This is a genomic window from Microcoleus sp. B4-D4, from assembly GCF_036705185.1.
Lineage (GTDB): Bacteria > Cyanobacteriota > Cyanobacteriia > Cyanobacteriales > Microcoleaceae > Microcoleus.
Genome location: NZ_JAUBTX010000008.1, coordinates 57,672 through 115,342 on the forward strand (window position 1 = coordinate 57,672; position 57,671 = coordinate 115,342).

Sequence of the window (57,671 nt, forward strand, 5' to 3'; positions counted from 1 at the left end):
CCCGCCCTCTTAATAGTCAGTAGTCAGTAGTCAGTAGTCAGTTAACTGTTTTTAGGAGCATCAAGGAAGATTTTCCTAATTCTCCCTCTCCCCCTCTCCCCATCTCCCCATCTCCCCCTCTCCCCCTCTCCATCTCCCCCTCTCCCCATCTCCCCATCTCCCCCTCTCCCCCTCTCCATCTCCCCCTCTCCCCATCTCCCCATCTCCCTCTCCCCATCTCCCCCTCTGATATTTGGCTGATTTTGTTTAACACGATGCAACTCTAAAATTAGTTTGCGGGTACTCTCAAACCTATACAGTGCAGGCGTGCATGAAATAAATGTAAAGAAATGTAGCTAACCGCTCTCACAAATGTTAAGATTCTTAACACAAGTAGTATTTTGCATCCCCCAACCAAAACCTAACCTGAGATGGTGCTGAGTGGGAGTAGCAGCTAGCTACCATAAAACGAAGCCTCTTTAAATGGAAGGAAAGCGCAAATCCCCGCCCGCTTTCCTTCTCAACTAAAACTAAAGGTTTGCGACTACCGCAAACCTTTATAGGCAAAGATCCTCAGCGGGAAAAGCTCATGAAAACTCTTAAGTCCTCAGATACAGATTCTGTTCGTGCTTACTTGCGGGAAATCGGCCGCGTTCCCCTGTTGACCCATGAGCAAGAAATACTCTACGGGAAACAGGTACAGCGATCTGCCGCACTGCATCAGGAGAAAAAGATTTTAGCCGAAGAGTTAGGCCGCGACCCGACGGCGGCTGAATGGGCACAGGCAGTCGGGCTGTCTGAGGCACAGTTGCAGCGGACGATCGACCACGGCGAAAGGGCCAAACGCCAAATGGTGGAAGCAAATCTCCGCCTGGTAGTGTCTGTCGCCAAAAAATATATCAAGCGCAACGTAGATTTACTCGACCTCATTCAGGAAGGGACGATCGGGATGCAGCGGGGAGTAGAAAAATTTGACCCGACAAAGGGCTACAGATTTTCAACTTATGCTTATTGGTGGATTCGTCAGGCAATTACGCGGGCGATCGCCGAAAAAGGTCGCACCATTCGCCTGCCGATCCACATTACCGAAAAACTCAACAAAATTAAAAAAGCTCAGCGCCAGCTAGCTCAACAGCTCGGCCGCGCGGCTACTCCTGCTGAATTGGCTGCTGAGTTAGATTTGACTCCCAAGCAAATTCGCGAATATCTCGATCGCGCGCGCCTCCCGCTTTCCCTAGACTTGCGCGTGGGAGACAATCAAGATACAGAGTTGGGCGATTTGTTGGAAGATACCGGTACTACCCCAGAAGATTTTGCCCTGCAATCTTCCCTGCGGACTGACCTAGATCACCTGATGGCGGAACTGACTCAGCAACAGCGAGAAGTCCTCGCCTTGCGGTTCGGTTTAGAAGACGGTCAAACCTTAACTTTGGCAAAAATAGGCGATCGTCTCAACATCAGTCGGGAACGGGTGCGGCAAATCGAACGGGAAGCCTTGACCAAACTCCGCAAGCGCAAGCAAGATATCAACGATTATCTAGCCAGCTAGGTAGATTGGGGATTGCGCCCGGACACACCCGATCGCCAATCCCCAATCTAAAATCGTAAAAACCGTCGCCTTTAATTCGGTTGTGCCCACTTGGTTGTGCCGACTGTCCTGCTACATTAGTAATTACTTAGTAATAAAGATCAACAGCGATCGGATAAGGTAAGGGTTATTTAATTTAACTGCCCGCATCTCAAATAATAAGCTGTCTCTGAAACGGAGGTACTCGTGAGTAATTCATCTAATAAGTCCCCAGAATTTTTTGAAGAAGACGGAGAAAATGCCAATTTATTATGGCAATACGTGCAGTCAATGGCTCCCGACACTGTTTCTCAGTTGTCTAAACCGACTTCTCATGAAGTGTTTCAAGTAATGGAGCGAAATATTGTCGGACTCTTGGGAAATTTGCCTTCGGAACACTTCGGGGTGACAGTGACTACCAGTCGCGAACATTTGGGTAGATTGCTCGCCTCGGCCATGATTAGCGGTTATTTTCTCAAAAATGCCGAACAGCGCATGACTTTTGAAAAGTCGATACAAGCCAGTGAGAGACACGGCTCGGAAGATTAGTCGGTTACTAACATTTAAGCTCTGCAAATGTCAAGCCCCCCTCGGAAGATGGGGGCTTAATATTTTAGATTTTAGATTTTAGATTTTAGATTAAATAATTGAATAATTATTGATATTATTCTAAAATTACTAACTCCCAATTCCCAATTAATATAGCGGTTCTAAAGCGTTGTGAGGTATGCCTGCCCAATGCCCTGTTTGCCCCATCCCTCCGCTTCGCTGGGCCCGATGCCCGATGCCCGATGCCCAATTCCCAATTCCCAATTCCCAATTCCCAATTAATATAATATGTCTCTTTCTCCTGTGCCCCACAAAGTTATCGGCGTTGCTGCGATCTGGAATGACCGACAACAAATTTTGATTGACAAGCGCCGACAACACGGACTACACGGGGGTTTTTGGGAGTTTCCGGGCGGTAAAATAGAGCCTGGGGAAACGATCGAAGCTTGCATACAACGGGAAATTATGGAAGAGTTGGGAATTGTCGTCGAAGTGGGCGATCGCCTGATTACAATTGACCACGACTACACTAAATTTACAGTTAGACTCTACGTACACCACTGCCGCCACGTCAGCGGGGAACCGCAAACGATCGAGTGCGATGAAATTCGCTGGGTGTCACTCGACGAAATTGACCAGTTTACGTTCCCCAAAGCCAACGAACAGATTATCGCTGCACTGCGATCGAGTTGAACCGTCAACAGTCAACAGTCAACAGTCAACAGTCAACAGTCAACTATTTTTGAAGAGGCAAAGTAAAGTGAAAACAAGTGCCTCGATCGGGTACAGAGTCCACCCAAATTTGACCGTAATGGGCGCGGATAATGCCTTGACAAAGAGACAGCCCAATGCCGTAACCGTATTTTAATTTATCTCGCTGCAAGCGAAAGCTGTCTTCAAAAATGCTTGCACAATCTTCTTGAGGAATACCAGGGCCGCTGTTACAAATGCTCACTTGAACCTTGTAAGCAGTGCGGTGGAGCATAGAAATACTAACAGTTCCTTCCTCTGGGGTGTACTTGCTGGCGTTGTCTAGCAGGTTAGCAATCACTTGTTTCATGCGATCGGGATCGGCATAAACCAAGGGCAAATCTGCGGGAATGTCTATTTCTAATTTCAGACTTTTCGCCTGAAACTTATCTTGAAATTCCAGGATTGCATCTTGACAAATCGCTCCTAGTTCAATTTTTTTTGCTTGGATGTGAAGTTGAGCGTTTGTGCCCCTGGCCGCTTCGAGGATATCTGTAATCATTCGATCGACAATTCGGATTTGGTTGCGGGCTTGTTTCATCAAATAAGCCGCCAGAGCGGGTGTCAAACGCGACTTTTCCCCCTCTTTCACCTTCTGAGTTGACTCCAAAGTCTCCAAAGCCAAAGATGCCGCGGTCAAAGGATTCCGCAAGTCGTGAGCCAGCATCGCAATAATCCGGTCTTTCAACTGCAACTGCTCTTGCAGGTGTTCTTTTTCCTGTTTTAGCCGAAAAACTTCATCCGCAAGTTGCACGAGCTCAGTAGCGCAAGCAACCGAATAAATTGGTTTTGGGTCTGCCAGAGCTGATGCCGTCAGAGCTGGGGCAGACTGCTGCTGGGCGGCATATTCTTCTACAGCACGCTTCCAGCGGGGCCAGCACTGTTTGAGTTGGGCGATCAAATTGGTGCCGGCGAGAGTTTGTCGGGGCTCTGGATGAATTTTGAGCAGGGAGGGACTAGCTACAAGTTTAAAGTGTTCGGCTAAATCCGGCTGTTCTCCTACATCGACGATTTGAAGATCGAAATCGCACTCTGCCTTCAAATTCTGTAGGAACTTGCGGATGTGTCTGGTCTGTTCCCTAGAAGAGAAACGCTTGTCTACGAACAGCAAAAGCTGTAAAAGCGGTGCGGGATTGGCCGGCAGTTCGGGAGAACTGTCGGTGTCGCCGGTGCCTGGTGCGGGATTGACGCTGTTGACTTTTTCGATCGGGTGAAAATAATTGACCATTGCCGAGCCGAGTTATTTCACTTCTACTTTAATTTAATACTTGCTTTAGATTTATGCTAATGTCCGATGATTTCATTACGGCGGGCCAATGACATTTTTGAGATGGAAGAAAAATGAGTCGCTGCAGGTGGTGGTAAAAGTGGCGGTCGCCTTTTTTGTGCTGTGCCTGCTGCTGACGCTGCACCGCTACTACAACTTTTACGCTACTTACGACCAAGGCATTTTCAATCAACTTTTTTGGAACGGCACTCGGGGTCACTTGTTTGAGAGTTCCCTGTCTTCGGCTTTGTCCACTAATGTGGTTCACCAAAATGAGCTCCCGTCGGTATCCTATTACCGATTGGGGCAGCATTTCACCCCGGCATTGATGCTGTGGCTGCCTATTTACTCTTTGTTTCCCTCGCCTGTCACTTTGACGGTGTTGCAGGTGACTTTAGTTACGGCGGCTGGTTTAGTGCTCTGGGTTCTCGCCAGACACTATCTAGAACCGCGGCTGTCGGCGGCAATTGTGTTGAGCTATTATTGCGCTAACGCGGTGATCGGCCCGACTTTGGGCAATTTTCATGATGTTTGTCAAATTCCGCTTTATGTTTTTAGCTTGCTGCTGGCGATGGAGAAGCGCTGGTGGCCATTGTTTGGGGTTCTGGCCACTTTAATTTTGGCTGTGCGAGAAGATGGGGGGGTTGTTTTATTTGGGGTGGGAGTTTATCTAATTTTGAGCCGACGCTATCCTCGGACTGGTTTAGCTGTCTGCGCGCTCAGTTTTGGTTATATGATCGTCCTGACGAATCTGATTATGCCTTTGTTTTCTGCGGACATCTCCCAGCGGTTTATGATCGAACGCTTCGGTCAATATGCCGATGGAGATGAAGCTTCGACGCTGGAAATTCTTTGGGGAATGGTTAGCAATCCCGGCCGGTTGGCGGCTGCGTTATTTACGCCGTTCTTTGGTAAAATCAAATACTTGCTCGGTCAGTGGTTGCCGTTAGCTTTGGTTCCTGCCTTCGCGCCTGCGTCTTGGACGATCGCTGGATTTCCGCTGCTGAAGCTATTTTTAGCGAAAGGAGAGTCTGTGCTGGCGATTAATATTCGCTATGCGATGACTGTGGTTCCAGGGCTGTTTTACGGGGCGATTTTGTGGTGGGCCGATCGCCAAAAGGAAGAGGATAAAATTAAGAGGGGAGAACAAACAATTTTGCGTTTTCCTTCAGCAGTTTTGCCTTTCTCTTCGTCTTCAAAGTTTCGCCGCTTTTGGGGGTTTTGCATCTGCTTGTCGCTATTTTTTACCTTCACGTCTAACCCAAACCGGACTTTTTCTTGGATTTTACCCGATGCGATCGCCCCTTGGGTGCAGGTTCCTTTGATCCGACAGTGGCAGCACGTTTCTCAAGTCCGGCCACTTTTGGCTCAAATTCCTGCGGATGCTAGCGTGGCCGCAACGAATAGTATTGTGCCGATTTTGTCAAGCCGCCGCGAAATTCTCAGGTTTCCGATGTTTGAACTGCGTAATGATGCGGGGAAAGCGGTGAAGATGGAATACGTAATTGCCGATATGTGGCAGTTACAGCAGTATCAGGCTGCGTTTCGGCGGGAACGGGGACAGTTGCAGGCGATCGTCCCGCAGATCGATCGAATGTCCAAATCAGGAGAATACGGAATAGTTGGCTTTGAAGACGGCGCGATTTTGATGCGTAAGGGTGCTGCTTCTAACTCTGCATCGGCGGCTGCTTGGATTAGTTTTCGCCGCGAATTGGAACCGATTTTGAAGCAAGGGTAAGCGCGATCGCCCGAAACTGGCGCAGCCCAACTATTGCAGAAACCGGGTTTTGGAGGCAACAAGCGGGCGATCGAGCAATTTCTGCAAACACCCGGTTTCTGCATAATTTCCCATGCTGTCAGCCTTCGGGCATAAATTTGCCCCCAGCCCAAAAATTAGGTTTGGAATTATACACTAAAATAGTCAATAATAAACATTAAGATATATAAATTCTTGGGAGCACAGAAATATGAAAATTTTGGTATTAGCCTGGGAATTTCCTCCCAGAATAGTAGGTGGCATCGCTCGCCACGTATCGGAACTGTATCCAGAATTGGTGAAGCTAGGCCACTCGATTCACCTAATTACTGTAGAGTTCGGACACGCGCCGATGTATGAAGTGGTAGAAGGAATACAGGTGCATCGGGTGGTAGTGGGACAGGCCACGGACTTTTTTCACTGGGTGGCCAACCTCAACCAAAGCATGGGCCACCTTGGTGGCAAACTGATACTAGAAGAAGGCTCCTTCGATCTGATTCACGCTCACGACTGGTTAGTGGGAGATGCGGCGATCGCCCTCAAGCATACCTTTAAAATCCCGCTAATTGCCACCATCCACGCCACCGAATACGGGCGCTTCAACGGCATCCACAACGATGGACAGCGCTACATTCACAACAAGGAAAACGACCTCGCTTACAACGCTTGGCGGGTAATTGTTTGCAGCGACTATATGCGGCGGGAAGCCGAACGGGTACTAGCAACTCCGTGGAACAAAATAGAGGTAATTTACAACGGAATTAGAGCCGAAAAAAAACCCAGGCTGCACGAATTTGCCGCGATGAACTTCCGCCGTCAATTTGCAGCAGACGATGAAAAAATTGTTTATTATGTAGGAAGAATTAGCTATGAGAAAGGTATTTCTGTATTTTTGAATGCTGCACCTAAAGTAATTTGGGAAATGGGGGGAAAAGCTAAAATTGTAATTATTGGCGGCGGCAATACAGACTATCTAAAACATCAGGCTTGGCATTTAGGAATTTGGCATAAGTGTTATTTTACCGGCTTCATGTTTGAGGAACATCTCGACAAATTCCAGACGGTGGCTGACTGCGCGGTTTTTCCCAGTCTTTACGAACCTTTTGGGATTGTAGCGTTAGAAAGTTTTGCAGCCAGGGTGCCGGTGGTAGTTTCCGATACGGGGGGCTTACCGGAAGTTGTGCAGCATACTAAAACTGGCGTTGTCACTCAAGCAAATAATCGGGATTCTTTGGCTTGGGGAATTTTGGAAGTGCTGAAAAATCCTGGTTACGGGCGGTGGTTGGTTGACAATGCTTATGAGGATTTGGAACGCCGGTTTAGTTGGCCGAAGTTGGCGATGGAAACCGAGTGGGTTTATCAGCGGGTGATAGAGGAAAGGGCAGAGGTTAATTGGTAAGAATGTTGACTGTTGATTGTTGACTGTTGGCTGTTGACTGTTAAGTTAAGAGGGCGGGCACGGGGGCACCGCCCCTACTGACTGCTGACTGTTAACTGTTTGCGGTTGACTGTGAGTAGAATATTAACTTTTTTAGTTGCAAATATTAAGAAATTGCAACACAATGATAGATACACTTGACCTCAGCTTGAGCGCACTCAGAAAATTTAAAGGGAATTCGCATCTTGAATATTTTTAGGGACATCGAGCCCCAACGCAAACGCGGCTTGCTGACTTTGTTTGCCGCAGGCTTGTTATTTTGGTCGAGTTTGGCTTCGCTGCTGCCAACTTTGCCGTTGTACGTTCAATCTGTAGGCGGTACAAAACAGCAAATTGGCTTTGTGATAGGTGCATTTGCGATCGGGCTTTTGCTGTCGAGGCCGCAGTTGGGAAAAATAGCCGACAGCAGGGGGCGAAAACAAGTTTTGCTGCTAGGGGTGTCAGTGGCTGCCGTTGCCCCCATAACCTACCTGTTCGCTAAATCTATCCCTTTACTGTTATGTATCAGGGCTTTTCACGGCATTAGCATCGCCGCTTTTACCACAGCTTACAGCGCTTTGGTGACAGATTTGTCGCCCCCAGGAAAGCGGGGCGAATTAATCGGTTATATGAGTTTGGTAACTCCTATCGGTTTGGCCTTTGGCCCGGCGATTGGCGGCTTTGTGCAAGCTGGGCTCGGCTATCCTTTTTTGTTTGCGATGTCGGCGGCTTTAGCTACAATTGGTGTATTTCTCACTACCAAAATTGCCGAACCTAATTTTGCTGAGTTAACAAAATCCGATTCGCTATTTGAGGAAAAAAACCGCCAAAAATACTGGCAAATGTTGTGGAATCCCAGGGTGCGGATTCCGGCTTTGGTGTTATTGTTGGTTGGTTTGGTCTTCGGAACTTTGAGCACTTTCATGCCTTTGTTTATCCAAGAAACTAAGGTTAATTTGAATCCGGGATTATTTTATTCTACGGCGGCTGTGGCTAGTTTCGGTCTGCGGTTGTTGACGGGGCGGGCTTCGGACAAATACGGGCGCGGTTTGTTTATTTCTGCCGGCTTGATATGTTATTCCGTGTCGATGTTATTGTTGTATTTTGCTAACAACAGCAATGCTTTTTTGCTGGCAGCTTTGTTTGAAGGTGCGGCGGGCGGTACTGTTTTGCCGATGATGGTGACGCTGATGTCGGACAGGTGCGAACCTCAAGAAAGGGGCCGATTGTTTTCGCTTTGTATTGGCGGGTTTGATTTGGGAATTGCGCTGGCTGGCCCGATTTTAGGCTTTGCTGCTGAACAAGTCGGCTACAGAAATATGTTTGGTTTGGCGGCTGCTGTCAGTGTGTTAGCTTTCTTGATTTTTGTTACTTTGTCTAGCAAGAGTTTGTCTCATTCGCTGCAATTTGCGATCGGTAGAGGCAAAGATGTTTATGCTTTGGTATCAATTCCGGTTGCACCGGAATGATAGCAACTCAGGACACGGCAATGCCGTTTCCCTACCGCAAAATAATGGATAGTGAGGAGGACACGGCAATGCCGTTTCCCTACCGCAATTAATTGTAGGGACACGGCATTGCCGTGTCCCTACGAGTTTCCCTACGAGGATTTATCGATTTAAAATGGGCTTGGAGGGATTCGAACCCCCGACCTCATGGTTCGTAGCCATGCACTCTATCCAACTAAGCTACAAGCCCCTGTTGCTTGGAGAGTTGAAATTTTAGATTTAATCTAAAATTGAACAATCTCTGTTCCGCACAGAATCTAACAGTAACACCATTCTCAAAATAATGCAAGACCTTTCTCAAAATATTTCTAAATTGCCCGATCGCCCGCAGCTAACTCACCTCGACAACAGCGGGGAAGCCCAAATGGTGGATGTTTCGGCGAAAGTGGCAACTGTGCGGCAAGCTGTGGCCGCGGGGCGGGTGCGGATGTCGGCGGAGACCTTTGCTGCGATTGAAGCGGGGAATGCGCCGAAAGGGGATGTGTTGGGCACTGCGAGGCTGGCTGGGATTATGGCGGCCAAGCAGACGGCTAATTTGATTCCTTTGTGTCACCCTCTGCCCTTGAGTAGCGTGAAGGTGCAGGTGATACCGGATGCTGGGTTGCCGGGGTATCAAATTCGGGCGACGGTGAAGATCAAGGCGGAAACTGGGGTGGAAATGGAGGCGCTGACGGCGGTTTCGGTGGCGGCGCTGACTTTGTACGATATGGCGAAGGCTTTGGAAAAGTCGATCGCCATTGAATCGATTCGACTGGTAAGCAAAAGCGGTGGCAAATCGGGGGATTATCAAAATTTAGAGGAATAAATTTCCTGTCTTGAGAGGGATGCAGAATTCAAAAAGCTGCGCTTAAGATTAAAATAGGCACAGAACTACTAATATCATGTGAAAAACTATGCCTCCTCGTTGGCCCCGCAAACCCGATCGCAACGATCCAGAGTACCGCCGCTTAGATGACCGGATGAATTTTGCCATCCACGTCGGTCTTTTTTCTGCTACAAATTCTGGTTTGTGGTTTGTTCAAAATTTGCAAAAGGCTGATTGGCCTTGGGCAGTTTCGGTAACGGGTGTATGGGCTCTAGTAGTTTTGGCCCACGCGATTTTCATTTTTGCGATCGCCGATTATTCGCCCCTCACCAAAGATTCTGGCTGAAGGCAGTTGTCGGCGATTGGTTAACTTTTTTTGACGGATCACCAATAACGTTCTGCTTTTTATATGGCTAATACTACTCAGGCGATCGAATCCTTAGCAGCCGAAATCGGCGAAAATGTCTACATTGACATTGCCAAATGGCATTTGTATCTCAATGATGCCCACCTGCATACCGTTGTTGCCCAACAACTTTATTCAATGCTGGAAGATGGCAATTTAGATGCTGACAGAGTTGGACAAGTTTTGCAAGGAATTCCAGTCAAGTTGGGCGGCGGCAAGCGGGAAGTGCCGCTGGCAGATTTGATTCCGATGCAGTGTCAAGTTCAGTTGATGGATGTGCTTGAGGAATTTCAGCGGAAGATGTGATCTCAATTGTTGATTTGGATTTAAGTGCGATCGCCCTTTGTGGATTTAATGGGCGATCGCACTTTTCTTAATTTCCTAAACCAGCATGAAGTTAGCCACTGTAACTGCATCCGCCTTTACTCCGACCATAACACCTAACTGCTCCCCTGTCAAGAGGTTTTTGATGATTGTACCTTGAGTATTTTGAGTTATTTCCAACTGTCCAAAACTCAAACCTCCGCTCAATCCAATCAAATCTTGACCGGCAGTAAAATCAGCAATAATGTCAAATCCTTGACCTGCATTTAAGACAAAGATATCATTGCCGCTACCGCCAATCAAACTGTCACTTCCCATGCCTCCGTCAATGAAATCGTCGCCTTTTCCACCAGTAAGAGTATCGTTATCTGCACCTCCAAAAAGAGTATCATTTCCCGCACAGCCTCCCAGAATATCTGCTCCTGTGTCACCGTTGATTAAATCGTTACCTTCACCGCCGCAAATGCTATCATCTCCATCCTGTCCGAACAGATTGTCATCACCTTGACTGCCAAGCATGATGTCATTACCTTTGCCTCCATATAAGGTGTCATTATCCTTGCCGCCGTCGATGAAATCATCATCTTTGTTGCCATAAATGATGTCATTACCTTCGCGACCGTGTAACAAGTCATTGCCTTTGCCTCCATACACTAAATCGTCACCAGACTCGCCAAGGATGATGTCGTTACCTTCGCCTCCATAGAGGGTATCTTCATCTTTTCCTCCGGCGATGAAGTCATTGCCTCGATCGCCAAGGATGATGTCGTTACCGGCACCGCCGTATAAGTTGTCATCCCCGGATTGACCCTCGAAGATATTTTCCGCCTCGCTACCTAGTAATTCATCGTTTTGGTCGGTGCCTATTTGCAGGCCGGATGTGCCGAGGATGGTATTTCCAACAGAGTTTGGTCGGTTTAAGTTGGGATAGGTAATTTGGTCGCAGATGCAATCATCGTCTGAGAGGTTATTAGTTGTTGGCGTGGGAGTTGCTGTTTCCGATGGTGTTGGTGTTTCGGAGGCTGTTTCCGATGTTGTCGGTGTTTCCGAGGCTGTTTCCGATGGTGTCCGGGTTGTCGAGGGTATCGGTATCGGGGTTCCCGATGTTGAGGTTAATGATGGGGTCGAAGTGGTCGATGTTTCGGTGTCGGGTGTAGTAGTGATGTCGGTGTCGATGTCCTCAGAGTTAGGTTCAAAAGGAACGAGCAGATCTTCAGGATCGATCGTCTCGAAGGTGGGGCGAACGGTGGGGTCATTCACCTGCACCTGCGCTATCTTCTTCTGGATCGCTTCCTTGGTGTTGTCGGCGAGGAACTGCTCGATAGTCTTGGTTCCCGCTGCCAATTCCGGCAGTCCGACTGCGATTTGACCAACTGATACTGCCTGCAATTTGGTAATTTCCGTAGCGATGTCACTTAATGGGCGACCGCTAGCGGCGAGTTCCTTGACGAGCTGATTGCCCAGTGCCATTATTTGTGCAGCAGCCGAGGCGACGCTGGCTAGCTGCTGTGTGTTGAGATTGCTGTCTTGCGTGGCAGCAGCGGCGATCGCGGACTGTATAATCGCCTGAATTGTCTCTAGTTTGCTCAAGTCAACAGGAGTACCGGCTTTGAGCGTATCGGCGATCGCCCCTGCTGCCGCATTTCCGAGTTTAGCGACCGGTGTTGCCGAAGCCCCTTGAATAAATTTCGCTGTCTGGACGATCGTGTTTTGCACCATGATCATCGAGGCAAACACTGCCACACCCTTCGCGTCCCCATTGGCGATCGCTTCCAGGGGGTCGTAGCTGCCCAAATCAACATCAGCCGGCAGCCCCAGCGCCAATTTCACTTGAGTTTCAGCAGTTTCAGGGTCAATGCCTTGCTGGGCTAACTCAGCAATGACCGTCGTTAAAGGTGTCACCACCTCAGATTCTGGAGTAGAAGACAACTGTGTGTCTAGGGGCAAATAGGTCGAGATATCTATCCCGTCGCCCATGACAATTTTGCCTTCGGTATAGTCGAGCTTGCCATCTTTATTGTTGTCGAACTTTTCTAGTTCTACTGTGAGGTCGAAGCTGCCATCAGGGTTGGTAAAGGCGAAGGGCTCGTTATCATCTTGCACGCCATTGAAGTTGCCATCGAAGAAGACTTTTCCGCCAGTGATGTAACCGTCAATGGCACGACTCTTGCGCGTCGAACCACTTCCCAATCGGAAGTTAGCCAGTTCCATCTCACCCAGGCGCTTCTCGTAAGCTGTTTTCCAGCTAAAGGGTCTGTAATACTCAGCCTTAAAATCAAGGGCGGCTTTCACGTCACCATTAACTTCAAACAGGCTCAGTGGGTTGCTGATGCGGGAAATAATTTCGGAGGCATGAATCTTGCCATCACCGGTTCCTGCAAAATCCTTTATTGCCTGTTGAACGTCGATTGTTAAGAAGCCTGTAGTTGCTGGTTTCTGGAACCATAACCCTCCTGCCGAGTCTGCAACCTTATTAATTTCATCATTCAGATTTCCAGCATTAGGGTTAAAGTTATCTGCTGCCGATGGGTTGAGCTTTAAACTCCTCAATCTGTCACGCAGCCGCTGCCGTACAGACTCTATTTTATCTGAAGGAACAACCCCTTCGCCCACATCAAGCAAGTCTAACTTAGCATTCGCCTCAATTCCGCCCGTAAGATAAGCTTTTGCCACTCCAATGCTAACCCCGCCCCCAGCCTTAATACTAGCTTTGAGCTTGAGTTCATTAACATCCTGCCCCGTACCATCCGCATTTTGGCGATCGCTCACGTAGAAGCCATCGAAAACTTTATAGGCATCTGAGGCCTTAAAGCCAGATTGTTTCCATTGAGAAAGTCCAGAGGTATCAAAGCCGAAACCAAAGTTAGCTTTAGCTTCAAAGTCTCCCTGTAACTTGCCGTTGACACCTACATTTACAACAGGAATGGAGTAGATAGGAAACTCTTTATCAATCTTGAAGTTAAAGTCTAGGTTCGGCACTTTATAGGCGAACAGGCTGACATCTGGTTTACCCATCAGCAAGTCGATGGCAGCTTGAGGATCGCTCAAGATAGGAAAACTCAGCCCAGGCATCTTTTGAAAGAGCGTCAGCAACTCTTGAGTCTTGCCCTTGGACTTCGATTTAGCTTGGTCAGTAGGAGATGCCGCTGTTTTGGTTTTAGTTGTCTTAGCAGTTTTGGTATCAGCCGTGGGATTGGTGGCATCAAAATCTATCGCGTAGTCACCTAAATCTATAGCAATGTTCCCCTCTTGAGAGGAAAGACTCTGGAGCAAATCACTTGCTTGACCGATATACTGAAGGCCATCTAGGAATCGAGTATCGATATTTCGACCTGTGATACTGGCACCCGCTTCGATCAGCGTCACCTTGCCATCGCGGTTTTGGTCGAAGAAATTCCTGATAGCACTGAATTCTGACAGCGGTTTAATATCGCTGTTCAGTGCATTGATGATAGGACGAGCCGGGTTAACAACATCATTGACTTTGGTAATGACAGGTTTAGCAAAACCCGTGATAAAGCTCCCCAAGTCGAGCTGCATATTCTTGAACTCAACATTGGGTTTTTGCGGCCCGCTCCCTTTCCCGTCCTTATACGACAGCGGCGAAAAACCAGCATTTAGGTCGAAGTTGAACGAGGGAATCGCCGCACTACCATTAATGCTGGTTTTTGCACTCAGACCGAGGTTGGCTTTAGTGTCTAAACTCGTACCAGTCAAGTCCGAGAGTTTATAGTTTCCCTTGCTGAGTTCAGTGAAGGTCAGTCGCCCGTCATTTATCCCTCCTTGGGCAGGGGTTAAATCTTTCAGGGATACCTTAAAGTCACCCGTAATCTTAGTGGGGTTAGCGCTCTTGTTCGCTAGATCCACTTGCAAGAAACCTAGATTGGCCTTGCCCGTAAAATTATTGGCTAACCCGACTTCAGCGTTGAGGGCAAGCTTTGTATTCGTAGTATCGAAGAAGATCCCATCCTGATTCAGACCCAATCCCAAGGAAAAGTCGTACTTGAATTTGGCGTTGGCATCACCCTGAGTATTCAATCCCAGCGCTGGCAGTCCCAAATTACCATTCAGTCCCAGGGTCTTTGCGTACTCTTTGCTGAGGTTCACCAGAACTTTGGCTTCTCCGTTTGCCCCAACTGAGCCTGTAATTGTCAGGTTGGGGAAGTCTTTGCCAAGGGAAGTCTTGATAGTGTCTTGAAACTTCAGCCCATCCAAACTAGGTGCTGCTTTCAGACCAGCGATCAAGCTGGTCTTAATACTGTTTAGAAAATCAGGAGCAATACCCTTGAGTTTATCGCCCACCACCGGTATTTGCGAAGCCAGATTGTTGGTTAGAGAATCTTGCAGCTTGTTCAAGCCAATATCAATAGCGGTGGTATCTGGAGGCGCTTTGGAAGTAGGCGGTGTGGTATCAGCGGCGACAGCAGTGGTGAAATTCCAAGCAGTTGCACCTGTAGTACCGGCATAATTATTACCAGCTAAATCTTTAATTGCACCGCTGGCAATTTCAACGTAGTAACCAGTACCGGGCGCTAAATCTGCTGTGGGATTAACTGTGACGCTACTACCGCTAACGGTGACATTGGTGGAGGTAACGTTGATAGTTTCAACAACTGAGTTGTCTGAGACTTTCTTGATGACAATATTGCCAGTGCCTTTTTGGACGGCTTCATTCAAGTTGACTACTAAATTAGCAGCAACTGCAACACTGGTGGCGTTATCTGCTGGGGTGAAAGTGGCGGCTGTAGGCGGTGTGGTTTCTAAAACACCTGTGGCTCCTAAAACACCTGTTGCTCCTAAAACTCCCAGATAATTATCAGCGGTGGTACCGCTTGTTTTACTGACGGTAATGCTTTGCAGCGTTTTGGCTGGGTTGGGATTGAACCCGAACCCGAATAGGGCGACATCGTTGGCATCATGATAACTTGTTCCAGTTGTATCAAAGCTCCTATCCCTTCCGTCGATCAGATAGTAACTGGAAAATGATTCAGTGGTAATTTCGTTAAACCAGTCGGGAACTGTGGCTGTGGCTGTCCCAGTAGTGCCATCGCTATAGTTAAATGTCACCTGCATCCCAGCGTCGCCATTTGAACTGGTGGCAAACAGGTGGATTTCTGAATACTGGTTGGGCGTAACAGCAAAGGTAAAGGGTGTGCCGTTAGTTGTAAGAACTTTGGCGTTGTTGCCGTTATTGCTGTTGTTGTAGCCTAGCTGAACGTCGGGATGGTACGCATTCGTGGCGAAAAAGCCGTTGTCGGGTAAACCGTTCCCATTAGCACCGGCTTTAGATGTGGCAAAGGACTGAGTTATTAGGGTCCCCCCCGATGAATCCAGTCCGCTCTGTGTGGTGTCTGTAACTCCCCCGGTGCGGTTGATAATGACATCGCGATCGAATACTGATGTGAGGTCAAATTGAACGGATGGGGCTGTAGGCGGTGTGGTATTAGTGGCAGCCGCAGTGTTGAAATTCCAAGCAGTTGCACCTGTAGTGCCGGCATAATTATTACCAGCAATATCTTTAATTGCACCGGCCGCAATTTCAACGTAGTAACCAGTACCGGGCGCTAAATCTGCTGTGGGATTAACTGTGACTGTACTACCAGTAACAGTGACATTTGCCGCTGTGACATTGATAGTTTCTACAACTGAGTTGTCGGAAACTTTCTTGATGACAATATTGCCAGTGCCTTTTTGGACAGCTTCACTCAAGGTGACAACTAAATTAGCAGCAACTGCAACACTGGTGGCGTTATCTGCGGGGGTGAAAGTAGCTGTCGGCGGTGTGGTATCAGCGGCGGCAGCAGTGGTGAAATTCCAAGCAGTTGCACCTGTAGTACCGGCATAATTATTACCAGCTAAATCTTTAATCGCACCGGCAGCAATTTCAACGTAGTAACCAGTACCGGGCGCTAAATCTGCTGTGGGATTAACTGTGACTGTACTACCAGTAACAGTGACATTTGCCGCTGTGACATTGATAGTTTCTACAACTGAGTTGTCGGAAACTTTCTTGATGACAATATTGCCAGTGCCTTTTTGGACAGCTTCACTCAAGGTGACAACTAAATTAGCAGCAACTGCAACACTGGTGGCGTTATCTGCGGGGGTGAAAGTAGCTGTCGGCGGTGTGGTATCAGCGGCGGCAGCAGTGGTGAAATTCCAGGCAGTTGCACCTGTAGTGCCGACATAATTATTACCTGCTAAGTCTTTAATCGCACCGGCAGCAATTTCAACGTAGTAATCAGTACCTTGCGCTAAATCTGCCGTGGGATTAACTGTGACTGTACTACCGCTAACCGTGACATTTGTGGAAGTAACATCAATGGTTTCCACCACTGAGTTATCCGAGACTTTCTTGATGACAATGTTGCCTGTACCTTTAACAACGGCTTCACTGAAAGAAACCACCAAGTTGGCACCGACGGCGACAGCAGTAGCGTTGTCTGCGGGGGTGAAAGTGGCTGTGGGGGCTGTACCATCAAGGCCGTTACCTTGAATGGTAAAGGTATAAGTAGATTCGTCGAGATCGTTGCTGGAAATATTAATTCGTGCGGTGCGAGTGCCGATAGCCGAAGGTTGGAAAGTAATTTCAAATGGGGTAGCTTGACTGGCACTAATAGTGTTGGCTGGTAATGTCTTGACGGTAAAATCACTGGCATTTGCCCCTGTAATGGTGACTACAGGCGTACCCGATAACGTCAAATTACTAGAACCAAAATTTTCAATGCTAAAGGTGCGAACTAGCGGGCTACCAACTGGGGTATCAGCAAAAGCAGTGCCATCAATTGTCGTGGGTGTAATATCTTGATTGGCGATGGAAGTACCATTGCCTTTGAGATCAATTTCCGGCGGGTTAATGAAGAAAGCTAAATCATTAGAGGCATTGGCATTGCCGTAGTTGAAGATATAGTTCCCACCCCCATAAGGGTTGGTATTCGAGAAAGAGAATGTACCTGTTCCCTCAAAAATCACGGAGTAGGTTTGCCCACTGGTAGCCGAATAAGGAGTGTCTAATTTAACTGTTTTCCAACCCATGCCCGATGCGAGTGATATGCTCTGTTGATAGGTAGGAGTACCTTTGTTCCCGCCAGCACCGCTGCCATTACTGCTGTTGTAAATCAATAAATTGCCAGTAAAAGCACCTCCGGTATAAACCGCAATCTCGCTAATTGTTCCATTCTCAGAAGCTGTGAAGCTCTGTCCCTGATGATTGGTATTAGCACTACCGTTTTGGGTTAATTGCGGGATGGGAGGAATCGGCAGCGTGGAAGCGGTGAGGGTTGTGAAGTTCCAACTGGTTGGCCCTGTAATCCCGGCATAATTGTTACCAGCCGAGTCTTTAATCGCCCCGCTAGCAATTTCTACATAGTATTCGGTACTTGGTGCGAGGTCAGCGGTAGGATTAATGGTGACAGTAGAACCACTGACGGTGACATTTGCTGAGGTGACATCAATGGTTTCTACAACTGAGTTGTCGGAGACTTTCTTGATAACAATATTGCCAGTGCCTTTTTGTACGGCTTCACTCAATGTGACGACTAAATCAGCAGCAACTGCAATATTCGTGGCATTATCGGCGGGGGTGAAAGTAGCTGTCGGCGGTGTGGTGTCAGCGGCGACAGCAGTGGTGAAATTCCAAGCAGTTGCACCTGTAGTACCGGCATAATTATTACCAGCTAAGTCTTTAATTGCACCGGCGGCAATTTCAACGTAGTAATCAGTACCGGGCGCTAAATCTGCCGTGGGATTAACTGTGACGGTACTGCCGCTGAGGGTGACATTTGCTGAGGTGACATCAATGGTTTCTACAACTGAGTTGTCGGAGACTTTCTTGATGACAATATTGCCAGTGCCTTTTTGTACGGCTTCACTCAATGTGACGACTAAATCAGCAGCAACTGCAATATTCGTGGCATTATCGGCGGGGGTGAAAGTAGCTGTCGGCGGTGTGGTGTCAGCGGCGACAGCAGTGGTGAAATTCCAAGCAGTTGCACCTGTAGTACCGGCATAATTATTACCAGCTAAGTCTTTAATCGCACCGGCAGCAATTTCAACGTAGTAATCTGTACCATCAACTAAGTCGAGAGTTGGATTAATGGTGACGCTACTACCGCTGACGGTGACATTGGCTGAGGTGACATCAATGGTTTCCACCACTGAGTTATCGGAGGATTTCTTGATAACAATGTTGCCAGTGCCTTTTTGTACTGCTTCACTCAAGGTGATGTCTAAATTAGCAGTAACGGCAATATTAGTGGCGTTGTCGGCGGGTGTGAAAGTGCTGGCTGTTGGCGGTGTGGTTTCTAAAAGACCTGTGGCTCCGAAAACTCCCAGATAATTATCAACGGTGGTACCGCTTGTTTTACTGACGGTAATGCTCTGCAGCGTTTTGGCTGGGTTGGGATTAAACATGAACCCGAATATGGCGGGATCGTTGACATCGGTATAAGCTGTTCCAGTTGTATCAGTGTTCCGATCCATTCCGTCGATCAGATAGTAACTGGACGATGTTTCGGTAATTTCGTTAAACCAGTCGGGAACTGTGGCTGTGGCTGTCCCAGTAGTGCCATCGCTATAGTTAAATGTCACCTGCATCGCAGCGTCGCCATTTGTACTGGTGGCGAACAGGTGGATTTCTGAATACTGGTTGGGCGTAACTGTGAAGGTAAAGGGTGTGCCGTTAGTTGTGAGGACTTTGGCGTTGTTGCCGTTATTGGTGTTGTTGTAGCCTAGCTGAACGTCGGGATGGTAGGCATTCGTGGCGAAAAAGCCGTTGTCGGGTAAACCATTGCCACTAGCACCGCCTGCGAAGGTTGCAAAGGACTGAGTGATTAAGGTATCTATGTTAGCCCCTCCTGCGTAACCCAATGGATCTTGTGTGGTGTCTGTGACTGCTCCCGTGTAGTTGATAATGACATCGCGATCGAATACTGATGTGAGATCGAATTGAACGGGTGAGGCTAAAACACCGGCATAGGTTGCCATTGCTTCGCTGGACAAGGCAAGGGAGGCTTCGATATTACCCGTTGTTTTTTCCAATTCCCAGTCGCCACCTAATGCTGCATTCCCCGTCTTATCGGTAGATGCTGCCACATCTGCCCCTGTGATTTCACTGAGGCGCTTTACGAAGTTTTCTCCAACTTCTCCGGCTGCTACGTCGCAGCCATAAAGTAGGATATCCCCATTTGCTGTCAGGGCATTTCCCCACTGTTTTAGCCGATCGCTGAAAGTTTCTAGGTTATTCTCATTGAGTACGTCAGCACCGAGTTTTAAACTGCCTTCGCTGCCGTGAGAAACTATATGAACTGCTTCAATATCTTTTTTATCGGCCAAGGCGTTAGTAATTTGGTCGATCGCGCTGAAATTTTCATTTAAAATCACAATTTGAGCGGGATCGATGCCTTGGATCAGGCTTTGATAATCTTGTACAGAAGAGTCTACGAAAATAATTTGCTTGTTCATAGTTGATAAGTTCATAGTTGCTGAAATCCTTTATATCTATTGTTTACATTCAAGTCTGGCCGGGGTTGAAACCCCCGCTTCAAAGCTTCAGTCCTCGCTATGAGGAATGAAAAATTTATTAGTCCTATTGCTTCAAATTAGCGCCAGTTTTTGTTCATGGGAAATGAACACGGAACACTGATTGTCTTCGCTCACGGCTGATAGCATTCGCTCAGCTAAACCCCCAACAGGGGAAGTCATACCGCTGTGAAACCGGGGATTTTGTCGTAGTAGTGCAGCCAGCAAAGTAGACCCTGAGCGTGGTAGTCCTGATATGAAGTGGGATCTCACTGGCTTCGCGTAGGAATGAATGTATATAACATAGATGCAATCCAAATGTATCATACTAAAGACATATCTTTTATAGCATATTTTTATTTATACTCCGCAACACAACTCTGCTGGTTTACGATATCTTTACAATCTAGACATCGCGGGTTTACTTTCCCTGTCTCTATCATTGCTTCCGGCCTCTGCCTCTGTAAAGTCGGAAAAGTCGGATCTTAAAGTCGGAAAAGTCGGATCTTTTCCATGTGGACATAATTTAGACCTCCCTCAGAGGCTGTGGGTATGAGGGCGTATTTTTTTTGTAAGAATTTTATTGGCTGTTTTGCCAGACAGCATTAAGGTTGACGATATCTTTACAATCTAGACATCGCCGTTGTTAATTATTGGGGAATTTTTAACCGCAGATGCGGGCGGATGGACGCGGATGGACGCGGATAATTGTTGATTTGGATTTAAGGGCGATCGCACTTTGTCTCAATTTCCGGGAATATGCAGCAAATTGGTGATATTTATTTGCGAAAACGTCCCCGAATGCGATCGACAAACATATCAACTTCCGGCAACTTCATCTGACTCACAAAAATTACAAAAACTCCCAACCCCGCGAAACTTGCCACACTCAACTCCACTAATTGAACTACCAAACCTTCAGTACCCAAAACTCTTTGACAGCCTTGCAGAGTAGCCAAAGACACGAAAGCAGTTAGAGAACTGCCAGAAGCTAACCCCAGAAAAGGCAAACTCCACTTCCGCCAAGGCAAGCCGCCAAGCTTTTTATCTAATAAGTACAAAAGCATCAGCATCGAAACAAGATTCACTCCCACCGTCGCCAAAACTAATCCGGGCGCGCCAAAAGCTCCTACCAACAAATAATCCAACAAACCATTCAAAAAGATATTGATAATACTGATCCGAAAAGGCGTTTCTCCATCTCCCAAAGCGTAAAAAACCCGTACCAAAACGTCGCGTCCCAAATACACAAACATTCCAATACTGTAAGCCATCAATAAGGGCGTGACAAACTGCGATGCTGACTGATTAAAAGCATAACGTTCGTAAACAACGCGGACGATCGGCCCGGAAAGTGTTACCATTAAAGCGCTCAGTGGCAGCATCGTCAGCCCAGTCAAAACTAAAGCTTGACGAATTCTATCTTTTAATTCCGGCCAGTTTTGAGGTTCGGTGAGGCGAGAAAAAATCGGCAAAAATGGCACTAAAATTACATTAGAAATGATGCCTAAAGGAGTCATGACCAACAAGCCGCTGTAACCCATCGCAGATGCAGCTTGAGGGATGTAGGATGCAAAAAATAGGTCAGTATAGACATTAATTTGCAGCATTCCCGATGATAAGGTAGCAGGAACCATCACCTTAACTACTTCTTGTACTCCGGGACGTTTAAAATTGAACCGCAAACGCAATTTTCCCAAGCCCGCGCGCGACTGCGCCACCAGTTGCACCAACCACTGCAAAACTGCTCCCGCTAAAGTTCCCCAAGCTAACACTAAACCGCCCATTAGTGCGTACCCAGGCTGAGTAATTTTTTCTCCGAGTTGCAGGGCGAGAATCGCCAAACCGCCGACAAGTGCAACACTAGAAAATAAAGGACTAATCGAAGGCAACCAGTACATATCGGCGGCGTTGAGAGTGCCGAAACCAATACCGATTAAGCCTGAAAGTAATGCCATCGGTGCCATGATCCGAAATTGTTGGACAGCAATTGCTTTGATTGCTAAGCCTTCTGCTGTTCTATTTAATCCCGGTGCTACCAAATCGATCAGCGGATCTGCAAAAATAATTAAAGCGACTGTTACTAACAAAAGTATGCCGCCGACTAAGGTGGTGATAGTCTCGACTAAGGGTGCTGCTTCTTTTTTGTCGCGGCGGGCTAAAACGCTGACTATGGCGCTGTGAAAAGGCCCGTTGATGCCTCCGAGTAAAATAAATAAGAAACCGGGTATGACGTAGGCGTAGTTGTAGGCATCGACGGCGACACCGACTCCAAAGGCTGCGGCGATCGCAATTTGGCGCACCAACCCGAAGACTTTACTAATCAGAGTGGCGACTGCGACAATGCCGGCAATCCCTGCTAGGGAACGAGAGGGCTTCTGCGGTTCAGACACAAATAGTTACAAATGCTAGTGATAAAAGGCTTCACTAAGTTTAATAGCAAATCTGGAAAATCATAACATGAATTCAGAAAATTTCTATTCGGCATTACCTTTACTGGACAATTTTCTCAAGATTACCGATCTGGGTAATTTTGTTGATGTACCTGATGATTGGTACATTGTTGTCACAGATATTCGCGGTTCTACCAAAGCGATTGAAGCTGGAAAATACAAAGAAGTTAACTTATTGGGAGCTTGTTCGATCGCTGCTGTTTTGAATGTAGCAGGCAAAATAGAAATTCCCTTTATCTTTGGTGGCGACGGCGCTTCTCTGTTAATGGGGCCATCGCTTTTACCCGCTGCCCAGAAAGCTTTGCTTGCCACTCAACAAATGGCTAAGACTGAATTTGACATGGATTTGCGAGTTGGGGCTGTGCCGGTTAAAGTTGTGGTAGCAGCTAATTACCCGGTTAAAATAGCTAAGTTTAAAGTTTCCGAAAATTACAGCCAAGCTGTTTTTATCGGGGGCGGCTTAACCCGTGCGACTGAACTGATTAAAGACCCTGCTGCTGGTAATATTTACAGTATTAAAAATCAGGGCGTTTCAGAAACAGCCGATTTTTCAGGATTGGAGTGTCGGTGGCAGGATATTCCCAGCAAGTACGGGGAAATAGTAACGCTGCTGGTAATGGTGCGAGAAGATTTCGGTCAGCAGAGCCATCAATTTTATAGAAAAATTATCAAAAAAATTGAATACATTTACGGCAAGGAAAATTCTTTCAATCCTATCGATAGGGAAACTCTTAAATTGACCTTGAATAGCGCAAAGCTGATTAAAGAAACTCAAGTTAGGGCGAGCAGTGCTAGTTGGTTAGACCGCCAGATGTATTTATCAAAAATACAGTTAGAGACGGCGGTTGGTTCGCTGCTAATGAATTTGAAAGTTAAGACAGAAGAGTTAGATTGGGGAGTTTATAAAGATATTGCGATCGCAGCTACGGATTACCGCAAATTTGATGATATGTTGAGAATGGTAATTTCGGGCAATGAGTGGCGGCGAAAAAAATTGACGCGGTACTTGGAAAGGAATTACCGAGAAGGCAAGCTGGTTTACGGTTTGCACGTTGCTGACAGAGCGTTGATGACTTGTTTAGTGTTTGAACGCAACGGCCGCCAAGTACATTTTATAGATGGCGCTGATGGAGGTTATACTTTAGCTGCTAAGGATATGAAACAAAGAATGCAGGACTAATGTTTTTACTACAAATGTTTTATGCTATGATATTTCAATCTAAAATCTCAAATCTAAAATCGCATGACTGTGCTGAAACTTTATCACAATCCCCTCTCTACTAACTCTCGCCGCGTCTGGATTGCTTTGCTGGAAAAAGAGATTGAATTTGAATTAGTGCCGCTCAAATTAAACGGCGATCAATTTCAACCGGATTTTTTGGCAATTAGTCCTTTTCACCACGTCCCTGTTTTAGCTGATGGTGATTTTCACATCATAGAAACGCTGGCAATTCTTGATTATCTGGAAGCTAAGTATCCCGCGATCGCACTGTTGCCGCAGGATGCTAAGGATTTGGCGATCGCCCGCATGGTACAAATGGTCACAGTCAACGAATTGTCACCCGCAATGAGTCCTTTGGTACGCCAGACTTTCGGCGGCGCAGGAGACCCGGAGAAGCTGGAAAAAGGTCGCCAGCAAGTGGCGGCGGTACTGAGGTTTTTTGAGGATTTGTTGGGCGATTCCCTACGGGATAGCTTCGCTTCACGACCTTTTTTTGGCAACAGCAGCACGATTACCCTCGCAGATGTTGTGGCGGGTGTTTCCGTGCCTTGGCTGCCCGAACTAGGCGTGTCTTTGGACGATTACCCCAAATTGCAAGCTTGGTCGGAACGCTTAAATTCCCGCCCTTCTTGGCAGCAAACGCAAGCCAGTCCCGAACTTGTGGAAGCTTTTAAAGCGCAGATGAAACAGTTAATGAAACCTCAGCAAGGTTAGTTTTTGCAGAGATTTATTGCCGGAAATTTTGATTGATAATGTAGCCGCAGATGTGAGGCAGATAAACACAGATTAACGCAAATGCAATTCAAGATAAGTTTCATTTGTTGTAGCAGGTTTAATGGTCGATGATATCGTTTTCGGTAGCATCGGAATGATTTAACCACAGAGAACACAGAGTACGCAGAGGGAGAGAATATATATCTGAATCATTCCGCTGTTACCGGATTTGATATGACTAATGACTAATGACCAATGACCAATGACCAATGACTAATGACTAATGACTAACTTAATTTACAAATATCCGCCTTTATTACCAGGCACTTTAATCAAGCGGTACAAGCGATTTTTTGCCGAAATTGAATTAGATTCGGGAGAAATTATCACCGCGCACTGTCCGAATACTGGCCCGATGACTGGTGTTTTGATTCCGGGTAATCCTGTCCTAGTATCTGCCAGCGATAATCCCAAACGCAAGTTGGCTTATACTTGGGAATTAATTAAGGTTTGCGAGACTGTACCTGTTTGGGTGGGAGTTAATACTGGGCTGCCAAATCGAGCGATTAAATTAGCTTTGGAGTTGCGATTGTTTCCTGAGTTGGGCAATTACAGTTTAATTCAGCCGGAGGTTGTTTACGGTATCGATAAAAAAAGTCGTGTTGATTTTTGGCTGACTGGTGAGGAAAAACCGATTTTTCTGGAAGTGAAAAATACAACTTGGGTCAAAGATACATTAGCTTTATTTCCTGATACAGTGACGGAGCGGGGACAGAAACATTTGAGAGAGTTGATCGATGTGGTGCGGCAGGGTTCGAGGGCTGTAATGCTGTATTTTATTAATCGGGGAGATTGTACGGATTTTGCTCCCGGAGATAGTGCCGATCGCCTTTACGGACAATTGTTCAGACAGGCTGTGGCTGAAGGTGTGGAAGTTTTGCCTTGCCGCTTTGATGTGACGCCGGAAGGTGTGCGCTATTTGGGCTTAGCAAAAATGGATTTACTAACCGCTAACGGAAACTGAAGTGCTGGATCGACTGCTGGTTTACAGCACAAAACGAGAATTCTGATCGGCCACCGTCTCCGAGTTATATCGTATCCGGTTGCATAGGAAGGATGTTAACAGTTAACAGTCAACAGTTAACAGTTAACAGTTAACAGTTAACATCATGTATGAGTGCAACCGGAATTGATATTATGGAGGAACACTGGGATTTTTGTATTGATAAATTACTGATTTATGGAAGTTTGCAGCGACAGTGTATTGCTGCTTTTGCACGAAGTGATTATGACTTGAAAAAATTTCTAACTACCGCTCTAGTTGGTGAAAAATCGGGAAATTGATTCTTCTTTTAATGTTTGCTTAATAAATTACCTGTCAGTATCAGGCGATGTTTCGTACAATACAGTTATGTAGCATCTTACCAAAAAGAGCGATCGAACTATGGGAATGACCCTGACCGAAAAAATCTTAGCCAAAGCATCAGGCCGCACAAAAGTAGAGCCCGGAGAAAACATTTGGGTAGAAACAGACGTGTTGATGACCCACGATGTCTGCGGGCCGGGCACCATCGGCGTTTTCAAACGCGAATTCGGCGAAAATGCTAAAGTCTGGAATCCAGACAAAATCGTCTTAATTCCCGACCACTACATTTTCACCAACGACGAACGCGCTAACCGCAACGTCGATATTCTCCGCGATTTTGCCGCAGAACAAGGGATAAAATACTTTTACGACATCACAGATCGATCGGACTTCAAAGCAAATCCCGACTACAAAGGAGTTTGCCACATCGCCCTAGCCCAAGAAGGGCACACGCGGCCCGGCGAAGTGCTCTTCGGCACAGATTCCCACACCTGCAATGCCGGCGCTTTCGGACAATTTGCCACCGGTATTGGCAATACGGACGCGGCATTTATTATGGGAACCGGCAAACTGTTGATTAAAGTGCCGGCGACGATGCGCTTTATACTCAACGGCGAATTGCCCGATTATTTATTAGCAAAAGACTTGATTTTGCAAATTATTGGCGATATCAGCGTGGCCGGGGCTAACTACCGGACAATGGAATTTGCCGGCGATACAGTCGAACGTTTGACGATGGAAGAACGGATGACGCTGTGCAATATGGTAATCGAAGCTGGCGGCAAAAACGGCACGGTGGCTGCGGACAAAACCACCTTTGATTACGTTAATCCCCGGACTAATGTGCCCTTTGAGGCATTTTACACTGATGCTGATGCTAGTTTTTATAGCGATCGCACCTACGATGTCAGCAAATTAGAACCAGTCGTCGCCAAACCGCACTCCCCCGACAACCGCGAATTGGCCCGCAACTGCCGCGATGTCAAGATCGATCGAGTTTACATCGGTTCCTGCACCGGTGGCAAAACCTCCGACTTTTTGAATGCAGCCCGCATTCTCAAAGGAAATCAAGTCAAAGTTCCGACGTATTTAGTACCGGCCACTCAGAAAGTTTACGAAGATTTGTTTGTCACAAAATACGAGGGTCAAACCCTGTCGGAAATCTTCTTAGCAGCCGGCTGCATCGAACCTGCAGCGCCTTCTTGCGCCGCTTGTTTGGGTGGCCCGAAAGATACTTTTGGGCGGATGAACGAACCCGAAATTTGCGTGTCTACAACTAACCGCAATTTCCCCGGCCGGATGGGGAACAAAGAAGCGCAAGTTTATCTAGCTTCGCCTTACACGGCGGCCGCGTCTGCCCTGACTGGGTATGTCACCGATCCGCGCGAATTCTTGTGTTAGAAAGTAGCCCCTGGAAGGTGCGCAATGCGCACCCTACGAGATGAATGTAAGGTGCGCAGTGCGCACCCGGAGGCCCCTGGAAGGTGCGCAATGCGCACCCTACGAGATGAATGTAGGAGGCCCTGGAAGGTGCGCAATGCGCACCCTACGAGATGAATGTAGGAGGCCCCTGGAAGGTGCGCAATGCGCACCCTACGAGATGAATGTAGTAGCCCCTGGAAGGTGCGCAATGCGCACCCTACGAGATGAATGTAGTAGCCCCTGGAAGGTGCGCAGTGCGCACCCTACGAGATGAATGTAGTAGCCCCTGGAAGGTGCGCAGTGCGCACCCTACGAGATGAATGTAAGGTGCGCACTGCGCACCCGGAGACCCCTGGAAGGTGCGCAATGCGCACCCTACGAGATGAATGTAAGGTGCGCACTGCGCACCCGCAGAGATGAGTGTAAGATGCCCTATAAAAAAGTAAGAGGACGATATTAATGCCAAACTATCGCCGATTTTACCTTCCTGGTGGAACTTTCTTCCTAACGCTTGTTACCTACAATCGCACACCGCTATTTTCAGAGTCAGAAAATGTCTCGCGACTCCGCAACGCTGTAGCGGCGATTAAATCAGAACAACCTTTTGAAATTCTTGGGGCAGTTGTATTGCCCGACCATATCCATTTTTTGTGGAAATTACCTCCTAATGATACTGCCTATCCCAAACGTCTTGGACGGATAAAAGTTTTATTTACACAATCTTTGCGCGGTCAAGGAACTTTGCCTCAAAATGTCTCCTTTTCGCGTCGTAAGCGTCGAGAAAGTGATGTTTGGCATCGGCGCTTTTGGGAACATACTATCTGCGATGAAGATGATTTTGAACAGCATTTAAACTATATTCACTACAACCCTGTTAAGCACAATTTAAGTTCTTGTCCGCATTTGTGGTCTTATTCCAGCTTTAGCTTATGGGTTAAAAAAAATGTTTATTCAGTTGATTGGTGCTGTAGTTGTAATGGCAGAAAGCCAAAAATACTAAATTTTGATGCCATTTCCTATAGACTAGGAGAATAAATTCACAGGACTTACGTAAAAATTGGTTTGACGCGCTATAAATAGCGGTAAGGTGCGCACTGCGTACCCTACTTGAATAGGAGGAAACTTACCTTGAAAACACTATTTTTGGCTTGGCAAGACCCGGGCAGCAGTTCTTGGTTTCCGATCGCAAAATTGACATTTAACGGTAAAGAATACCAGTTCAATTATACAAATGGTGTTCTAGAAGCTCAACATAAGTGCAGGTTTGAACCCTTGCCATCTTTCCCTGATTTCAATAAGGTTTACACTTCACAAAAACTGTTTCCCTTGTTTTCCAATCGAGTGATGCCGCGATCGCGCCCTGACTACCCTGAATTTGTACAGTGGTTGAATATCCCTCAACACGAAGATGACCCAATTGCTTTATTGGCCCGCAGCGGAGGGAAACGGGTAACTGATAATTTTGAGGTATTCCCCTGTCCCGAACCGGATGAAAATGGACGTTACCGCATCCATTTTTTTGCACATGGACTGCGACACCTTCCCAAGCCGGCAATTGAACGGATTAATGGGCTTCAAGCGGGCGAACTTTTGTATTTAGCCCACAAATTTTATCCTCGTGGCTTGCTGCTTTGTACTGAAAATGACTGCATTGTAGGCTATTGTCCGCGCTATCTTTTGGAGGGTATTTTTCAAATTATCTCGCAGCATCCAAAATTAGTTCGCGTAGAAGTCGATCGCCTCAACCAACCCCCAACGCCGCTACAGTTCCGCTTGCTGTGCAAAATGACCGCCGATTGTCCGACAGACTTTCGCCCCTTCCAAGGTTGGAGATACCAGCCGTTTAGCAGTGATGTTTTAGCTGAAAGTGCGATGAGATAATCAGCAACAATAAGTAAAATTATCATCACAAAGTTACGGAAGAACCCAAGTTAATTATTCTGAATTGAATACAGAAAATTGCACAATTTATAAAAATAATTAACTAAATGTTGACATTTTTCCCCTAATGGAGTATGTTTGAGCTAATTTATCGATTCCCAATTCCGCATTCTCAGTTAATTCCATACAATTTCTAAAAATTAGAGCTATACATTGCTAATGCTTTGTATTAGGATTGTTGCGCGCTGCATGAAAGAAATTGGAACTCTAATTTTTAGAGCTAGAATTGGTCTGGGTGCGAAATTGACCTATCTAAAACTTCCGAAAGTGTGAGTATGAACAAAAAAATAAAGATTGGGGTTGCTGAAGCTTTTGGTACTTTTGTGTTGGTATTAGGTGGATGTGGCAGTGCGGTTTTAGCTGGAGACAAAATCGGATTTTTGGGAGTTTCTATCGCCTTTGGGCTGTCCCTCTTAGTCATGGCTTATACGATCGGGCCTATCTCTGGATGCCACATTAATCCCGCGGTAAGCGTCGGTTTAGTAGTTGCCAAACTGATCGATGCTGTTTTGCTTCCTTATTATATAGGAGGTCAGATTGTAGGCGGAATTTTAGGCGGTCTTGTTTTGTATGTGATAGCATCAGGAAAACCGGGTTTTGATGCGGCCGCTTCGGGATTTGCTTCCAACGGTTTTGGAGAACATTCTCCCACAGGTTACGGGCTTTTAGCAGCAGCTTTGACGGAAATTGTACTGACGGCTTTTCTGTTATTTACCATCATGGGTACTACCGATCCCCATTATCCCGTGGGTTTGGGCGGAATTCCCATCGGCTTGGTGCTGGTGTTGATTCACTTAGTCGGAATTCCCGTAACCAATACTTCAGTCAACCCGGCTAGAAGTATCGGTGTGGCACTTTTTCAAGGCGGATGGGCAATTCAACAGTTGTGGGCGTTTATTGTGTTCCCGGTGATTGGTGGAATTATCGGGGTTTTGGCTTATAATTTAATTAAAAACACGAGGGAAGAAATTTGATCTAGAATTAGAAACAGACTGGGTTTCTTGAACTTTTTATGCGTTGTAGGATTTATGAGAAAATTTAAGAAACTCGGTTTGTCTCACGCACAACTCGATCAAATTACAAATATTTGGTAAATCAGCCCGATGATTGTTATCGTGATGGGAGTCTCCGGTTCGGGAAAAACTACTGTTGGCAAGTTGCTGGCGCAATCTCTCAATTGGGATTTCAGCGATGCCGACGATTTTCACTCGCCAGCCAACATCGAAAAAATGAGTTTGGGCATTCCTTTAGAAGATGCCGATCGCCTGCCTTGGCTGTTGCACTTGCAAGCTACAATGGACAGGTGGCTGTTGGAAAATAAAAATGTCGTGTTAGCTTGTTCTGCCTTAAAAGCATCTTACCGCGAAATACTTTGCCGAGACCAGCAGCAAATGAAAATAGTTTATCTCAAAGCTTCTTTTGAGCTATTAACAGCCAGATTGAAAACTCGCGAAAACCACTACATGAAAGCAGACTTGCTGTCAAGTCAGTGCGCTACTCTCGAAGAACCAGAAACTGCAATTATTATAGATGCTTCGCAGCCGCTAGAGGTAATGGTGCGCCAGATTGAAAATTATCTAGTTTGCAGTTAATTTCCTACAAAAAACAGGTTCGACCGTTCGGACTTTAGTCTGCATAAAGAAAGACTAAAGTCCGAAGGATCGAACCTATTAATGTTTGGCGGGATGTTTTTTGTACAAATACAAGAAAGCTTCTACTTCAGCGGCGGTTGGTTGAGCTGCAATTGCTCCCGGCTTCATCGCTGTCATCGCACCCACCGCGCTTGCATAGGTGACAATTTGTTTTGCTATTTCTGAATCTGCTAAATTCTTAATTCCCTGCTTGCACAACTGTTGCACAAAACCAGCGACAAATCCGTCACCCGCACCTGTTGTATCCTCAACATCTACTGCAAAGACAGGGATTTTTCCTTCATTTTCCGACAAACAATAGGAGCAACCTTTATCGCCCGCTGTCACCAAAACGCCTTCTACAGAATCGAGGCGGTAGGTAATAGCTCCAGCATCGGTAGTTGCAAACAACCATTCGGCTTCTTCGTCAGATAATTTGAGAAAATCTACTTTTTTTAAGAGTTCTATAATGCGCGCTTTTGCTTCGTCGGGATTTGGCCAAAATACCGGACGCCAATTGATGTCAAGTATAATTTTAACGTCGTAACGTTCTGCTAGTTCGATCGCTCTTGCGATCGCCTTTCGACTTTCAGGATAAGCTAATTCTAAAGTGCCTAGCACTAAAAAATCAGCATTTTCAAACAGCACATCGGGTATTTGGGCGGCCAGGAGGCGAGTGTCGGCAAAATCCGCAGTATCCAATTTACCAAAACCGGCAAAAGATCGATCGCCCGCTTCAGTCCGCAACACATAAACTTGCCGCGTCGGCGCACTCGGATGCCGCTGCACTCCAGCGGTATCAACCCCTACTTCTTGCAATACCTGCACTAGGGAATTCCCCAACTCATCCCCACCCACAGCACCGATAAATGCCGCCTCAGTGCCCAATTTAACCAAAGCACAGGCAACATTAGCAGGAGCGCCGCCGGGATATGCCGTCCAAGATTCTACCTCTTCGAGAGATGCTCCTGGTTTGTCTGCTAAACAATCAAATAAAATTTCACCCAGACACAAAACGCGAGGATAAGTCATATTTATTTTTGATTTTGGATTTTTGATGTCACAGCAGCAGACAACTCAATAATTATTTTTAGCCCATCCGAAAAAAATGGCCAGCTATTTTTTTAATCGCTGCTCCCTATAATATCAGACTTGCTGATACCGGCAGTTACACGCTCAACGCACAAGTGCAGTGCGGGCGTATCAGCAGTTTTACGTACCAACATCTCCGGGTTTTTGGGCCCGGATTTCAGGTGCATTCAGGTAAAGCTAGCATCCGCCACCCCACGCGCCTGCTGGGCTGCTGGTGCGTCTTGCATAATCGCGCCTTCTTTTCCACGAAGCCGCGATTATGCAAGCGAGTTCGTGCTTGCACTGCGAAAAAGCAGCCGCAGCAGATTTAATTTTCTCTTCATACTCGATCGCTCATCCTCTAGAATTGTATATAGGTAAATATGCACACATAGGAAAAATTTATGAACGGGAGCGTCTCCAGCACCCCTGTCACCCTTTCGGACAGAGAATTACAAGTGGTAGAGTTAGTAGCGGCGGGATTGACCAATGAGAAAATCGCTGAAAAGTTAGAAATTAGCAAGCGTACTGTTGACAACCACATTAGCAATATCTTGAACAAGACGCCCGCTGACAATCGAGTTTCGCTGGTGCGCTGGGCCTTGCAGTGGGGGAAGGTATGTATGGAGAATATTAACTGCTGCCCTCTACCGGGGCCGATCGATAAAGAAGTATCTTAAATAGGGATTTTGGTTGGGGACAGGCAAAGTAATGATGCAAACGGCACAAGAAAAACAACTCCGCTATCAAATTCAATCGCCGGGATTGCCGCTGACGGTATATCGCGAAGTAGCAGCCCATTTGCGTCAAGTTGAAGGGGTGGAAATCGGTTTAATTCCGCAGCAGTCGCAGCGGTTTGATTACAGCGACAGCCAAATAGGAGGTTTGTGGATACAGTATCCTGAAGGCTTCGATTTGGTCGATCGCCAGCGGGTCGATCGCATTTTGGCTTATTATGGCGATCGTTACGGAGCTTGGGAATTATTAAGTCAGTAGTCAGTAGTCAGTAGTCAGTAGTCAGTTGTTAGTTGTCAGTAGTCAGTAGTCATTAGTCATTAGTCATTAGTCACTAGCTAAAAGTTAAGGACAGAGAACTAACGAATATAGAAGTTATTAACGGGAGCATCTCAGTTTAAGTATTGTATTAGTAGTGCTGTATAAAGCTCCAATAGCTTGTAAAGATAGAGCGGGACAATACTATACAATATCATTCAAATCTCAATGGAGCAATCCTGGACAATAGAATGTGAGAAACCCGATTTCTTAGATTTGGATGCGTCAGTTTTGTAAATTTCCTACGAGCAATGACCAACGACCAACGACTAATGACCAATGACTAATGACAACTAACAACTGCCAACTAACAACTAACAACTGCCAACTGCCAACTGCCAACTGCCAACTAACAACTGCCAACTGCCAACTGCCAACTGAAAACTGACTAAAAAAATGAGTGCAATTAAAACTTTACCGGGAACGCGGGATATTTTGCCCGCAGAAATTCAATATTGGCAAAACATAGAAGCAGTCGCTAGAACAATATTGCAAAAAGCAGCTTATCGAGAAATTCGCACGCCTATTTTTGAACAAACATCTTTATTTGAACGCGGCATCGGCGAAGCTACCGATGTTGTGGGCAAAGAAATGTACACTTTTAAAGATAAGGGCGATCGATCGACTACTTTGCGCCCAGAAGGCACCGCCGGAGTAGTGCGCTCTTTTATTCAAAACAGTTTGTACGCCGCCGGAGACGTGCAGCGTCTGTGGTATACGGGGCCGATGTTTCGCTACGAACGCGCCCAAGAAGGCAGACAGCGGCAATTCAATCAAATTGGCGTGGAAGTGTTGGGGAGTGCGAATCCACGGGCAGATGTGGAGGTAATTGCGATCGCCTGCGACATCCTGCAAGCGATCGGTTTAACCAACTTGCGACTAGATATTAACTCTGTCGGAAACAAGCAAGACAGACAAAATTATCGCCAAGCATTGATCGATTATTTTACACCGTACAAAGAGGAATTAGACGCGGATTCCCAAGACCGTTTGACTCGCAATCCGCTGCGGATTTTGGACAGCAAAAATCAGCGCACTCAAGAAATTGTTAAGGGCGCGCCGAGTATTTTGGAATATTTGGGTGACGAATCGCGAGATCACTTCGATCGAGTGCAGCAAATGCTCACAAATTTAGGAATTAGCTATCAGTTAAATCCCAGATTGGTGCGCGGTTTAGATTACTATACCTACACCGCATTTGAGATCATTTCCGACGATTTGGGAGCCCAAGCAACAGTTTGTGGAGGCGGCCGCTACGACGGTTTAGTCAAGGAATTGGGCGGCCCAGATACCGCAGCAGTTGGTTGGGCGATGGGAATCGAAAGGTTAATTATCCTGCTGCAAAAGTTGCAACCTTTACCCGCGCCGAAGTTAGATTTCTATTTGGTATCTAGGGGCGATAAAGCCGAACAGCAATCAATCTTGTTAGCGCAAAAATTGCGGGCTGCTGGGTTTAGTGTTGAGATAGATTTGAGCGGCAGTGCGTTCGGAAAACAGTTTAAAAGAGCCGACAGAAGCGGTGCAGTTGCTTGCTTAGTTTTGGGTGATGCGGAAGCTGAAAATGAGACTGTACAATTGAAGTGGTTGGCGAGTGGTGAACAAAGTGCGATCGCCCAATCGGAACTGTTAGCAATGACAGAGGAACTCGCACAGAAAATAAAAGCTGTGTAGGGCGATCGAATCGCCAACAAAAGATGGCCGGCCCGCACCATCCACTACCCCTAAATTCCTCTTTTCTCGTTACCAGGCTCAGCCTGGCAACGCAGATCCAGAGGCTCTGCCTCGTCATTAAGCCATTAACATGAATCCCAAAAACCAAAAGATATAATTTAAATATTAAAACATTTAACCTCAGATAAACTATGTCTTTAGCAACTAAAAACCCTGAAACAAAACTCACAATCACCTGGCCGCTACTCCCAGAAGATTTTCAACTACCAGATGACCCCGTGGAAGACGAAAGCCAACCATTATTAGCCTCCGCTTTGCGCCAACCGCTAACAGTATTTCCTGAATTAATGCGGGATGCCTTAATAGTTTCTAATTTTGCCCTTTGTGCCGGAATTAGTTTCCCAGGTTCAAGCAGCGACGAACAGCGCATTATCTGCAAAGCACCCGATTGGATGTACGTAAAACCAGTAAATCCCAAAAATGTCTCGCAAGTCCGCCGCAGTTACACGCCGCACACCGAAGGAACCATCCCGCAAATCGTGATGGAATTCCTCTCAGAAACCTACGGGGAAGAATACTCTGTTGAGTTTACCTCGCGGGTGGGAAAGTGGTATTTTTACGAGCAAGTAATCAAAGTCCCCAGGTACGTTATTTTTCGAGCAACTACCGCTCATTTAGAAGTTTACGCTTTAGAATCGGAGCGTTACAACTTGCAAAAAACCGATGAAAACGGACGTTATTGGATACCGGGATTAGATTTGTTTTTAGGAGTTTGGGAAGGAACGCACGAAGCAAGGACAGGCTGTTGGTTGAGGTGGTGGAATGCAGAAGGCAAGTTATTGCTGTGGTCGGAGGAAAGAGCCGATCGCGAAAAACTCCGCGCTGAAAGATTGGCCGAAAAACTGCGTCAAGCCGGGATTGAGTTAGATGACGAAGAGTGAAATATTAACCGATCGGTCGAATTCGATCGTGTTGTGGTACGATCGCACTCTTGTAGTGCGGGCATCCCGCCCGCCCTTGGCTAACTTTACACTCCTATGTTAATCGAACGTCTCCAGCCGATCGCCTGGACAACAAAACCGCAACTCATATCCTTATTTTCTGGTTGCGGCGGCATGGATTTGCCATTCCACCAAGCCGGATTTGAGGTAGTTTGGGCGATCGACTCCAATCAATACGCCTGCAAAACATTCAGCCGAAACATCGCCGATGTCATCATCAACGACAGCATAGAAAATATAGACATTGCACAAGTTCCCGAAGCTGAAATATGTATAGGAGGGTTCCCCTGTCAAGATTTCTCCCTAATTTGGAAGCGCCCCGGCCTTGAAGGAACCAGAGGCAATTTATACACATATTTTCTCGATTTTGTCAACAAAAAAAAGCCCAAAGCTTTTGTCGCAGAAAATGTCAAAGGTTTATTAAGCGCCAATAACTATCAAGCAATCAAACAAATAATTTCCGACTTTGAAAGTATCGCACCAGGTTACTTAGTTAAACCTAAACTTTACAACTTTGCCGATTACGGAGTTCCGCAATTTCGGCAAAGAGTGTTATTAGTTGGCATTCGGATGGATACAGGATTTAACTTTGTGCATCCTCAGCCAAAATACGGACAAAATCGCCAAAATCCTTATCGAACTGCGGGCGAAGCGCTCAAAAATGTAGAAACTGTTATTGACAATAACAAACATCATAAAATTCATACCAGAACCGTTGAAATTTTAAATCGAATTAAACCGGGAGGCAATTTCTCTGATATTCCCAAGGACAGTCCATACTATGTCAAAGGCATGATCAGTCACGTTTATCGGCGAATTCATCCCGATAAACCATCATCGACAATTATTGCTGGTGGCGGTGGCGGAACTTGGGGTTATCATTATTTAGAACCCCGTTCTTTGACAAATCGCGAAAGAGCAAGATTGCAAACATTTCCCGATGATTTTGTTTTTGAAGGTTCTACTACTGAAGTGCGGCGGCAGATTGGCAATGCAGTGCCGCCGCAGGGAATTGCTGCTGTTGTCGAGTCTTTGATTCCGCTATTTAAGGGGGATTATCCGCAAGTTAATTTATATGAAATGAGTCAAAAGTTGCAGGGGATGTCTATTCAAGAGCGATTAAAATTGGCTGAATTAGAACTTACTGAAAACAGTTTACAATTAACCAGTAGTTTATAGTATAGTAAGTAAAATATTTTATTCATTAACAGTCCTGGACGCATAAATACCAAAGAAACCGGGTTTTTCACCAGTGTCAAAGCCTCAAAAGCAGTAGTTTCGTAAAAAACCCGGTTTCTGGGCCCATGCAAGTCCTACACAATATATCAGGAGCCCCAGTTTTTGGGCCCATGCAAGTCCTACACAATATATCAGGAGCCAAAGTAAATAATACAGTTTGTCAAAGGCTATTACACCGATTTTAAATTGCCCAGCAACTTCGATATTCCCGATCGATTACAGCAAACACTTCGCACGGTTTGGGACAGAAAGTATCGTAATTTATACGAAAGAGGCGGAAACAGCGATGTAGAAGAAGCTTTTGTAGAAGTAATGACAGCCTTTGGAATGCCTAATGATGCAATATCCCATCAGCGATATGTCTATATGGCTTATGGAATAGCATTGGCAGCTAAACCGACTATTAAACATTACTTTCCTGAAGAAAATAAGACTGATATCATTCAAGGAATTGTATCTTGTTGGCTAAAAGATGGCGGTGAAATTCCAGAAACTTGGGCTGATACCTTGTTTCCTAATATCAACAAAATTGGAAAATATCAAGCTACTGACGAAGCTTATAATATTTTCTACGGCTTGATGCAAACACTCAACACCAAAACAGCCTATAATGCCATCTTAGATATTATGTATGATGCTATTACCGGTGATGCAATTTCTGGTTTTACTGAAGCCCGACGAGATATGTTTAATTGGTGGTTGATTGAGGTAAATCCTGCTGCCTATTGTTTAAAGTTGCCATCTACTTTATATTCAGTAAAATCGGATTCTCAGCCGCTGAGTAAGTGCGGTTAAGTAATGACGGAAGTAATATGTGGAAATTCAGCTTTCGGTCGCTAATCAGGCACCATCAAACCCTTCAATATTCTCCCCTTCTCCTCCTCCCTCAACCCCTTAGACTGCACCAAAACCCCAAATCCTCCCAAACCCATCGGATCGATCGCTCTATGCAAAGCCTCCCTGCGCCGCAAAAATGTTGCCACATCCAACACTTCCGCATCATTTGTGGACAAAGAAGCAAGGCGATCGCCCAAACCCAACGCCATCAAAAACAAAGCCTGCTGAGTAAACCCTACCACATCCAAACCGCAGAATTCACCCTGCTTTTCCAACGCCGTAAAATTAACATGAGCCGTTAAATCCTGCCGCCCCACATTAATATAAGGATTGTTGTGATATCGGTGGCGGTAATAACACTGTAGCGTCCCCTCGCTGCGCCTCGGATTGTAATAGCGGTGCGCCGGATGTCCGTAATCAATTGTCAACAGATATCCCCGCTGCAACTTTGCGGCAACTGTTTTTATCCAGTCCAAAGCTGCTAAATTGACTTCGCTGCGATAACCATCTGCATAGACAGTCGCTGACAAATCTATTTCCAATAAATCAAAATATTCGGCAATTTTAGAATTAGAAATTTCGTCGGATACTTCAATAAACTTGCTTCCAGATTCTTTGTTTTCTTCTTCGTCGGCGGCAACATAAATTTCCCTAATTTGCCCTTCTTTTACGACAAATTGATGTACGGGAAAAGCATCAACTAACTCGTTAGAAAAGAAACAACCGACGATAGAGTTATTAGCTATTTCATCCCAGTTGCACCATTTAATGTTTTTAAATTTGGCTAAATTTTGCTGCTGTTCCGCTTGCAAAATAGGGGATATTTCAACAATAATGTATTCTAAAACTTTAAATAAATCGGGATATTTCCGTTGCAGGTATTGCAGCAAATGTACGGCAAATGTTCCCAGCCCAGCGCCCATTTCTACGATAGTAAAATGATGAGGTTTGCCGATAATTTGCCACATTTCCACAAATTGCTCGCCCAAAACTTCGGCAAAGTCTGCACTCCAGTGAGGCGAGGTGATAAAATCGCCTTGTTTGCCGATCGGCGGGCGATCGCCATTATAATAACCATACTGCGGGTGATATAGTACCAAATCCATATATTCCGCAAAGGTAATGCGCCCCTGTGGAGTCGCTGCAATTCTTTCGCAGATTAAATCGCAGAGTTCGGGGTTACTGTCATTGATATCTGATTGCTGGGATGTCATAATTAAATTAAAGTTAATGTTATTTTATTTATGAAATAAAGATTTTTTTTAACCGCAGAGGGCGCAGAGGACACAGAGGAAGAGAAAAGACAGAGGTTTTGATTGATGTTCGGAAATTTGGGGTTGCTATACATGACTTACGCAGAACTTTTGTATATTATTAAATCATTATTTTTTGAATGCTTACAAACTCAGGTAATTTTTCATCACCCTCTTCTTCTTGTAAACAAAGTGCAATAACTTCTTTGATATTGGCAATTAACTCATCAATAGTTTCTCCTTGACTGTAACAGGCTTTTAGCTGTGGAACTTCCCCGACATAATAGCCATCTTCATCTCGTTCAATAATGACGTAGAACTCTCGCTTGCTGACATTCATCCTGCAACCTCTTTGTTCTTGAAATTTTATAATATGATTATTAACAGTAAGGGCTTTAGTTCTACTCGTTTAATAACTAAAGCCCTTAATGCTAACAGTGGCTTTACCGATCGACCGAACCCATGATAATATCGATACTACCCAGGATCGCCACCAAGTCCGCAATCTTTACACCGCGCACGATGTGGGGCAAAATCTGCAAATTATTGAAATCAGCAGCCCGAATCTTCCAGCGCCAAGGAAATGTACTATCATCGCCGATAATATAGATTCCCAACTCACCCTTGCCGCTTTCAACCCGCACGTAATGTTCGCCCTTGGGAATTTTGAAAGTTGGGGCTACTTTTTTGCCAATAAACTGATAGTCGAAACTGTTCCACTCAGATTTTGGCCCGCTTTCTAAGCGCTTGGCTTCCAAGTTTTCGTAAGGGCCGCCGGGGAGTCCTTTCAAGGCTTGATAGAGGATTTTAACTGACTCGCGCATCTCGCGAATTCGGACTAAGTACCTGGCCAAACAATCGCCCGCTGCTTCGGTACAAACATCCCACTCGAAGTCGTCGTAACATTCGTAATGGTCAACTTTCCGCAAATCCCAATTCACGCCGGAACCGCGCAGCATGGGGCCGGATAGTCCCCAGTTAATCGCTTCTTCGCGGGAGATTGTACCCAGGCCTTCAATCCGGCGGCGGAAGATAGGATTGTTGGTGATTAAACGTTCGTATTCGTCAATTTTTGGCAGGAAGTAATCGCAGAAGTCTTCGCACTTATCTACCCAGCCGTAGGGTAAATCTGCTGCTACTCCGCCGATGCGGAAATAGTTGTTGTTTACCATGCGGTAGCCGGTGGCTGCTTCCCACAAATCGAGAATTGGTTCGCGATCGCGCATAGTATAGAAAAATGGAGTTTGCGCGCCCACGTCGGCCAAAAACGGCCCTACCCACATCAAGTGGTTCGCAATCCGGTTCAACTCCAGCATGATTACCCGAATGTAACTCGCCCGCTTGGGGACAGCAATATTGGCTAACTTTTCCGGTGCATTGACTGTCACCGCTTCGTTAAACATCCCCGCAGCGTAGTCCCAGCGGCTGACGTAGGGGACGTACATCACGTTGGTGCGGTTTTCGGCAATTTTTTCCATGCCGCGGTGTAGATAGCCTAAAACAGGCTCGCAGTCCACTACATCTTCGCCGTCCAGAGTGACAATTAACCGCAGTACCCCGTGCATGGATGGGTGGTGCGGCCCCATGTTGAGCACCATTGGTTCGGTTCTTGTCTCAATTCTTGACATAATAATTGGTAATTGGTAATTGGTAATTGGTCAGTGGTTAGTGGTCAGTGGTCAGTGGTTAGTGGTTAGTGGTTAGTGGTTAGTGGTTAGTGGTCATTAGTCATTGGTCATTGGTTATTGGTTATTGGTCATTAGCAAAAAACTCTCTAACTGACAACTGACTACTGACAACTGACAACTGACAACTGACTACTGACAACTGTTGATTTTTGTTTCGCTTGTATAGATTATGAAGGATATCGAGCCGTCTGAGAAGGAGACTCCTGCATCAGATGTGAGTATTGAGGCTTATCACGTTTCTGTTTTGGCTAGTGAATTAATTGCTGGTTTAGCTGTGCGTCCGGGCGGGCGCTATTTGGATGCGACGCTTGGGGGCGGCGGACACACGAGTTTGATTTTAGCGGCGGCGGCTGATGTGAGTGTGGTGGCGATCGATCGCGACGAAGAAGCCATCCGTTTTTGCGCGGCCCGATTTGCTAACGATCCCGTCGAGTTTTGGCACGGCAATTTTGCTGAATATCAGTCTCAAGAGGCCACATTTGATGGTATCATAGCAGACTTGGGCGTTAGCTCGGCTCAGTTCGATACACCGGAACGCGGCTTTAGTTTTCGCCACCCTGCTAAGTTAGATATGCGTATGAACCAGCAGCAATCTTTGACGGCCCAAGAGATTATCAATCATTGGGAAGAAGTTAAACTAGCAGATATTATTTACAGATACGGCGAGGAGCGATTGTCGCGGCGCATTGCGAGGCGGATTGTCGCACAACGTCCTTTTGAAACTACTACAGAACTTGCAGGGGCGATCGCCAGCAGCTTCCCACCCAAGCAGCGCAACGGTAGAATCCATCCCGCCACCCGCACTTTCCAAGCTTTGAGGATAGCCGTCAACTCCGAACTCGCTTCTTTAGACACTTTTCTTAAGGAAGCGCCAAAGTGGCTAAAACCCGGTGGGAGAATTGGAATTATTACTTTTCACAGCCTCGAAGACAGACCGGTCAAGCACCAACTCCGAGGAACAGACTGTTTGCAGGTACTGACAAAAAAGCCGATCGTGCCACAATCGGAAGAAGTAGCTAGAAATCCCCGCTCTCGTTCTGCTAAGCTCAGACTGGCAGAAAAATTAACTTGATTCGACACTAAGGCGAGTAAAGCACGAGTTCCAAACCAAGGCGGGGTCTGGTAAGACCGATCCCGGATGCCAGTTCCCAATATCCTTGCGGTATCACTAATATGGCACTAACCTATAAAACCCGAAGTCCTGATGCTGATTCGGCTCCGCTGAATCAGCCAAGGGTACTTGACAAGCTAGTTTTAGACCCGATCAATTCGCCTAGGAGTAAGGGATAGCATGAGTCGGGGAGATGGAAGCAAGCTGAAACTAATGGTGGTCGATGACGAACCCGACAACTTGGATTTGCTGTACCGGACGTTTCGACGCGAATTTCAGGTTTACAAAGCAGATAGCGCCCTCAGCGCCCTGTCCGTTCTAGACGAACAAGGCGAAATGGCGGTGATTATATCTGACCAGCGGATGCCAGAAATGAATGGCACCGAGTTTTTGGGGAAAACAGTCGATCGCTTTCCTGATACGATTCGGATTCTGCTGACTGGATACACAGATGTTGAAGACTTGGTAGAAGCAATCAACGCAGGTCAAGTTTTCAAATACATCACCAAACCGTGGAATCCAGAAGAACTGAAATTAGTTATCAATCAAGCGTCCGAAACTTACAAATACTACAAGCAGCGCAGTGTTGCACTGCGCCGCGCTTTACGCAAGGAATCTCTGTTCAATGAGGTGATGAGCGTGATTCGCGGGTCGCTAGATTACTCTAGTATGGTACAAACTATTGTTCAAACCGTAGGCCAAACTTTTGAGGCCAACTATTGTATGCTGCGGCCGGTAGAGGGCGAGAGACTATTACCTAGTACCTTCCCCTACCAAGCCCAAGCGACGGAATCCAGCAGCTTTTCTTTTGATGAAAATTTGCTGGTTCAAGCCGTAGCCACCCGCCAAACTCAAGTCAACAACAGTGGCGGTGATGGTAACTCGGTTGAGATTGCTGTGCCCCTGACTTATCAGCAAGACTTGCTGGCGGTACTGGCCCTGTGTCAGCAAGGTGGCACTAACCCTTGGTCGGCAGAAGATATAGAGTTAATAGAAGGTGTAGCAGCTCAAGCTGCTCTGGCCCTTTCTCAAGCTAAGCTCTATCAGCGCACTCTGGATTTAGCTAACCAGATGCAGAATGAGTTGGAAGTGGCCCGCCAAATCCAAACAAACTTGTTGCGCCAAAGTTGGCCTGATTTTGAAACCGTAAGGGTGCAAGCTTGTTGCTATCCGGCGCGGGAAGTTGGCGGTGACTTTTTTGAGGTCTACGTCCACTCGCAAGGGGATATTTGGATAGCGGTGGGTGATGTTTCCGGTAAAGGTGTTCCGGCTGCTCTATTTATGGCTAGCGCGATTTCGGTGATGCGGCGCGAACTTTCTCAAGAAATTTCTCCCGAGCCCGATCGAGTGATGCAGAATATGAATAGTAGTATGGCTGACGACCTGATCGGCAACAACCATTTTATTACAATGGTTGTAGCTCGTTACACTCCGTCAACGGGACACTTGGCTTTTGCTAATGCTGGTCACATTTACCCGATTGTTTGGTCGAATTCTGACGTGAAAGCTCAGACTGCTAGGGGTTTAACGCCAGCAGAGCCGAATTTCTTGAAAGCTCGCGGCATTCCCTTGGGGATACTGCCAGTTTGGAAAGGTAAAGCCGGTGCGATCGAATTAAAGTCAGGAGATGTATTTCTGCTGACGAGTGACGGGATTACTGAAGCTAGCGTGACCACTCCGGCGATCGCAGGGGGCGAAGCAACCCGTTCTATGCTACAACAAGAAGGGCTTTGGCAACTCTTGATTGAGGAACCAGGTTCCATCAACTTGGACAATTTGTTGGCCTACATCCGAGCTGACAATCCCATTCAGGAAGATGACCAAACCATACTTTCTCTGGAAGTTCTCTGAATCTGTCAGCTATCCCGACAATCATAGTCGGGGGCTTTGGGTCTTAAAAACTCCAGCCCTCGGTTGACAGCCTACAGATTAACACAGAGAACGCGGGCGACAGGCAAAAGTTACAGAACTAGCGCGTCAGTGGCTAACTCTTAATTGATGCTTCTTGGTGAATGCTTTCGGCGAAAGTCTATTGCCTCGATCGCCCAGTATTGAGTATCCTTCATGTAGCGACAAGTATTAACGCCAAATTTATTCGGCGTGTTGTATTTCATCCCTGGTCAGAAGACACGGGTTTCCAAACTTACAGGATTTTTTTATGAATACTGAGCTTCAGGTACCAAGCGACTTGCGGTTTTTAACAATTGTTGAAAATTGGTTGCTGAGCAGTTTGGAAGTTGAGCTAGGAGAGCATATCGATTGGCCACGTCAGTCGAATCGTTTGCGCTTGGTGTTAGCAGAAGCCTATTCTAACGTGATCCGCCACGCTCACAAAGATCAACCCAATTTGCCGGTGTTAATTCGCTTGAATTTAAAAAATCGGGATATTGGTTTAGAAATTTGGGATTATGGTAAAGGTTACGAAATGGACACTTACAGTCCCCCGAGGCCCGAAGCGAAGCAGGAAAGCGGCTATGGCTGGCTGATTATGAGCAGACTGATGGATCGGGTGGATTACAGTTTGCAACTAGACGGCCGCAATTGTCTGAAGTTGGAAGCGAGTTTGCCAGAAAAATCTTAATTGGCCGTTAGATTGTGTCCGATGGTCGATTAACTGCAATAAGCAAAGTTTGTAGTGCGGACTAAAGTCCGCACTACAAACTGTTTTTATTATGGTAATTGACGGGCGGCATTCTAGCTATTTTGACCATTTTGTCTGCCAAAGAAACGGGGTTTTTCGAGAGTTCGCAGCGCTTCACCGGAGATTTGGCGAAAAACCAGATTTCTGCCTCAGTGACGCACAAATATCGAGCTATGATATCGTTTCCGGTTGCATCGGAATAATAAAATCGAGTCAACAGTTAACACTCAACCATTCAGTTTTTCGACCCGCCCTCTTAACTTAACAGTCAACAGTCCACAGTCCACAGTCCACAATCACCTGACCGTACAACCGGAATTGATATGACGCGCGATCGACAGATGAAACCCCAATATTCAATTTAAATATGAAACTTATTAAACGTTGAATTTTTTATGGGGTCGCAGATTTAGCAATTCTTGGGCTGAAGCTAACAGCTTGACGGTGACAGAAAAGATTTCTCGGTCAGAATTGAGCACGAACAGCCATCCGACATTAACACCAAATACGGAAGTTTTCACCCAGCCGCTGACATGAACTTCAACTCGATCATCTTCTAAAATTTGGCTGATACCTTGCTGCGGTTCGAGCTGCATTCCTCGCGCTTCTGTTTTTAGATAAGTGGCGATCGAGCTTTTACCGATAATTGGCTCTTCAAAGGGCGCGTGCAGAACTCCATCCTCAGCAAACAAATTAGCAGTCTCTTCAAAATTGCCTGAATTTAAAGTTTCAAAATATTGCAGTACCACTGGCTTTGTGATGCCAGCAATCTCGATAGAGCGAGTTAAAATAGGTCTAGTTGTGGCAGTCATAAAATAAATGATTTGAAAGGAATGAATCTACTTTAATCATTATGTTTGTCGCAGCAAATCCCTCAAAAGATATAGGTAGGGCTAGGGATAAATTCTCTGAAGAAAAAGAGTAACATCCAGCAATCTCAAATCTCAAATTGTATACACCCACACACTTAACTTGTTCCCTGGCTGGGTCTGGGAACAGAGGTCTAGAGGCTCTGCCTCGCTTGTTGCAAAAAAAAGGAGACAGAGCCGATCGATCTGCGTTACCAGCCACTACTGGTAACGAGTAAACGAGTAGTCCTTAAAATCTAAAATCTAAAATCAACTAAACCCAGACACTTTTAAAGTATCTGGGTTTCTGTGCAAGTCTGTTTGACAAACGCCAAACAGAATATTCTATTTGCGGATCAGGTTGAGCAATTCTTTAGGAGAGGCCAACAAGTCGATCGCCACAAAGAAAATTTGACCTTGGGGATCGAGCAAAAACCGCCACGCAATGTTCATACCCACATTCGAGCCGAACCAAGGAGTTTCGACTTTACCCGTAACTTTCACTTGGCGGTAGCCATCTTCTGCAGGCTCGGACATACCTTCTTGGGGCATCATTTTCAGTCCGATGCACTCTTCCCGCATATAGTTGAGGATAGCTTCGCGACCGACGATCGGCTTTTGGAAAGGAGGTTGCAGAGCGCCTTCTTCGGCAAATAAACCGACGGCTGGGGTGAAGTCGAAGGCATTCATGTAGTCAATGTAGCTGAGCACGGTCTGCTCGCTGATACCCTTAATCTCAGTTTTCACCCGCTCTGCTACTGCGGTGGGAGTGCTGCGGGGGGCAGCTCGTTTGCCGTACTCTTGGCTGAAATCTGGATCGTAGCCCATGTGAACTACCGTGTTGCGAAGTACGGTAATTTGTTGACCCGGATCGAGTTTTTTGATGGTTTCGAGAACTGCGGTGGCTTCGGGAGACATTTGATAGCCTGTAGGGATGGGGGCGACAAGGCCCTGTTTCATCATTTGTCCCAATTCGTACCAGAAACCGAGTTTGGTGTTGACGCGCAAGGATGTGTAAATCCGACCGATTGTGGTGTCGGCGTTGCTGGCCAGGTCAAACATGGTTTTGCTTTGATCGGCAGGCGACATTTGCTTGATTTCGGTGAGAACGCCTTCGACTAGCGCCATGCTGGCTACTCCGGGAGCTGCTGCGGTGATGGAGATGCCCATTTCAGTGTAGGCATACCAGAGGAGTGCGAGTTGGTCTTCGACGCTGAGTTTGTAGAATGCTTCCGTGGTAGCGGGAACAGCGCTCGCAATCTCGGTGTTTGAGAAAATTGATTGAGCTGATTGAATACTAACTGCCATGTGTATGCTGTGGGATTCGCTGTTGGTTTTACTTGCCGACTTGAATAGACGAACCCATTTCTCCTTTGATTACATTATGTAACGTTTTTGAGCTTTTTGAGTTCAAATTTATAAATATAAAGATTGTGAAAGTATTATCGATTCTTTCCCCAAAGATCCTCTTAAAATTACTAGACTTATTGCACATTTTATGCTGCGGTTGCTAATTCTATGAAAATATCAATTAATCGCGATCGCATTCAGCAAAAAGCCCTAGAGTTGGGATTTCACAAAGTGGGAATCGCCTCAGCAGACGCGGATGTCGATATAGAAAAACAAAGATTGCAAGCTTGGCTGGACAAGGGTTATCAGGCGGATATGGCATGGATGACCAACCCGAAACGCTCCGATATTCGATCGCTCATGCCAGATGTCAAGTCATTAATATGTGTTGCCATTAACTACTACACGCCCCACCAGCGCCCCGAAAATTCCCTGTTGGCGGGGGGGGACGGTGCAGCGGTCGAATATGCTAAGATTTCTCGCTACGGTTGGGGGCGGGATTACCACAGAATTTTGCACAAAAAACTCAAGGTTTTGGCAAATTGGGTGCGATCGCAAAGCGAGGGAATTGAAGCGCGCTATTATGCTGATACCGGGCCGGTTCAGGATAAAATGTGGGCGCAGCGTGCAGGAATTGGCTGGATTGCCAAAAATGGTAATTTAATTTCGCGAGAATACGGTTCTTGGGTGTTTTTGGGCGAAATCTTGACTAATTTGGAGTTAGCGCCGGATGCTCCCCATACTGAACATTGCGGTAGTTGCACTCGCTGCATTGATGCGTGTCCGACGGGGGCTATTACTGAGCCTTTTGTCGTGAATGCCGATCGGTGCATAGCATATCATACGATCGAGAATCGAGCCGAAAAACTCCCCGACGAAATAGCATCTAATTTACAAGGTTGGGTTGCCGGTTGCGATATTTGTCAAGATGTTTGTCCTTGGAATCAGCGATTTGCTCAACCAACAGATGTTACAGAATTTGAGCCTTATCCTGAAAATATAGCGCCGACACTTGCAGAATTAGCCGACATTTCCGACGAAGAATGGAACCGCAGATTTACAGCTTCGGCGCTGCGGCGAATTAAACCGGAAATGCTACGTAGAAATGCCAAAGCCAATCAAATTAATAGTCATTAGTCCTTAGTCAGTGGTCATTAGAGCTAATATATTAGACAAGATTGTACTCATTTCCCAATTATCTTGAAATACCTCTGCGTTTATCTCTGTTTATCCGGCTTACATCTGCGATTTATGTATCAATGAACGATTTATGCAATCTTGTCTGTTATATTCTAGAATGCAGTAAATCATCCCAATATAAAATATAAAATAGTATGATTCTCTATTCCTTATTTGCTGTTGTCCAATGACCAAAGTAATTATTTTTGATTTTGACGGTACTTTAGCAGATACAATCGATATTCTTCTGAGCATCACCAACCGTTTGTCAGCAGAATTCGGCTTTAAGTCTGCGACAAAAGAGGAACTCGCTCAACTGAGCAACTTAAATTCTTGGGAAATTCTTCGTTATTCTGGCATTTCCCTCTTCAAATTCCCGATGCTGATTAGAAAATTGAGATCTGAATTACGCAGTGAAATTTCAGACGTTCAATTATTTCCGGGAATTAAAGAAGTTTTGCTGGAGTTGAAAAGACGAGATTTTCAACTGGGTATTATCACATCTAATTCCCGAGAAAATGTCTTAGAATCCCTGGAAAATAACAGTTTGCAAGATATTTTTACGTTTATTTACTCAGGTTCAACTTTCGGGAAACATAAAGTTATTAACAAATGGCTCAAAAAAGAAAAAATCAATCCTCAAGAAGTCTTTTATGTGGGAGATGAGATTAGAGATATAGACGCTGCTAGAAAAACTGGAATTAAAATAATTGCTGTAGGTTGGGGTTTTAATTCTCAGGAGGTTTTGGCCCTACACCATCCCGATTTTTTGATTGAACGACCCCAGCAATTGATCGAGATTATGAGTAATCTGGGAAGAGTGTAAAGTATTGTAAATAAACATTTCAAAATTTAAAGTAGTAAAAACTTTATGTCAGAACCGATTGAAAAAATGAATTGAGGCTGATATAAATGTGAAGGATAAAGATTTACTCGATCGCTCAAATAAAGAGGAACAGTATTATGTCAGCATTTGAAACCTTCTTGACTTTTAGCTTGGCTTCCACTTGCGCGGTAGCTACTTTGGCAACTTGGTTGCGTTTCACCTATCCGCCTTCTGTTAAACGCAATTAATTGGATTATTTTTGAAGTTGGTATGAGAAATCGGGTTTTTTAACGTGATGGATAATTTGCCAAAACCCCGTTTCTCTGCAAATGTTTTGCCATCCCATAGATATTTTCCCAGAAACCGGGTTTCTTAGATTTTGCAGAAACCGGGTTTCTCTCGATTTTTTTTGCCATCCAGCAGATATTTTCCCAGAAACCGGGTTTCTGAGACTTTGCGTCATTTCCCGAAAGAAACAATAATTTGTTAGTCTCCTTCGCCCAGTTTCAGTGCGGCTAAAACGGCTTGCTGGCTAACTGCTTGGTAAATTTTACTAAAATGCTGCTTGAGTGCGTCAGAGGCGGGGGAAGATTTGCTACTGGTTGCTGTTGGGTTGGTTGCGAGGGGAATCGGGCCTAAAATATCTAAGACTGTTTCGCTGCTGGGCGGCGGCACAATTACGACTAAAGATGATTCTAGCTGCTGGTTGTATTCCCAAAAGCGATCGACCTTCGGCAATTTAGAATTCGCAGTCGGGGAATTTTTGCCGGAGTTGAGTTGAGAATTTTCCTCTCCTTGGGTACCCCGTGTCTGACGCAAAGCTGTCAAGATTTGCTCTTTGGTTCTTCCCCGCAGTTGAAAGAGTACAAAGGGGTCTTCTCCGAAGCGATCGCCCAATAAGTAGTATACTGCACTGATGTGCTTGCAAGGATTTTTGGGGTCTGGACAGGTGCAGCGCGATCGAATATCAGATAAACTTAACGGAAATAGCGTTTTTCCAGCCGCTGCAAATACATCTTCAATATTGTGCGGCATTTCTCCTGCTAATAATTTAGCCGAAAAAACCGCTCTTTGGGACATATTTTCAATCACATAATCCCAATCTTCATCGCTCAATGTATCAAGCCCTAGAGAAACCTGATAGGGTTTGGGGTCTGTTCCTTGAACGATAGCAATTACTTCTTGGTTAGGGAATTTAATGCTGAGAACTTTACCTTCGCGCGCGTATTGCCAGCCGCGTTCTAAACGCTTTTTGAAGCGGTAGGTATTGATTAAATCGAGCCACTGTTGTGTCCACCATTCTCTGTCAATCATAAGGCGAAGGAAGAAGGAAGAAGGAAGAAGGAAGAAGGAAGAAGGAAGAAGGAAGAAGGAAGAAGGAAGAAGGAAGAAGGAAGGAGGAAGGAGGAAGAAGGAAGGAGGAAGAAGGAAGGAGGAAGGAGGAAGAAGGAAGAAGGAAGGAGGAAGGAGGAAGGAGGAAGGAGGAAGAAAGCTTTAGTTATTTAGGAGAGTCAGAGTGCGTAATTCCTCGGATTGTTTAGGACTGAAGTTCTCACGACAAGCCGAAGAAAATTAATCACATTATTCTTCTTCGGTTTCTATAATAGCATCGCGATCGAGAATTAGTAAATTGCGAAGTTGGTCTGTGTCGAGTTCGGTGAGCCAGTTTTCGCCAGCGCTGACTACTTGCTCGGCGAGAGCTTTTTTACTTTCGATCATATCGTGAATTTTCTCCTCTAACGTACCCGTGCAGACAAATTTGTGGACTTGCACGTTGCGAGTTTGGCCGATGCGAAATACGCGGTCAGTTGCCTGATTTTCTACTGCGGGATTCCACCACCTGTCATAGTGGAAAACGTGGGTAGCCCTGGTTAAATTCAAACCGGTGCCGCCAGCTTTTAAGGATAATATCATAATCGGCGGGCCTTGCGGATCGTGTTGGAAGCGATCGATCATTTCTTCCCGCTGCTGTTGCTTAATTCCGCCGTACAGAAACAAAATTTCTCGCCCTAAATGCTGTTCTAGATGAGGTTTCAGGAGTTTTCCCCATTCAGCAAATTGAGTGAAAATCAAAGCCCGATCGCCCTCAGCGACAACCTCTTCCAACATTTCCACCAACCGCTGCAATTTCCCCGATTCCTGACTCTTAATTTCCAATTCTTTCGGGTTTTGTTTAGCTGTCAAAAGAGCCGGATGGTTGCAAAGTTGCTTGAGTTTTACCAGCAAAGCCAGAATCATTCCCCGGCGCTGAATGCCTTCGGCTGACTCTAAATTAGCGATTGACTCTTCGACTATTTTCTGATATAATGCTGCTTGCCCAGCAGCCAGACTGCAAAATACAGTCATCTCCTGTTTTTCCGGCAAATCTTGGATGATTTCTTTGTCAGTTTTCAGGCGGCGGAGGATAAAAGGCCGAACGAGCGATCGCAAAGTATGCAATGATTCTCTATCTCCATATTTCTCGATCGGAATAGCAAATCGGCGCTGAAAGAAATTGCGCGGCCCCAAATATCCCGGATTGAGAAACTCCAAAATTGACCACAATTCTTGCAGTCTATTTTCCACCGGAGTTCCCGTCAGCGCAATTCTAAAATCTGCCTCGATTTGCCGCACCGCCTGCGACTGCTTAGCCTCGGAATTCTTAATATTTTGCGCTTCATCCAAAACCAATCCTTGCCATTTAGTGCTTTGAATTTCCTTCGCATCGCGAAACACCAGCGCGTAACTGGTAACTATTAAATCCTTCCCCTTAATTGCGGCCGCAAATGCTTTGCCTTTAGCACGTTTGTCTCCGTGGTGTAGCAATACTTTCAGCGTCGGCCCAAATTTCTTGACTTCCCGCTCCCAATTGCCCAATACCGATGTCGGACAAACCAATAATGTCGGCGCTTCTAGAGAATTTTGTTCTTGCAAGTGCAGGAGGAAAGCAATTAGCTCGATCGACTTTCCCAAACCCATATCGTCCGCGAGACAAGCACCTAAACCCCAGCGTTCTAAAAATGCCAACCAGCCAACTCCCAATGCTTGATAAGGCCGCAATTCTCCCCGGAAACTAGCCGGAGTCGCGATCGCACTTACGGCCTGATTATCGCTTAAAGTATTCAACAATTCCTGAAGTTGACCCGTAGCTTCAAAATTCACCACAGGCAACTTTTCAATAGTCTGAGAATCGCCCGAAGCCAAGCGCAAAGCATCTTCCAAAGAAAGAGTCATTTGGGAATTGCGACTAGCAAAAAAAGTTTTAGCAGCCTTCACATCGGTTGCGCGCAACTCCACCCACTCACCGTTAATTTCCACCAAAGGCGAATTCAGCTCTACCAGCCGATCGAATTCTGCCTTAGAAATGCGCTGTCCGCCGATCGTCAATTCCCACTTAAAACTTAGCAGACTTTGCAAACCCAGCCCACCCTTCGCCGGATTTGCTTTCGGAGTTTCCGCCTGAATGCTCAAACCCAAACGACTCGCCCAACCATCAGCCTTTGTCAAACTAGGCGGCAAAACAACGCCCAACCCGCTATCAGCAAATCGCCAAGCCACAGACTTAATAAACTCGTAAGCTTGCAGCGGATTTAATTGACAAGATTGAGGCCGCTGTGCTTGCAAACTCGGTTCAATTAACGGATAAAGTTTTGATGCTAAACCCAACCCTCCCAGCAAAGTTTCTTGTGGCAATTCGATTGTCCGCCCCGCATAAGCAAAACGTTCAACAGAATTGTTCCAAACAGTTGTTGCGTCTACCAAGAAATCAGTTTCATCTACTGCTTGCAAACAATAATTTAAACTCCAGTTAACTTTACCCGGAGACGGCGGTATCAGTTGAAAGCAGGTGCGAAATTGACTTTGTTGAGATAGTTGGTTTTGCAGCGGTGCAGTCCAAGCACTCAGCTTGTTTCCCAATTTTTCCAATGCTGCTGATTCTACTTGCACGACTCCAGATTCTTGTTGCAAAGCTTGCAGCCATTCGCGGGTTGGAGAAAGTGTTTTGATTTCTAAATTTGAGCCAGCAGCCGTTAGCGCAGCCCTCGAAGACGATCGCACTTCACTATCTACAATACTGCTCAAAAACCCCAAAACCAACTCCTGCGCCCCCACCGGCAAATCCACCGCAACATCCCGTACCTTACTTTCTGGCGAACCTTCTTTTATTACATCCGTTACATCCGCTACAAAATCCGCTGCCGAACCTTCTTCCTTCTGATAAGTTCGACAAGCCGTCGGCATTTGCTTAGAAAAAGTAGCGAGACGGAGAATATCTGTCGAACTGTCTAACAAAGGTTGCCATTTAGCAATAGCCGAACCATCACATTGCCTCTCCAATGCCGGCAAGAATTTGCACCTAGCCAACAAATCCAAACTCCACCTAGAAAGATGCGACCAAAAACGCAAATCCGAGCCGACAAAAAAATCTGCTTCTGTGCTATTTAGCGGCAGCGATTGCAAAAAAACAAAAGTGGCTTGAGGGTTGAGCAAATAACCCTCAACTTGCCAGGGATAAAGATAAATTTCATCGATTTGGGCTGGTTCCTCTAATGCTGCGGCTGAGTGCTGCGGCATAATAGTTGCGTTGGATTCCGAGATTTTGGTGGGAAGCGCGATCGCCCGAACTTGCCTCTGAATCGATAAAATTTCCGTGGGAAGGGCTGCCGCCGTCGTTTTGGACGAACTCCGAGTTTTCTTAGTTTTCTGCTTAATTTCTGCGGTTTCGGGTAATTGCCAGTTGAGTTTCCCCGACTGCTGCAAAGAATTTAGAACAGTATTCAACTCCGCCTCAGTCATTGCCAAAGGATTATGCGGAATCATCTCAGATTCAACAATATCGATCGCCCCAATCTTCCGCCAAGTTTCCCCCCAAATAAATAAGCCGCTTTTTTCGTTATTTAGTAGCCAACTGCCGTGTAAAATCGCCATTTTTAAATCCTAATATTTTTATTTAATTCCGAGACTTTCTGCCTAAGTTTTGTCTTAAATTGTGAATAAGAGAACTGTGGCAATACAAAAATACGAAATATCAGAAATATAGTGGTTCTCAAGCGCGGTGAGGTATGCCCAATGCCCAATGCCCCATGCCCCATGCCCAATGCCCCATGCCCCATCCCTCCGCTTCGCTCCGCCCAATGCCCAATCCCGGATGGTTGACCCGATCGCTCCCAAGTCCCAATCGAAAACTCATCGTACCATCTAGAGCAGGCGTTTGGGGGGGCGATCGACCGGGCGAACAGACTCCAGAATCTGCAAAATTGAGAGTATAAATGCTTACACATCCAGCGCCACGACTCGATCGACCGCACCAAATAATCTCTCTCTTTTGGCATTGGACTCTCAAACATCCTGTGGTAGTGTTACGATCCCGACAGAGAAAGAATGTGGTAGATAAGGAAGCAGTCCTACATGGTAGAGATAGACAAGTCAATATCCTTCGATGGAAGGGATATTAGACTGAAGATTGGTTTACTGGCGCCTCAAGCAGGCGGTGCAGTTTTGATTCAGTCGGGTGACACGGCCGTTTTAGTAACGGCCACTCGATCGCAGGGGAGAGAAGGAATTGATTTCCTGCCTTTGTTGGTGGATTACGAAGAGAGACTGTACGCAGGCGGTAAAATTCCCGGTGGATTTTTGCGCCGGGAAGGGCGTCCCCCAGAAAAAGTGACTTTGACTGGGCGTTTGATCGATCGCCCGCTGCGCCCGCTATTCCCAAGCTGGCTGCGAGATGACATCCAAGTCGTAGCCACAACCCTGTCGATGGACGAACAAGTACCGCCGGACGTTTTGGCGGTAACGGGCGCTTCAGTAGCGATCCTGCTGGCGAAAATGCCGTTTTACGGGCCGATGGCTGCGGTGCGAGTTGGTTTGGTAGGGGACGATTTCATCATCAACCCAACCTACAGCGAAATCAAAGAAGGCGAGTTGGATCTCGTGGTAGCAGGTTCTCCAGACGGAGTAATCATGGTGGAAGCCAGCGCCAACCAATTGCCGGAACAGGATATCATCGAGGCGATCGACTTCGGCTACGAAGCAGCCTGCGACTTGATTCAAGCCCAGCGCGAAATTATGGCAGAATTGGGCATTGATTTGGTGGTAGAGGAAAGACCATCGCCAGATATGGCCTTGGAAAACTTTATTCGCGATCGCGCCCAAGAACCAATCCGCATCATTTTGTCAAGATTTGAAAAAGACAAAACAGTACGGAATGCGGCTTTAGACGAAGTGAAAGCCAATGAAGTCGAAGCTGCGATCGCCGAACTCGCCGAAGACGATCCGATCAAAGTAGCTGCAGGTGCCAACAGCAAGACAATTGGCAACGTTTTCAAAGACGTTACCAAAAAAATGATGCGGAAGCAAATCATCGAAGATGGCGTTCGTGTAGACGGCCGCAAGCTAGACGAGGTGCGTTCCGTTTCTTGTCGCGTAGGCGTGCTGCCGTCGCGAGTACACGGCTGTGCGCTGTTCAATCGCGGGTTAACCCAAGTCTTGTCCACAGCTACCCTGGGAACCCCCGGCGACGCCCAAGACTTAGGAGACGATTTGCACCCGCAGCAAGACAAACGCTACTTGCATCACTACAATTTCCCGCCGTTTTCCGTGGGAGAAACTAAACCGATGCGATCGCCCGGACGCCGAGAAATCGGTCACGGAGCCCTCGCAGAACGCGCCCTAGTCCCAGTTTTGCCATCAAAAGAAGATTTCCCCTACGTAATTCGCGTAGTCTCCGAAATCCTTTCTTCCGACGGTTCAACATCAATGGGTTCAGTGTGCGGATCGACACTAGCATTAATGGATGCAGGCGTTCCCCTTTCCCAACCCGTCAGCGGCGCGGCAATGGGATTAATCAAAGAAGGCGATGAAGTCCGAATTTTGACAGACATTCAAGCAATTGAAGACTTCTTAGGCGACATGGACTTCAAAGTAGCCGGTACCGACACCGGAATTACTGCTTTGCAAATGGACATGAAAATCAAAGGTTTGCCCTTAGATGTCATAGCCACCGCCATCCGCCAAGCAAAACCCGCCAGACTGCACATTTTAGAAAGAATGCTAGCAACCATCGACGCTCCCCGCAAGGAAATGTCGCCGTTTGCACCGCGTTTGTTAACCCTGAAAATCGATCCAGAATTTATCGGTTTGGTAATTGGGCCAGGTGGCAAAACAATCAAAGCCATCACCGAAGAAACCGGTGTCAAGATTGACATCGAAGACGACGGAACCGTGACAATTGCCGGTAACGACAGCGAGAAAGCTCAGCGGGCTTACAATATTGTCCAAGGCATGACGCGGAAGTTGAATGCTGGAGACGTGTATGTCGGCCGCGTAACTCGAATTATTCCGATCGGCGCTTTTGTAGAAATTCTGCCAGGAAAAGAAGGAATGATTCACATTTCCCAGTTAGCGGACTACCGCGTTGGGAAAGTGGAAGACGAGTTAGCAGTGAACGATGAAGTGATTGTCAAAGTGCGAGAAATTGACACTAAAGGTCGGATTAACTTGACCCGTTTGAACATTCATCCCGACGAAGCGGCAGCCGCCCGCGAAGCGTTGAATAAATAGTTTAGGGTTGGTAATTGGTAATTGCTTATAGAGTAATTGCTAATTGCTAATTGCTAACTGGTGATTAGTAATTGCTAATTGCTAACTCGTGATTAAATCTGATTGTTTCAGATTTGGGAGTAGGTGCGCGACAGCGACAGATCGACAAAAGTGCGATCCTCTTCGAGGGCTGCGCTAACGGCTGTGGAAGTTCATACAGTCGCGCACTTTCCCCTCTGCGGTTTCAACCGCAACTACACAATCGATCGCAACTGTGATTCAAGAGTGACAATCTTCGATGTACCCGTTATAGCCGCAGGATATCTTCTATAACAGGGGCAGTTCTATTTGAAACAGAGAACCTTTCCCAACCTCGCTACTTACCGTTAGATGTCCGCCGTGAGCTTCCACAATTTGCTGGGCGATCGCCAATCCCAACCCAGAGCCGCCTTTCTTCCGTGTTCGTACCTCATCAACTCGGTAAAATCGATCAAAAATGTGTGGCAAATCTGCCTCTGGAATGCCGATTCCCCTATCTTCTATTTGAATTAAAATGCGATGAGATTGAGTCAATAACCGCAGCCACACTGTTCCTTCAGGTAAGGTATACTTGCACGCATTGGTGAGTAGATTAGTGATAGCTTGTTTTAATAAATCAGAATTGCCTTTGATCATAACTCTCTCTTCAGGCAGTTCTAAATGAAGGTTTAAATGCTGGGCAACACCCTGTATTGATGAAGTGGCGATCGTATTTTTCAACAGGTCATTCAAGTGAATCGATTGAAGCGAGTTTGCGTCTAACTGTCCTGCCTGTCGTGCTAAAAACAACAGATCGGTCACCAACCGATTCATCGACTTAGCCGTTTCAGCAATCTTTTCCAATCGAGAGTGCTTAGGCTTCCCGGCATCGACTGGGCTGAGTAAGCCAACCTGGGCATTGCTGAGTATTGTGGCAAGCGGTGCCCTTAGTTCGTGGGAAGCATCAGACGTAAATCTTTGCATTTGGGCATAGGCATTTTGAATGGGTTGCATTGCCAATCCGCCTAAAAACCAGCCTACTAGACTAATCGCGCCCAGGGTCAAGGGCAGTGTTACCACCATCACAATCAGTAACTCTCTCAGTGTTTCCTGAGCATCCGTCAATGGGATAGCAATCTGGAGATAGCCAATCGTGCGTCCTTTGTGCTCAACCGGAAGGGTTAATTGTCGCAGCCACTCGGGGGGAGACTGAATGGTTTGAAACGCCGCGATCGCCTGAATCCGATCCGAGGGCTGCGTTCCATAAAACTGTTGCAGTTGTCCAGTCGCTGAATACCAGCGGGCGTAAACAACTTCACTGTCAGAGGGAGGAGAATAATTCCCAAGAATCGGAACGTTACTCAGATCGATGTGTTCTTTTCCCTGCCGCAAACCATAGTCAATATTGGCAGTCATGACTCTTGCTTTTTTGTAGAGTAGTCGATCGCTCTCTTCTAAGCGGTTAACCGAGCGCTGGTAGTAAATGATCCCTGCAAAAATGATCAGAATAGCCCCCATCGAGAGCGTAAACCAGTGGGCAAGATTGCGGCGGCTGCGATTAAACATCTGGATTCAAGCGATATCCCATACCATATACGGTTTCTAGCCAACTGACAGCACCTATCATCTGCAATCGCTGCCGCAGACGACGCACTAGGACAGTAATCGCATTACTCTCCGGTTCGCTGCCCCACTCCCACAAGGCTTGTTCAATTTGGCTGCGGGAGAGTACCTGACGAGGATGGCGCATCAGATACTCTAGAAATAG

At 46.3% G+C, this 57,671-nt stretch carries 48 protein-coding genes and 1 tRNA gene (1 of these 49 only partly in view); 31 read left to right on the forward strand and 18 right to left on the reverse strand.

Features of this window, described 5'->3' with window-relative positions:
* Positions 1-37 precede the first annotated feature (37 nt).
* Positions 38-253, reverse strand: a complete 216-nt coding sequence (locus tag QUB13_RS09615; protein WP_333380296.1) for a hypothetical protein — start codon at positions 251-253, stop codon at positions 38-40.
* 315 nt (positions 254-568) lie between these two features.
* On the opposite strand from QUB13_RS09615, the gene QUB13_RS09620 reads away from it, so the two are divergent.
* The 3 genes from QUB13_RS09620 to mutT all read left to right on the forward strand — a co-directional run bounded on the left by QUB13_RS09620 (position 569) and on the right by mutT (position 2,788).
* Complete coding sequence (locus QUB13_RS09620; protein ID WP_194066910.1) at positions 569-1,528, forward strand: RNA polymerase sigma factor, RpoD/SigA family; 960 nt, start codon at positions 569-571, stop codon at positions 1,526-1,528.
* A gap of 225 nt (positions 1,529-1,753) precedes the next feature.
* Positions 1,754-2,095, forward strand: a complete 342-nt coding sequence (locus tag QUB13_RS09625) for a DUF760 domain-containing protein (RefSeq protein WP_194009546.1) — start codon at positions 1,754-1,756, stop codon at positions 2,093-2,095.
* Between the two features lie 288 nt (positions 2,096-2,383).
* On the forward strand, positions 2,384-2,788 hold the full coding sequence (gene mutT / locus QUB13_RS09630; RefSeq protein WP_333090974.1) for an 8-oxo-dGTP diphosphatase MutT: 405 nt from the start codon (positions 2,384-2,386) through the stop codon (positions 2,786-2,788).
* Positions 2,789-2,831: 43 nt separating this feature from the next.
* Here mutT and QUB13_RS09635 read toward each other — a convergent pair whose 3' ends face one another.
* Positions 2,832-4,073 carry a histidine kinase gene (locus QUB13_RS09635; RefSeq protein WP_333380297.1) on the reverse strand — a complete coding sequence of 414 codons (1,242 nt, stop codon included), beginning with the start codon at positions 4,071-4,073 and terminating at the stop codon, positions 2,832-2,834.
* 88 nt (positions 4,074-4,161) lie between these two features.
* Between QUB13_RS09635 and QUB13_RS09640 the strand changes: the two genes are divergently transcribed.
* The 3 genes from QUB13_RS09640 to QUB13_RS09650 all read left to right on the forward strand — a co-directional run bounded on the left by QUB13_RS09640 (position 4,162) and on the right by QUB13_RS09650 (position 8,754).
* The gene (locus tag QUB13_RS09640) at positions 4,162-5,850 is read left to right on the forward strand and encodes a DUF2079 domain-containing protein (RefSeq protein ID WP_333380298.1); all 1,689 of its coding nucleotides are present in this window, start codon (positions 4,162-4,164) and stop codon (positions 5,848-5,850) included.
* 229 nt (positions 5,851-6,079) lie between these two features.
* A complete protein-coding gene (locus QUB13_RS09645; protein ID WP_333380299.1) occupies positions 6,080-7,267 on the forward strand; it encodes a glycosyltransferase family 4 protein in 1,188 nt (395 codons plus the stop codon).
* Between the two features lie 224 nt (positions 7,268-7,491).
* Positions 7,492-8,754 (forward strand): MFS transporter, encoded by a 1,263-nt coding sequence (locus tag QUB13_RS09650; RefSeq protein ID WP_333380300.1) that lies wholly within the window; start codon positions 7,492-7,494, stop codon positions 8,752-8,754.
* Positions 8,755-8,909: 155 nt separating this feature from the next.
* Here the strand turns inward: QUB13_RS09650 and QUB13_RS09655 are convergent.
* Positions 8,910-8,983: transfer RNA gene (locus QUB13_RS09655), tRNA-Arg, on the reverse strand.
* Positions 8,984-9,076: 93 nt separating this feature from the next.
* Between QUB13_RS09655 and moaC the strand changes: the two genes are divergently transcribed.
* The 3 genes from moaC to QUB13_RS09670 all read left to right on the forward strand — a co-directional run bounded on the left by moaC (position 9,077) and on the right by QUB13_RS09670 (position 10,310).
* Positions 9,077-9,598: a cyclic pyranopterin monophosphate synthase MoaC gene (gene moaC / locus QUB13_RS09660; RefSeq protein WP_333380301.1), complete on the forward strand. Its 522-nt coding sequence runs from the start codon at positions 9,077-9,079 to the stop codon at positions 9,596-9,598.
* Between the two features lie 88 nt (positions 9,599-9,686).
* Complete coding sequence (locus tag QUB13_RS09665; protein ID WP_333115571.1) at positions 9,687-9,944, forward strand: 2TM domain-containing protein; 258 nt, start codon at positions 9,687-9,689, stop codon at positions 9,942-9,944.
* A 63-nt stretch (positions 9,945-10,007) separates the two neighbouring features.
* A complete protein-coding gene (locus QUB13_RS09670; protein ID WP_333380302.1) occupies positions 10,008-10,310 on the forward strand; it encodes a DUF3181 family protein in 303 nt (100 codons plus the stop codon).
* Positions 10,311-10,385: 75 nt separating this feature from the next.
* Here the strand turns inward: QUB13_RS09670 and QUB13_RS09675 are convergent, their stop codons facing one another.
* Together QUB13_RS09675 and murJ are read right to left on the reverse strand one after the other, a co-directional pair.
* Complete coding sequence (locus tag QUB13_RS09675; protein ID WP_333380303.1) at positions 10,386-19,805, reverse strand: Ig-like domain-containing protein; 9,420 nt, start codon at positions 19,803-19,805, stop codon at positions 10,386-10,388.
* A gap of 821 nt (positions 19,806-20,626) precedes the next feature.
* Entirely contained in the window at positions 20,627-22,240 is a 1,614-nt protein-coding gene (murJ, locus tag QUB13_RS09680) for a murein biosynthesis integral membrane protein MurJ (protein ID WP_333380304.1), read from the reverse strand.
* Between the two features lie 67 nt (positions 22,241-22,307).
* Here murJ and QUB13_RS09685 point away from each other — a divergent pair, with 67 nt between their 5' ends.
* The 9 genes from QUB13_RS09685 (at position 22,308) to QUB13_RS09725 (ending at position 30,557) form a co-directional block, all read left to right on the forward strand.
* Positions 22,308-23,480, forward strand: coding sequence for a DUF3095 domain-containing protein (locus tag QUB13_RS09685; RefSeq protein WP_333380305.1), 1,173 nt, complete (start codon positions 22,308-22,310; stop codon positions 23,478-23,480).
* A gap of 63 nt (positions 23,481-23,543) precedes the next feature.
* Positions 23,544-24,236 carry a glutathione S-transferase family protein gene (locus QUB13_RS09690; RefSeq protein ID WP_333380306.1) on the forward strand — a complete coding sequence of 231 codons (693 nt, stop codon included), beginning with the start codon at positions 23,544-23,546 and terminating at the stop codon, positions 24,234-24,236.
* A gap of 283 nt (positions 24,237-24,519) precedes the next feature.
* Positions 24,520-25,260 carry a DNA/RNA nuclease SfsA gene (sfsA, locus tag QUB13_RS09695; RefSeq protein ID WP_333380307.1) on the forward strand — a complete coding sequence of 247 codons (741 nt, stop codon included), beginning with the start codon at positions 24,520-24,522 and terminating at the stop codon, positions 25,258-25,260.
* Positions 25,261-25,409: 149 nt separating this feature from the next.
* On the forward strand, positions 25,410-25,580 hold the full coding sequence (locus tag QUB13_RS09700) for a hypothetical protein (protein WP_333380308.1): 171 nt from the start codon (positions 25,410-25,412) through the stop codon (positions 25,578-25,580).
* A 100-nt stretch (positions 25,581-25,680) separates the two neighbouring features.
* Positions 25,681-27,003: a 3-isopropylmalate dehydratase large subunit gene (locus tag QUB13_RS09705; protein ID WP_333380309.1), complete on the forward strand. Its 1,323-nt coding sequence runs from the start codon at positions 25,681-25,683 to the stop codon at positions 27,001-27,003.
* Positions 27,004-27,483: 480 nt separating this feature from the next.
* Entirely contained in the window at positions 27,484-28,059 is a 576-nt protein-coding gene (locus QUB13_RS09710; RefSeq protein ID WP_333380310.1) for an REP-associated tyrosine transposase, read from the forward strand.
* 93 nt (positions 28,060-28,152) lie between these two features.
* Positions 28,153-28,905, forward strand: a complete 753-nt coding sequence (locus QUB13_RS09715) for a DNA-binding protein (protein WP_333380311.1) — start codon at positions 28,153-28,155, stop codon at positions 28,903-28,905.
* Between the two features lie 335 nt (positions 28,906-29,240).
* Positions 29,241-29,939: an aquaporin Z gene (gene aqpZ / locus QUB13_RS09720; protein ID WP_333380312.1), complete on the forward strand. Its 699-nt coding sequence runs from the start codon at positions 29,241-29,243 to the stop codon at positions 29,937-29,939.
* Positions 29,940-30,068: 129 nt separating this feature from the next.
* Entirely contained in the window at positions 30,069-30,557 is a 489-nt protein-coding gene (locus QUB13_RS09725) for a gluconokinase (protein WP_333380313.1), read from the forward strand.
* Between the two features lie 78 nt (positions 30,558-30,635).
* Here the strand turns inward: QUB13_RS09725 and QUB13_RS09730 are convergent, their stop codons facing one another.
* The gene (locus QUB13_RS09730) at positions 30,636-31,628 is read right to left on the reverse strand and encodes a carbohydrate kinase family protein (RefSeq protein ID WP_333380314.1); all 993 of its coding nucleotides are present in this window, start codon (positions 31,626-31,628) and stop codon (positions 30,636-30,638) included.
* A 443-nt stretch (positions 31,629-32,071) separates the two neighbouring features.
* On the opposite strand from QUB13_RS09730, the gene QUB13_RS09735 reads away from it, so the two are divergent.
* Positions 32,072-32,347 (forward strand): helix-turn-helix domain-containing protein, encoded by a 276-nt coding sequence (locus QUB13_RS09735; RefSeq protein ID WP_194066931.1) that lies wholly within the window; start codon positions 32,072-32,074, stop codon positions 32,345-32,347.
* 34 nt (positions 32,348-32,381) lie between these two features.
* Positions 32,382-32,663, forward strand: a complete 282-nt coding sequence (locus QUB13_RS09740; RefSeq protein ID WP_333194058.1) for a hypothetical protein — start codon at positions 32,382-32,384, stop codon at positions 32,661-32,663.
* Between the two features lie 282 nt (positions 32,664-32,945).
* On the opposite strand, the gene QUB13_RS09745 is transcribed toward QUB13_RS09740, so the two are convergent.
* The gene (locus QUB13_RS09745; protein ID WP_333380315.1) at positions 32,946-33,083 is read right to left on the reverse strand and encodes a hypothetical protein; all 138 of its coding nucleotides are present in this window, start codon (positions 33,081-33,083) and stop codon (positions 32,946-32,948) included.
* A gap of 33 nt (positions 33,084-33,116) precedes the next feature.
* Here QUB13_RS09745 and hisS point away from each other — a divergent pair, with 33 nt between their 5' ends.
* From hisS to QUB13_RS09765, 4 genes are all read left to right on the forward strand, one after another.
* Positions 33,117-34,391, forward strand: coding sequence for a histidine--tRNA ligase (gene hisS, locus QUB13_RS09750; RefSeq protein WP_333380316.1), 1,275 nt, complete (start codon positions 33,117-33,119; stop codon positions 34,389-34,391).
* Between the two features lie 191 nt (positions 34,392-34,582).
* Positions 34,583-35,332, forward strand: coding sequence for a Uma2 family endonuclease (locus QUB13_RS09755; protein WP_333380317.1), 750 nt, complete (start codon positions 34,583-34,585; stop codon positions 35,330-35,332).
* 96 nt (positions 35,333-35,428) lie between these two features.
* Positions 35,429-36,571: a DNA cytosine methyltransferase gene (locus QUB13_RS09760; protein WP_333380318.1), complete on the forward strand. Its 1,143-nt coding sequence runs from the start codon at positions 35,429-35,431 to the stop codon at positions 36,569-36,571.
* A 246-nt stretch (positions 36,572-36,817) separates the two neighbouring features.
* Complete coding sequence (locus QUB13_RS09765; RefSeq protein ID WP_333380319.1) at positions 36,818-37,426, forward strand: hypothetical protein; 609 nt, start codon at positions 36,818-36,820, stop codon at positions 37,424-37,426.
* Positions 37,427-37,467: 41 nt separating this feature from the next.
* Here QUB13_RS09765 and QUB13_RS09770 read toward each other — a convergent pair whose 3' ends face one another.
* The 3 genes from QUB13_RS09770 to QUB13_RS09780 form a co-directional block, all read right to left on the reverse strand.
* On the reverse strand, positions 37,468-38,682 hold the full coding sequence (locus QUB13_RS09770; protein ID WP_333380320.1) for a class I SAM-dependent methyltransferase: 1,215 nt from the start codon (positions 38,680-38,682) through the stop codon (positions 37,468-37,470).
* A 160-nt stretch (positions 38,683-38,842) separates the two neighbouring features.
* Positions 38,843-39,061, reverse strand: coding sequence for a type II toxin-antitoxin system HicB family antitoxin (locus QUB13_RS09775; RefSeq protein WP_333380321.1), 219 nt, complete (start codon positions 39,059-39,061; stop codon positions 38,843-38,845).
* A 103-nt stretch (positions 39,062-39,164) separates the two neighbouring features.
* Positions 39,165-40,349, reverse strand: a complete 1,185-nt coding sequence (locus QUB13_RS09780) for an NAD(P)H-quinone oxidoreductase subunit H (protein ID WP_333380322.1) — start codon at positions 40,347-40,349, stop codon at positions 39,165-39,167.
* Positions 40,350-40,578: 229 nt separating this feature from the next.
* Between QUB13_RS09780 and rsmH the strand changes: the two genes are divergently transcribed.
* From rsmH to QUB13_RS09795, 3 genes are all read left to right on the forward strand, one after another.
* A complete protein-coding gene (rsmH, locus tag QUB13_RS09785) occupies positions 40,579-41,481 on the forward strand; it encodes a 16S rRNA (cytosine(1402)-N(4))-methyltransferase RsmH (RefSeq protein WP_333093179.1) in 903 nt (300 codons plus the stop codon).
* A 219-nt stretch (positions 41,482-41,700) separates the two neighbouring features.
* Positions 41,701-43,371 carry a SpoIIE family protein phosphatase gene (locus QUB13_RS09790; protein WP_333380323.1) on the forward strand — a complete coding sequence of 557 codons (1,671 nt, stop codon included), beginning with the start codon at positions 41,701-41,703 and terminating at the stop codon, positions 43,369-43,371.
* A gap of 307 nt (positions 43,372-43,678) precedes the next feature.
* Positions 43,679-44,101: an ATP-binding protein gene (locus QUB13_RS09795; protein ID WP_194009517.1), complete on the forward strand. Its 423-nt coding sequence runs from the start codon at positions 43,679-43,681 to the stop codon at positions 44,099-44,101.
* A 73-nt stretch (positions 44,102-44,174) separates the two neighbouring features.
* Here the strand turns inward: QUB13_RS09795 and QUB13_RS09800 are convergent, their stop codons facing one another.
* The 3 genes from QUB13_RS09800 to QUB13_RS09810 all read right to left on the reverse strand — a co-directional run bounded on the left by QUB13_RS09800 (position 44,175) and on the right by QUB13_RS09810 (position 46,317).
* Entirely contained in the window at positions 44,175-44,378 is a 204-nt protein-coding gene (locus QUB13_RS09800) for a hypothetical protein (protein ID WP_333380324.1), read from the reverse strand.
* A 160-nt stretch (positions 44,379-44,538) separates the two neighbouring features.
* The gene (locus QUB13_RS09805) at positions 44,539-44,973 is read right to left on the reverse strand and encodes a nuclear transport factor 2 family protein (protein ID WP_333116268.1); all 435 of its coding nucleotides are present in this window, start codon (positions 44,971-44,973) and stop codon (positions 44,539-44,541) included.
* A 381-nt stretch (positions 44,974-45,354) separates the two neighbouring features.
* Positions 45,355-46,317 (reverse strand): orange carotenoid protein N-terminal domain-containing protein, encoded by a 963-nt coding sequence (locus QUB13_RS09810; protein WP_333380325.1) that lies wholly within the window; start codon positions 46,315-46,317, stop codon positions 45,355-45,357.
* A gap of 210 nt (positions 46,318-46,527) precedes the next feature.
* Here QUB13_RS09810 and queG point away from each other — a divergent pair, with 210 nt between their 5' ends.
* Both queG and QUB13_RS09820 read left to right on the forward strand, forming a co-directional pair.
* Positions 46,528-47,496, forward strand: a complete 969-nt coding sequence (queG, locus tag QUB13_RS09815; RefSeq protein WP_333380326.1) for a tRNA epoxyqueuosine(34) reductase QueG — start codon at positions 46,528-46,530, stop codon at positions 47,494-47,496.
* A gap of 229 nt (positions 47,497-47,725) precedes the next feature.
* Positions 47,726-48,364 (forward strand): HAD-IA family hydrolase, encoded by a 639-nt coding sequence (locus QUB13_RS09820; RefSeq protein WP_333380327.1) that lies wholly within the window; start codon positions 47,726-47,728, stop codon positions 48,362-48,364.
* A gap of 486 nt (positions 48,365-48,850) precedes the next feature.
* Here QUB13_RS09820 and QUB13_RS09825 read toward each other — a convergent pair whose 3' ends face one another.
* Positions 48,851-49,678: an SWIM zinc finger family protein gene (locus QUB13_RS09825; RefSeq protein ID WP_194066943.1), complete on the reverse strand. Its 828-nt coding sequence runs from the start codon at positions 49,676-49,678 to the stop codon at positions 48,851-48,853.
* Here QUB13_RS09825 and QUB13_RS09830 point away from each other — a divergent pair.
* Positions 49,652-49,870, forward strand: coding sequence for a hypothetical protein (locus tag QUB13_RS09830; RefSeq protein ID WP_333380328.1), 219 nt, complete (start codon positions 49,652-49,654; stop codon positions 49,868-49,870). The genes QUB13_RS09825 and QUB13_RS09830 overlap by 27 nt on opposite strands.
* Before the next feature lie 75 nt (positions 49,871-49,945).
* Here QUB13_RS09830 and QUB13_RS09835 read toward each other — a convergent pair whose 3' ends face one another.
* Positions 49,946-53,272 (reverse strand): DEAD/DEAH box helicase, encoded by a 3,327-nt coding sequence (locus QUB13_RS09835; protein WP_333380329.1) that lies wholly within the window; start codon positions 53,270-53,272, stop codon positions 49,946-49,948.
* A gap of 118 nt (positions 53,273-53,390) precedes the next feature.
* Positions 53,391-53,687, reverse strand: a complete 297-nt coding sequence (locus QUB13_RS09840; protein WP_333380330.1) for a hypothetical protein — start codon at positions 53,685-53,687, stop codon at positions 53,391-53,393.
* Between the two features lie 65 nt (positions 53,688-53,752).
* On the opposite strand from QUB13_RS09840, the gene QUB13_RS09845 reads away from it, so the two are divergent.
* Positions 53,753-55,906, forward strand: a complete 2,154-nt coding sequence (locus QUB13_RS09845; RefSeq protein ID WP_333380331.1) for a polyribonucleotide nucleotidyltransferase — start codon at positions 53,753-53,755, stop codon at positions 55,904-55,906.
* Positions 55,907-56,212: 306 nt separating this feature from the next.
* Here the strand turns inward: QUB13_RS09845 and QUB13_RS09850 are convergent, their stop codons facing one another.
* Positions 56,213-57,469, reverse strand: a complete 1,257-nt coding sequence (locus QUB13_RS09850; protein ID WP_333380332.1) for a sensor histidine kinase — start codon at positions 57,467-57,469, stop codon at positions 56,213-56,215.
* On the reverse strand, positions 57,462-57,671 hold the 3' end of the coding sequence (gene rppA, locus QUB13_RS09855) for a two-component system response regulator RppA (RefSeq protein WP_333380333.1). It continues 465 nt past the right edge of the window; the window shows 210 of its 675 coding nt (coding positions 466-675); its start codon lies beyond the right edge, outside the window; it ends in the stop codon at positions 57,462-57,464. The genes QUB13_RS09850 and rppA overlap by 8 nt, the downstream gene beginning before the upstream one ends.

Excerpts from the sequence above, each read along its gene's own strand:
- sfsA (WP_333380307.1), top strand. The coding sequence starts at position 24,520 with ATGACTAACTTAATTTACAAATATCCGCCTTTATTACCAGGCACTTTA.
- QUB13_RS09640 (WP_333380298.1), top strand. The coding sequence starts at position 4,162 with ATGACATTTTTGAGATGGAAGAAAAATGAGTCGCTGCAGGTGGTGGTA.
- QUB13_RS09620 (WP_194066910.1), top strand. The coding sequence starts at position 569 with ATGAAAACTCTTAAGTCCTCAGATACAGATTCTGTTCGTGCTTACTTG.
- rsmH (WP_333093179.1), top strand. The coding sequence starts at position 40,579 with ATGAAGGATATCGAGCCGTCTGAGAAGGAGACTCCTGCATCAGATGTG.
- QUB13_RS09665 (WP_333115571.1), top strand. The coding sequence starts at position 9,687 with ATGCCTCCTCGTTGGCCCCGCAAACCCGATCGCAACGATCCAGAGTAC.
- moaC (WP_333380301.1), top strand. The coding sequence starts at position 9,077 with ATGCAAGACCTTTCTCAAAATATTTCTAAATTGCCCGATCGCCCGCAG.
- hisS (WP_333380316.1), top strand. The coding sequence starts at position 33,117 with ATGAGTGCAATTAAAACTTTACCGGGAACGCGGGATATTTTGCCCGCA.
- QUB13_RS09755 (WP_333380317.1), top strand. The coding sequence starts at position 34,583 with ATGTCTTTAGCAACTAAAAACCCTGAAACAAAACTCACAATCACCTGG.
- QUB13_RS09700 (WP_333380308.1), top strand. The coding sequence starts at position 25,410 with ATGAGTGCAACCGGAATTGATATTATGGAGGAACACTGGGATTTTTGT.
- QUB13_RS09725 (WP_333380313.1), top strand. The coding sequence starts at position 30,069 with ATGATTGTTATCGTGATGGGAGTCTCCGGTTCGGGAAAAACTACTGTT.
- QUB13_RS09790 (WP_333380323.1), top strand. The coding sequence starts at position 41,701 with ATGAGTCGGGGAGATGGAAGCAAGCTGAAACTAATGGTGGTCGATGAC.
- QUB13_RS09685 (WP_333380305.1), top strand. The coding sequence starts at position 22,308 with ATGAATTCAGAAAATTTCTATTCGGCATTACCTTTACTGGACAATTTT.
- QUB13_RS09645 (WP_333380299.1), top strand. The coding sequence starts at position 6,080 with ATGAAAATTTTGGTATTAGCCTGGGAATTTCCTCCCAGAATAGTAGGT.
- QUB13_RS09805 (WP_333116268.1), bottom strand. The coding sequence starts at position 44,973 with ATGACTGCCACAACTAGACCTATTTTAACTCGCTCTATCGAGATTGCT.
- QUB13_RS09845 (WP_333380331.1), top strand. The coding sequence starts at position 53,753 with ATGGTAGAGATAGACAAGTCAATATCCTTCGATGGAAGGGATATTAGA.
- aqpZ (WP_333380312.1), top strand. The coding sequence starts at position 29,241 with ATGAACAAAAAAATAAAGATTGGGGTTGCTGAAGCTTTTGGTACTTTT.
- QUB13_RS09810 (WP_333380325.1), bottom strand. The coding sequence starts at position 46,317 with ATGGCAGTTAGTATTCAATCAGCTCAATCAATTTTCTCAAACACCGAG.
- QUB13_RS09730 (WP_333380314.1), bottom strand. The coding sequence starts at position 31,628 with ATGACTTATCCTCGCGTTTTGTGTCTGGGTGAAATTTTATTTGATTGT.
- QUB13_RS09705 (WP_333380309.1), top strand. The coding sequence starts at position 25,681 with ATGGGAATGACCCTGACCGAAAAAATCTTAGCCAAAGCATCAGGCCGC.
- queG (WP_333380326.1), top strand. The coding sequence starts at position 46,528 with ATGAAAATATCAATTAATCGCGATCGCATTCAGCAAAAAGCCCTAGAG.
- QUB13_RS09820 (WP_333380327.1), top strand. The coding sequence starts at position 47,726 with ATGACCAAAGTAATTATTTTTGATTTTGACGGTACTTTAGCAGATACA.
- QUB13_RS09850 (WP_333380332.1), bottom strand. The coding sequence starts at position 57,469 with ATGTTTAATCGCAGCCGCCGCAATCTTGCCCACTGGTTTACGCTCTCG.
- QUB13_RS09710 (WP_333380310.1), top strand. The coding sequence starts at position 27,484 with ATGCCAAACTATCGCCGATTTTACCTTCCTGGTGGAACTTTCTTCCTA.
- QUB13_RS09675 (WP_333380303.1), bottom strand. The coding sequence starts at position 19,805 with ATGAACTTATCAACTATGAACAAGCAAATTATTTTCGTAGACTCTTCT.
- mutT (WP_333090974.1), top strand. The coding sequence starts at position 2,384 with ATGTCTCTTTCTCCTGTGCCCCACAAAGTTATCGGCGTTGCTGCGATC.
- QUB13_RS09635 (WP_333380297.1), bottom strand. The coding sequence starts at position 4,073 with ATGGTCAATTATTTTCACCCGATCGAAAAAGTCAACAGCGTCAATCCC.
- QUB13_RS09825 (WP_194066943.1), bottom strand. The coding sequence starts at position 49,678 with ATGATTGACAGAGAATGGTGGACACAACAGTGGCTCGATTTAATCAAT.
- QUB13_RS09735 (WP_194066931.1), top strand. The coding sequence starts at position 32,072 with ATGAACGGGAGCGTCTCCAGCACCCCTGTCACCCTTTCGGACAGAGAA.
- QUB13_RS09775 (WP_333380321.1), bottom strand. The coding sequence starts at position 39,061 with ATGAATGTCAGCAAGCGAGAGTTCTACGTCATTATTGAACGAGATGAA.
- QUB13_RS09760 (WP_333380318.1), top strand. The coding sequence starts at position 35,429 with ATGTTAATCGAACGTCTCCAGCCGATCGCCTGGACAACAAAACCGCAA.
- QUB13_RS09740 (WP_333194058.1), top strand. The coding sequence starts at position 32,382 with ATGCAAACGGCACAAGAAAAACAACTCCGCTATCAAATTCAATCGCCG.
- QUB13_RS09690 (WP_333380306.1), top strand. The coding sequence starts at position 23,544 with ATGACTGTGCTGAAACTTTATCACAATCCCCTCTCTACTAACTCTCGC.
- QUB13_RS09670 (WP_333380302.1), top strand. The coding sequence starts at position 10,008 with ATGGCTAATACTACTCAGGCGATCGAATCCTTAGCAGCCGAAATCGGC.
- QUB13_RS09770 (WP_333380320.1), bottom strand. The coding sequence starts at position 38,682 with ATGACATCCCAGCAATCAGATATCAATGACAGTAACCCCGAACTCTGC.
- QUB13_RS09780 (WP_333380322.1), bottom strand. The coding sequence starts at position 40,349 with ATGTCAAGAATTGAGACAAGAACCGAACCAATGGTGCTCAACATGGGG.
- QUB13_RS09835 (WP_333380329.1), bottom strand. The coding sequence starts at position 53,272 with ATGGCGATTTTACACGGCAGTTGGCTACTAAATAACGAAAAAAGCGGC.
- QUB13_RS09795 (WP_194009517.1), top strand. The coding sequence starts at position 43,679 with ATGAATACTGAGCTTCAGGTACCAAGCGACTTGCGGTTTTTAACAATT.